Annotated in this window: 50 protein-coding genes and 4 pseudogenes (2 of these 54 only partly in view); 30 read left to right on the top strand and 24 right to left on the bottom strand. The window is 71.3% G+C overall.

All coding sequences use genetic code 11. The annotated features are described in order from the left end of the window. The 6 genes from ACIPAE_RS08925 to ACIPAE_RS08900 all read left to right on the top strand — a co-directional run. Window positions 1–6,231, top strand: partial view of a non-ribosomal peptide synthase/polyketide synthase gene (locus tag ACIPAE_RS08925; RefSeq protein WP_402443885.1) — the end only. It extends 17,724 nt beyond the left edge of the window; only the last 6,231 of its 23,955 coding nucleotides appear in the window; the start codon falls outside the window, past its left edge; its stop codon occupies window positions 6,229–6,231. A gap of 3 nt (window positions 6,232–6,234) precedes the next feature. Beyond that, entirely contained in the window at window positions 6,235–6,450 is a 216-nt protein-coding gene (locus tag ACIPAE_RS08920) for an MbtH family protein (RefSeq protein WP_329372866.1), read from the top strand. Window positions 6,451–6,460: 10 nt separating this feature from the next. After that, window positions 6,461–7,705 (top strand): cytochrome P450, encoded by a 1,245-nt coding sequence (locus ACIPAE_RS08915; protein ID WP_329372868.1) that lies wholly within the window; start codon window positions 6,461–6,463, stop codon window positions 7,703–7,705. Window positions 7,706–7,736: 31 nt separating this feature from the next. Beyond that, entirely contained in the window at window positions 7,737–8,495 is a 759-nt protein-coding gene (locus ACIPAE_RS08910) for an SRPBCC domain-containing protein (protein ID WP_402443883.1), read from the top strand. Further along, complete coding sequence (locus tag ACIPAE_RS08905; RefSeq protein WP_329372872.1) at window positions 8,495–8,695, top strand: hypothetical protein; 201 nt, start codon at window positions 8,495–8,497, stop codon at window positions 8,693–8,695. Before ACIPAE_RS08910 ends, ACIPAE_RS08905 begins: the two co-directional genes overlap by 1 nt. A gap of 319 nt (window positions 8,696–9,014) precedes the next feature. Beyond that, window positions 9,015–10,436 (top strand): DUF1254 domain-containing protein, encoded by a 1,422-nt coding sequence (locus ACIPAE_RS08900; RefSeq protein ID WP_329372874.1) that lies wholly within the window; start codon window positions 9,015–9,017, stop codon window positions 10,434–10,436. A gap of 334 nt (window positions 10,437–10,770) precedes the next feature. Here the strand turns inward: ACIPAE_RS08900 and ACIPAE_RS08895 are convergent, their stop codons facing one another. Both ACIPAE_RS08895 and ACIPAE_RS08890 read right to left on the bottom strand, forming a co-directional pair. Further along, a complete protein-coding gene (locus ACIPAE_RS08895) occupies window positions 10,771–12,210 on the bottom strand; it encodes a carboxylesterase/lipase family protein (protein ID WP_402443880.1) in 1,440 nt (479 codons plus the stop codon). Between the two features lie 27 nt (window positions 12,211–12,237). Then, entirely contained in the window at window positions 12,238–13,143 is a 906-nt protein-coding gene (locus ACIPAE_RS08890) for an MBL fold metallo-hydrolase (protein WP_329372878.1), read from the bottom strand. A 133-nt stretch (window positions 13,144–13,276) separates the two neighbouring features. Between ACIPAE_RS08890 and ACIPAE_RS08885 the strand changes: the two genes are divergently transcribed. Further along, on the top strand, window positions 13,277–14,173 hold the full coding sequence (locus ACIPAE_RS08885; protein ID WP_402443878.1) for a helix-turn-helix transcriptional regulator: 897 nt from the start codon (window positions 13,277–13,279) through the stop codon (window positions 14,171–14,173). Window positions 14,174–14,691: 518 nt separating this feature from the next. On the opposite strand, the gene ACIPAE_RS08880 is transcribed toward ACIPAE_RS08885, so the two are convergent. Both ACIPAE_RS08880 and ACIPAE_RS08875 read right to left on the bottom strand, forming a co-directional pair. Continuing rightward, window positions 14,692–15,408 (bottom strand): class I SAM-dependent methyltransferase, encoded by a 717-nt coding sequence (locus tag ACIPAE_RS08880; protein ID WP_402443876.1) that lies wholly within the window; start codon window positions 15,406–15,408, stop codon window positions 14,692–14,694. A gap of 74 nt (window positions 15,409–15,482) precedes the next feature. Next, window positions 15,483–15,950: a hypothetical protein gene (locus ACIPAE_RS08875; RefSeq protein ID WP_402443874.1), complete on the bottom strand. Its 468-nt coding sequence runs from the start codon at window positions 15,948–15,950 to the stop codon at window positions 15,483–15,485. Window positions 15,951–16,115: 165 nt separating this feature from the next. Between ACIPAE_RS08875 and ACIPAE_RS08870 the strand changes: the two genes are divergently transcribed. Together ACIPAE_RS08870 and ACIPAE_RS08865 are read left to right on the top strand one after the other, a co-directional pair. Beyond that, on the top strand, window positions 16,116–17,375 hold the full coding sequence (locus tag ACIPAE_RS08870) for a histidine kinase (protein WP_402443872.1): 1,260 nt from the start codon (window positions 16,116–16,118) through the stop codon (window positions 17,373–17,375). Then, the gene (locus ACIPAE_RS08865; protein ID WP_329372885.1) at window positions 17,363–18,013 is read left to right on the top strand and encodes a response regulator transcription factor; all 651 of its coding nucleotides are present in this window, start codon (window positions 17,363–17,365) and stop codon (window positions 18,011–18,013) included. Before ACIPAE_RS08870 ends, ACIPAE_RS08865 begins: the two co-directional genes overlap by 13 nt. A 341-nt stretch (window positions 18,014–18,354) precedes the next feature. Here the strand turns inward: ACIPAE_RS08865 and ACIPAE_RS08860 are convergent, their stop codons facing one another. Beyond that, window positions 18,355–21,147 carry a hypothetical protein gene (locus ACIPAE_RS08860; protein WP_402443870.1) on the bottom strand — a complete coding sequence of 931 codons (2,793 nt, stop codon included), beginning with the start codon at window positions 21,145–21,147 and terminating at the stop codon, window positions 18,355–18,357. A gap of 646 nt (window positions 21,148–21,793) precedes the next feature. Here ACIPAE_RS08860 and ACIPAE_RS08855 point away from each other — a divergent pair. Next, complete coding sequence (locus ACIPAE_RS08855) at window positions 21,794–23,251, top strand: histidine kinase dimerization/phospho-acceptor domain-containing protein (protein ID WP_402443868.1); 1,458 nt, start codon at window positions 21,794–21,796, stop codon at window positions 23,249–23,251. Here the strand turns inward: ACIPAE_RS08855 and ACIPAE_RS08850 are convergent. Beyond that, the gene (locus ACIPAE_RS08850; protein WP_329372891.1) at window positions 23,236–23,934 is read right to left on the bottom strand and encodes a response regulator transcription factor; all 699 of its coding nucleotides are present in this window, start codon (window positions 23,932–23,934) and stop codon (window positions 23,236–23,238) included. The genes ACIPAE_RS08855 and ACIPAE_RS08850 overlap by 16 nt on opposite strands. Before the next feature lie 117 nt (window positions 23,935–24,051). On the opposite strand from ACIPAE_RS08850, the gene ACIPAE_RS08845 reads away from it, so the two are divergent. Next, on the top strand, window positions 24,052–25,308 hold the full coding sequence (locus tag ACIPAE_RS08845; protein ID WP_402443867.1) for a CaiB/BaiF CoA transferase family protein: 1,257 nt from the start codon (window positions 24,052–24,054) through the stop codon (window positions 25,306–25,308). 65 nt (window positions 25,309–25,373) lie between these two features. Beyond that, window positions 25,374–26,435, top strand: coding sequence for a bile acid:sodium symporter family protein (locus ACIPAE_RS08840; protein WP_402443865.1), 1,062 nt, complete (start codon window positions 25,374–25,376; stop codon window positions 26,433–26,435). Here ACIPAE_RS08840 and ACIPAE_RS08835 read toward each other — a convergent pair. The 3 genes from ACIPAE_RS08835 to ACIPAE_RS08825 all read right to left on the bottom strand — a co-directional run bounded on the left by ACIPAE_RS08835 (window position 26,353) and on the right by ACIPAE_RS08825 (window position 29,285). Further along, entirely contained in the window at window positions 26,353–28,092 is a 1,740-nt protein-coding gene (locus ACIPAE_RS08835) for an MFS transporter (RefSeq protein WP_402443863.1), read from the bottom strand. The two genes, ACIPAE_RS08840 and ACIPAE_RS08835, sit on opposite strands and share 83 nt — an antisense overlap. Before the next feature lie 338 nt (window positions 28,093–28,430). Further along, entirely contained in the window at window positions 28,431–28,670 is a 240-nt protein-coding gene (locus ACIPAE_RS08830; RefSeq protein ID WP_402443861.1) for a hypothetical protein, read from the bottom strand. Window positions 28,671–29,138: 468 nt separating this feature from the next. Continuing rightward, window positions 29,139–29,285 carry a hypothetical protein gene (locus ACIPAE_RS08825; protein ID WP_328460051.1) on the bottom strand — a complete coding sequence of 49 codons (147 nt, stop codon included), beginning with the start codon at window positions 29,283–29,285 and terminating at the stop codon, window positions 29,139–29,141. A 93-nt stretch (window positions 29,286–29,378) separates the two neighbouring features. Here ACIPAE_RS08825 and ACIPAE_RS08820 point away from each other — a divergent pair, with 93 nt between their 5' ends. Further along, window positions 29,379–30,779 (top strand): cytochrome ubiquinol oxidase subunit I, encoded by a 1,401-nt coding sequence (locus ACIPAE_RS08820; protein ID WP_329372904.1) that lies wholly within the window; start codon window positions 29,379–29,381, stop codon window positions 30,777–30,779. Further along, window positions 30,776–31,960 carry a cytochrome d ubiquinol oxidase subunit II gene (locus ACIPAE_RS08815; RefSeq protein WP_402443859.1) on the top strand — a complete coding sequence of 395 codons (1,185 nt, stop codon included), beginning with the start codon at window positions 30,776–30,778 and terminating at the stop codon, window positions 31,958–31,960. Before ACIPAE_RS08820 ends, ACIPAE_RS08815 begins: the two co-directional genes overlap by 4 nt. A 507-nt stretch (window positions 31,961–32,467) precedes the next feature. Here ACIPAE_RS08815 and ACIPAE_RS08810 read toward each other — a convergent pair. Then, the gene (locus ACIPAE_RS08810; protein WP_329372908.1) at window positions 32,468–33,157 is read right to left on the bottom strand and encodes a biliverdin-producing heme oxygenase; all 690 of its coding nucleotides are present in this window, start codon (window positions 33,155–33,157) and stop codon (window positions 32,468–32,470) included. Between the two features lie 464 nt (window positions 33,158–33,621). Here ACIPAE_RS08810 and ACIPAE_RS08805 point away from each other — a divergent pair, with 464 nt between their 5' ends. Next, the gene (locus ACIPAE_RS08805; protein WP_402443857.1) at window positions 33,622–33,813 is read left to right on the top strand and encodes a hypothetical protein; all 192 of its coding nucleotides are present in this window, start codon (window positions 33,622–33,624) and stop codon (window positions 33,811–33,813) included. 874 nt (window positions 33,814–34,687) lie between these two features. Continuing rightward, entirely contained in the window at window positions 34,688–35,221 is a 534-nt protein-coding gene (locus tag ACIPAE_RS08800; RefSeq protein WP_402443971.1) for a transposase family protein, read from the top strand. On the opposite strand, the gene ACIPAE_RS08795 is transcribed toward ACIPAE_RS08800, so the two are convergent. From ACIPAE_RS08795 to ACIPAE_RS08780, 4 genes and pseudogenes are all read right to left on the bottom strand, one after another. Further along, window positions 35,160–35,732, bottom strand: coding sequence for a hypothetical protein (locus ACIPAE_RS08795; protein ID WP_402443855.1), 573 nt, complete (start codon window positions 35,730–35,732; stop codon window positions 35,160–35,162). The genes ACIPAE_RS08800 and ACIPAE_RS08795 overlap by 62 nt on opposite strands. A gap of 518 nt (window positions 35,733–36,250) precedes the next feature. Beyond that, a pseudogene (locus tag ACIPAE_RS08790) lies at window positions 36,251–36,484 on the bottom strand (ergot alkaloid biosynthesis protein); the annotation flags it as partial. Window positions 36,485–36,723: 239 nt separating this feature from the next. Continuing rightward, window positions 36,724–37,347: an NADPH-dependent F420 reductase gene (locus tag ACIPAE_RS08785; protein ID WP_402443853.1), complete on the bottom strand. Its 624-nt coding sequence runs from the start codon at window positions 37,345–37,347 to the stop codon at window positions 36,724–36,726. Between the two features lie 33 nt (window positions 37,348–37,380). Beyond that, on the bottom strand, window positions 37,381–38,115 hold the full coding sequence (locus ACIPAE_RS08780; RefSeq protein ID WP_402443851.1) for an SDR family NAD(P)-dependent oxidoreductase: 735 nt from the start codon (window positions 38,113–38,115) through the stop codon (window positions 37,381–37,383). 144 nt (window positions 38,116–38,259) lie between these two features. Between ACIPAE_RS08780 and ACIPAE_RS08775 the strand changes: the two genes are divergently transcribed. Continuing rightward, window positions 38,260–38,850, top strand: coding sequence for a TetR/AcrR family transcriptional regulator (locus ACIPAE_RS08775; protein ID WP_402443849.1), 591 nt, complete (start codon window positions 38,260–38,262; stop codon window positions 38,848–38,850). Between the two features lie 490 nt (window positions 38,851–39,340). Here ACIPAE_RS08775 and ACIPAE_RS08770 read toward each other — a convergent pair. Next, window positions 39,341–39,787: pseudogene (locus tag ACIPAE_RS08770) on the bottom strand (tyrosine-type recombinase/integrase); the annotation flags it as partial. Window positions 39,788–39,885: 98 nt separating this feature from the next. Between ACIPAE_RS08770 and ACIPAE_RS08765 the strand changes: the two are divergent. After that, entirely contained in the window at window positions 39,886–40,377 is a 492-nt protein-coding gene (locus ACIPAE_RS08765; protein ID WP_402443847.1) for a hypothetical protein, read from the top strand. 100 nt (window positions 40,378–40,477) lie between these two features. Then, complete coding sequence (locus tag ACIPAE_RS08760) at window positions 40,478–40,633, top strand: hypothetical protein (protein ID WP_402443845.1); 156 nt, start codon at window positions 40,478–40,480, stop codon at window positions 40,631–40,633. A 10-nt stretch (window positions 40,634–40,643) separates the two neighbouring features. Here the strand turns inward: ACIPAE_RS08760 and ACIPAE_RS08755 are convergent, their stop codons facing one another. Next, window positions 40,644–40,988, bottom strand: coding sequence for a hypothetical protein (locus tag ACIPAE_RS08755; RefSeq protein ID WP_329372924.1), 345 nt, complete (start codon window positions 40,986–40,988; stop codon window positions 40,644–40,646). A 58-nt stretch (window positions 40,989–41,046) separates the two neighbouring features. Beyond that, window positions 41,047–41,445: a transposase gene (locus ACIPAE_RS08750; protein WP_402443843.1), complete on the bottom strand. Its 399-nt coding sequence runs from the start codon at window positions 41,443–41,445 to the stop codon at window positions 41,047–41,049. 118 nt (window positions 41,446–41,563) lie between these two features. Here ACIPAE_RS08750 and ACIPAE_RS08745 point away from each other — a divergent pair, with 118 nt between their 5' ends. The 3 genes from ACIPAE_RS08745 to ACIPAE_RS08735 all read left to right on the top strand — a co-directional run bounded on the left by ACIPAE_RS08745 (window position 41,564) and on the right by ACIPAE_RS08735 (window position 44,392). Beyond that, entirely contained in the window at window positions 41,564–42,529 is a 966-nt protein-coding gene (locus ACIPAE_RS08745; RefSeq protein ID WP_402443841.1) for an SMI1/KNR4 family protein, read from the top strand. A gap of 213 nt (window positions 42,530–42,742) precedes the next feature. Then, entirely contained in the window at window positions 42,743–43,261 is a 519-nt protein-coding gene (locus tag ACIPAE_RS08740; RefSeq protein ID WP_402443839.1) for a hypothetical protein, read from the top strand. Between the two features lie 42 nt (window positions 43,262–43,303). Continuing rightward, window positions 43,304–44,392 carry an IS630 family transposase gene (locus tag ACIPAE_RS08735; protein WP_402443837.1) on the top strand — a complete coding sequence of 363 codons (1,089 nt, stop codon included), beginning with the start codon at window positions 43,304–43,306 and terminating at the stop codon, window positions 44,390–44,392. On the opposite strand, the gene ACIPAE_RS08730 is transcribed toward ACIPAE_RS08735, so the two are convergent. After that, window positions 44,389–45,873, bottom strand: coding sequence for an oxidoreductase (locus ACIPAE_RS08730; protein WP_402443836.1), 1,485 nt, complete (start codon window positions 45,871–45,873; stop codon window positions 44,389–44,391). The genes ACIPAE_RS08735 and ACIPAE_RS08730 overlap by 4 nt on opposite strands. A gap of 357 nt (window positions 45,874–46,230) precedes the next feature. Continuing rightward, the gene (locus ACIPAE_RS08725; RefSeq protein WP_402443834.1) at window positions 46,231–47,076 is read right to left on the bottom strand and encodes an MAB_1171c family putative transporter; all 846 of its coding nucleotides are present in this window, start codon (window positions 47,074–47,076) and stop codon (window positions 46,231–46,233) included. On the opposite strand from ACIPAE_RS08725, the gene ACIPAE_RS08720 reads away from it, so the two are divergent. Both ACIPAE_RS08720 and ACIPAE_RS08715 read left to right on the top strand, forming a co-directional pair. Next, the gene (locus ACIPAE_RS08720; RefSeq protein ID WP_402443832.1) at window positions 47,054–47,539 is read left to right on the top strand and encodes a hypothetical protein; all 486 of its coding nucleotides are present in this window, start codon (window positions 47,054–47,056) and stop codon (window positions 47,537–47,539) included. The two genes, ACIPAE_RS08725 and ACIPAE_RS08720, sit on opposite strands and share 23 nt — an antisense overlap. A gap of 383 nt (window positions 47,540–47,922) precedes the next feature. After that, the gene (locus ACIPAE_RS08715) at window positions 47,923–48,813 is read left to right on the top strand and encodes an aminoglycoside phosphotransferase family protein (RefSeq protein ID WP_402443830.1); all 891 of its coding nucleotides are present in this window, start codon (window positions 47,923–47,925) and stop codon (window positions 48,811–48,813) included. A gap of 779 nt (window positions 48,814–49,592) precedes the next feature. Here ACIPAE_RS08715 and ACIPAE_RS08710 read toward each other — a convergent pair. From ACIPAE_RS08710 to ACIPAE_RS08690, 5 genes are all read right to left on the bottom strand, one after another. Beyond that, complete coding sequence (locus tag ACIPAE_RS08710) at window positions 49,593–49,934, bottom strand: hypothetical protein (RefSeq protein ID WP_402443829.1); 342 nt, start codon at window positions 49,932–49,934, stop codon at window positions 49,593–49,595. A gap of 208 nt (window positions 49,935–50,142) precedes the next feature. After that, a complete protein-coding gene (locus tag ACIPAE_RS08705) occupies window positions 50,143–50,295 on the bottom strand; it encodes a hypothetical protein (RefSeq protein ID WP_402443977.1) in 153 nt (50 codons plus the stop codon). Window positions 50,296–50,781: 486 nt separating this feature from the next. Continuing rightward, the gene (locus tag ACIPAE_RS08700) at window positions 50,782–51,225 is read right to left on the bottom strand and encodes a DUF2267 domain-containing protein (RefSeq protein WP_402443827.1); all 444 of its coding nucleotides are present in this window, start codon (window positions 51,223–51,225) and stop codon (window positions 50,782–50,784) included. Window positions 51,226–51,278: 53 nt separating this feature from the next. Beyond that, entirely contained in the window at window positions 51,279–51,674 is a 396-nt protein-coding gene (locus tag ACIPAE_RS08695) for a DUF2267 domain-containing protein (protein ID WP_402443825.1), read from the bottom strand. A 97-nt stretch (window positions 51,675–51,771) separates the two neighbouring features. Further along, window positions 51,772–52,206: an Hsp20/alpha crystallin family protein gene (locus tag ACIPAE_RS08690; protein ID WP_402443823.1), complete on the bottom strand. Its 435-nt coding sequence runs from the start codon at window positions 52,204–52,206 to the stop codon at window positions 51,772–51,774. A 126-nt stretch (window positions 52,207–52,332) separates the two neighbouring features. Between ACIPAE_RS08690 and ACIPAE_RS08685 the strand changes: the two genes are divergently transcribed. The 6 genes and pseudogenes from ACIPAE_RS08685 to ACIPAE_RS08660 all read left to right on the top strand — a co-directional run. Beyond that, window positions 52,333–52,965, top strand: a complete 633-nt coding sequence (locus ACIPAE_RS08685) for a type III effector protein (RefSeq protein WP_402443821.1) — start codon at window positions 52,333–52,335, stop codon at window positions 52,963–52,965. A 265-nt stretch (window positions 52,966–53,230) separates the two neighbouring features. Continuing rightward, a pseudogene (locus ACIPAE_RS08680) lies at window positions 53,231–54,536 on the top strand (IS256 family transposase). 90 nt (window positions 54,537–54,626) lie between these two features. After that, window positions 54,627–54,953 (top strand): annotated as a pseudogene (locus ACIPAE_RS08675) (hypothetical protein); the annotation flags it as partial. Between the two features lie 140 nt (window positions 54,954–55,093). Next, window positions 55,094–55,429 carry a hypothetical protein gene (locus ACIPAE_RS08670; RefSeq protein WP_402443820.1) on the top strand — a complete coding sequence of 112 codons (336 nt, stop codon included), beginning with the start codon at window positions 55,094–55,096 and terminating at the stop codon, window positions 55,427–55,429. 494 nt (window positions 55,430–55,923) lie between these two features. Next, window positions 55,924–57,087, top strand: coding sequence for a tyrosine-type recombinase/integrase (locus ACIPAE_RS08665; protein WP_402443818.1), 1,164 nt, complete (start codon window positions 55,924–55,926; stop codon window positions 57,085–57,087). Window positions 57,088–57,091: 4 nt separating this feature from the next. Further along, window positions 57,092–57,267 carry the 5' portion of a helix-turn-helix domain-containing protein gene (locus ACIPAE_RS08660; RefSeq protein WP_402443816.1) on the top strand. 151 nt of this gene lie beyond the right edge of the window, so 176 of the gene's 327 nt are visible here — the first part of the coding sequence; it begins with the start codon at window positions 57,092–57,094; its stop codon lies beyond the right edge, outside the window.

Here is a 57,267-nt window from a genome sequence, read left to right as displayed (position 1 = left end):
CCGCTCGCCGCGCTGACCGACCCGCGCCTCGACATCACCCACGTGACGGTCCCCCCGTCCGTGCTCGCCGCCCTGCCGGACGGCGCAGTGACCGTGTCGACGCTGGTGGTGGCGGGTGAGGCGTGCCCGCCGGAGCTGGTGGAGCGCTGGGCGCCCGGGCGCCGGATGATCAACGCGTACGGCCCGACCGAGACCACGGTGTGCGCGACCATGAGCGACCCGCTCTCGCCGGGGACGGGCGTTGTGCCGCCGATCGGGCGACCGATCGCCAACACCCGGGTGTACGTCCTGGACGACCGGTTGCAGCCGGTGCCGCAGGGCGTGACGGGGGAGCTGTACGTCGCGGGCGCGGGCCTGGCCCGCGGTTACCTGAACCGGCCCGACCTGACCGCGAGCAGGTTCGTCGCCGACCCGTACGGCCTCGCCGGCACGCGGATGTACCGCACCGGCGACCTGGTACGACGGCTGGGCGACGGTCAACTGCAGTACGTCGGCCGAGCCGACCAGCAGGTGAAGGTCCGCGGCTTCCGCGTCGAGCCCGGCGAGGTCGAGGCCGCGCTCGCGGAGCACCCCGCCGTCGCCCAGGCCGCCGTCCTCGCCCAGGACCACCGGCTCGTCGGCTACGTCGTCCCGCGCCAGGACACCGCCCGGGACAGCGGGCTGGAAGCGGACCACGTGGAGGAGTGGCAGGACATCTACGACGCCCTGCCCATCGCCCCCGGCGAAGCGGCCTTCGGAGACAACTTCGTCGGCTGGAACAGCAGTTACGACGCCAGCCCGATTCCGGTGGAGCAGATGCGCGAGTGGCGGGACGCCACCGTGGCCCGCATCCTGGCCCTGCGTCCGCGCCGGGTACTGGAGGTCGGGGTCGGCGCCGGCCTGCTGCTCTCGCAGATCGCGCCCCACTGCGACAGCTACTGGGCGACCGACTTCTCCGCCACCGCGATCGACGCCCTGGCCGCCCAGGTGGCGGGGGAGGAGCGGCTGACCGGGCGCGTGGTGCTGCAGACCCGTCCGGCGCACGACACCGACGGACTGCCGGCCGGGGAGTTCGACACCGTCGTGATCAACTCGGTGGTGCAGTACTTCCCGTCCGCCGACTACCTGGCGGACGTGATCGCCAAGCTGATGCGCCTGCTCGCCCCCGGCGGCGCACTCTTCATCGGCGACGTCCGCAACCTGCGGCTGCTGCGCCCGCTGGCCACTGCCGTCCAACTGCACCGGGCCGGCGACGGCGCCGACCGCGCGGCCGTGCGCCGCGCGGTGGAGCAGGCCGTCAGGGTGGAGAAGGAACTCCTGGTCGACCCGGACTTCTTCACCGTCCTGCGCGAGCACGGCACGGACATCGGCGCGGTGACCGTGGAGGTCAAGCGGGGCCGCCACCACAACGAACTGACCCGTTACCGCTACGAGGTGACGCTGCACAAACCGCCGCTCGCCCCGCGGCCCCCGAGCCGGTCCGTCGAGCTGGCGTGGGGGCGGCAGGTCACCGGGCCCGCCGGGCTGCGCGAGCTGCTCGCCCAGCCGCCCGCCGAGGTGGTGCGGATCACCGGGGTCCCGAACCGGCGCGTGGTACGGGAGGCAGCCCTGGCCCGGGCGGTGCAGGACGGGAACGAGCCGCTCCCGCAACTGCTGGAGCGGTTGCACGCCCCGGAAGAGAGCGACCTCCCCGACCCGGAGGACTTCCACGCCCTCGGGCGGGAGTTCGGCCGCGTGGTGGCCGTCACCTGGTCGGCCACCGCGGACGACGCCGTGGACGTGGTCCTCGCCGACCCGCGGACGCTCCACGGCTCCCCGGTCGAGCCGTACCGGTCGGCCGGGGCCACCGGCCGGGCGTTGTCGTCGCTGACCAACCGCCCCATCGGCGGCCGCGGCACCGGCGCCCTCCTCGGCGAACTCCGCGACTGGCTGCGCGGGCGGCTGCCCGACTACCTGGTCCCGTCGGCGTTCGTGGCGCTGGACGCGCTGCCGCTGACCGCCAGCGGCAAGCTCGACCGCAGCGCACTGCCGGCCCCCGACCTCGGCCGGGCCGCGGGCGGGCGGGCGCCGCGCACCCCGCAGGAGCAGCTCCTCGCCGAGCTGTTCGCCGAGGTGCTCGGGCTGGCGCAGGTCGGGGTCGAGGACAGCTTCTTCGACCTCGGCGGGCACTCGCTGCTGGCGACGCGCCTGGCCTCCCGGGTCCGGGCGACCCTCGGCGCGGAGCTGGAGGTCCGCACCCTGTTCGAAACCCCGACGGTGGCGGGACTGGCGGCCCGCCTGGACGGTTCCGGAAGGGCGCGGCCCGCGCTGACCGCCCGGCTGCGCCCGGAGCACGTGGAGCTGTCCTTCGCCCAGCGCCGCCTGTGGTTCCTGCACCGGATGGACGGTCCGAGCGCCACCTACAACATGCCGCTCGCGCTGAGCCTGACCGGCGACCTCGACCGGTCGGCCCTGCACGCCGCACTCGCGGACGTGGTCGCCCGGCACGAGAGCCTGCGGACGGTCTTCCGCGAGACGGGCGGCGTCCCGTACCAGGTCGTGCTGGACACCGCGCAGGCGCAACCGGCGCTGCCGGTGGTCGAACTCGACGCGAGCCGGCTGGCCGGGCAGCTCGCGGACGCGGCCCGGCGCGGCTTCGACCTGGCCGAACAGCCGCCGATCCGGGCCGAGCTGATCGCGCTCGCCCCCGACCGGCACGTGCTGCTGGTCGTGGTGCACCACATCGCCGCCGACGGCTGGTCGATGGGGCCGCTGTCCGCCGACCTCGCCGCGGCCTACGCGGCGCGCTGCCGTGACGAGCAGCCGCAGTGGTCCCCGCTGCCGGTGCAGTACGCCGACTACGCCGGCTGGCAGCGCGACCTGCTCGGCGACGCCGCCGACCCGGACAGCCTCTTCGCCCGGCAACTGGCCTACTGGAAGGAGGAACTGGCGGGCATCCCCCAGCAGGTGCAGCTGCCCGCCGACCGGCCCCGCCCGGCGGTCGCCTCCCAGCGCGGTGAGCGGGTCGTGGTCCGGCTGGACCCCGAACTGCACCAGGCGCTGCGGGAGCTGGCCACCGCACGCGGCGCCAGCATGTTCATGGTGCTGCAGGCCGGACTCGCCGCGCTGCTCACCCGGCTCGGCGCCGGTACGGACATCCCGATCGGCAGCCCCATCGCCGGCCGGACCGACCAGGCGCTCGACGACCTCGTCGGCTTCTTCGTCAACACCCTGGTGCTGCGCACCGACACCGGCGGCGACCCCGGCTTCGCCGAACTGCTCGGCCGGGTCCGGCACAAGGCGCTGGCCGCCTACGACCACCAGGACGTGCCCTTCGAGTACCTGGTCGAGGTCGCCAACCCGGTGCGCTCACTGGCCCACCACCCGCTCTTCCAGGTCATGCTGGCCCTGCAGAACGCCCCGCTCGGCGAGTTCGCGCTGCCGGGGCTGGAGACCGGCCACCTGGAGGCGCCCACCGGGACCGCGCGGGTCGACCTGACGTTCAGCCTCGCCGAGCAGTTCCGCCCGGACGGCGCCGCGGACGGACTGGTCGGCGCGGTGGAGTACGCCACCGACCTGTTCGACGCGTCCACCGTGGAACTGCTCTTCGAGCGCTGGGCCCGCCTGCTGCGCGCGGCGGCCGCCGACCCGGACCTGCCGATCGGCCGGATCGACCTCATGTCGGACGCGGAACGCCACCGGCTGCTGCACGGGTTCAACGACACGGCCGCGGAGCTGCCGTCGGCCTCGATGCCTGAGCTGTTCGCCCGCCAGGTGCGGGCCACCCCGGACGCGGTCGCGGTCGTGGCGGGCGGCACCGAACTGACCTACGCCGAACTCGACCTGCGGGCCGACCGCCTGGCGGCGGCGCTGGTCCGCCAGGGCGTACGGCCGGAGACGCCGGTCGCGGTCATGATGGACCGCTCGGCGGAGCTGGTCGTGGCGATCCTGGCGGTCATCAAGGCGGGCGGCGCCTACCTGCCGCTGGACTCGCGCTTCCCCTCCTCCCGGATCGACCTGATCATGCGGGAGAGCGGAGCCGCCCTGGTGCTCACCCCGGAGGTGCTCGCCGCACTGGCGCAGTCCGCGGCCGCCGACCCGTCCGACGTCGAAGTACCCTGCGCGCCGCAGCAGTTGGCGTACATCATGTACACCTCCGGCTCGACCGGACGGCCGAAGGGCGTGGCCGTCACCCACCGGGACGTGGTGGGCCTCGCGCTGACCCCCGAGTGGCGCGGCGGCGGACACGAGCGGGTGCTGATGCACTCCCCGACGGCCTTCGACCTCTCGACCTACGAGCTGTGGGTGCCGCTGCTCAACGGCGGCCGGATCGTGGTCGCGCCGCCCGAGCAACTCGACCTCGACCTCCTTCAGCACACGATCACCACGCACGGAGTGACCGGACTGTGGCTGACCGCCGGACTGTTCCGGCTGGTCGCCGAGGAGCGACCGGGCCTGCTCGCCGGGGTCCGCGAGGTGTGGACCGGCGGCGACGTGGTCTCCCCGGCCGCCGCCGCACGGGTGCTCGCGGCGTGCCCCGGCATCGAGGTGGTCAACGGGTACGGGCCCACCGAGGCCACCACGCTGGCGGCCTGCCATCCGGTGCACGGCCTCCCCGAGAACGCCTCGAGCGTGCCGATCGGCGCGCCGATGGCGAACATGCGCGCCTACGTGCTCGACGACCGGCTGCGGCCGGTGCCGACGGGCATGGTCGGCGAGCTGTACCTCGCGGGGACGGGCGTGGCCCGCGGCTACTTCGGCCGACCCGGCCTGACGGCGGAGCGCTTCACCGCCGACCCGTACGGGCCGGCCGGGAGCCGGATGTACCGCACCGGCGACCTCGCCTGGTGGCTCCCCGACGGGACACTGGAGTTCGCCGGACGCGTCGACCACCAGGTCAAGCTGCGCGGTCTGCGGATCGAGCCCGGAGAGATCGAGGCGGTCCTGGCCGGCTGCCCGGGCGTCGCCCAGGCGGCCGTGGTCGCCCGTGAGGACCGGCCGGGCGATAAACGGCTGGTCGCCTACCTGGTGCCCGTGCCCGAGGGCGCACCCGAGACGGCCGAGCTGGCCGGCCGGCTGCGCCGCGAACTGCCCGACTACATGGTGCCGGCGGCGTTCGTCACCGTGGACGCGCTGCCGCTGACCGCCAACGGCAAGCTCGACCGGGCCGCCCTGCCGGCCCCCGACTACGGGGCACGGGACGCCGGACGCGGCCCCCGGACCCCGCAGGAGCAGCTGTTGTGCGGCCTGTTCGCCGAGGTTCTCGGCCGGGAGCAGGTGAGCATCGACGACGGCTTCTTCGACCTGGGCGGGCACTCGCTGCTGGCCGCCCGGCTGGCCTCCCGGGTCCGCGAGACCCTCGGACTGGAGCTGGGGCTGCGCATGCTGTTCGAGGCGCCCACCGTGGCCGGGCTCACCGAGCGCCTGGCCATGAACGATCCGGCCGACGCGCTGGACGTCCTGCTGCCACTGCGCTCGACCGGGACGGCCACACCGCTGTTCTGCGTCCACCCCGGCGGCGGGATCAGCTGGTCGTACAGCGGGCTGCTGAACCACCTCGGCCCGCAACACCCGGTCTACGCTCTCCAGGCGCGCGGCCTCGGCCGGCCCGAACCGCTGCCGAGTTCCTACGAGGAGATGGCCGCCGACTACGCCGACCAGGTCCAGAAGATCCAGCCGGAGGGCCCCTACCTGCTGCTCGGCTGGTCCGCCGGCGGGCTGATCGCCCACGCGCTGTCCTGCGAACTGCAGGCGCGCGGCGAGCGGACCGCGCTGCTGGCGATCCTCGACGCCTACCCGGTGAAGGACGTGCGGTTCGAGGACGAACCGGTGCCCACCGTGCGGGACGTACTCGTCGGGGTGCTCGACGTGGACCCGGACGAGCTGGGCGACCGGGAGATCACCTACGCCGAGGTCGCCGAGGTACTGAACCGGCGGGGCAGCGCGCTGGCCGGCCTGAACGAGCGGCAGGTCGAGGTGATCGTCCAGATCATGATCAACAACGCGAAGCTGTCGGTCGACTTCGTCCCCGGCCGTTACGACGGAGACCTGCTGCTGTTCAACTCCACCATCGACCGGGGCCACGACGGCGCCGGGCCCGAGGTCTGGCGCCCGTACGTCGCGGGCCGGATCGAATCGCACGAGATCACCACCCGGCACGACCAGATGACCAAAGCGGGCTCGCTGGCCCAGATCGGCCCGATCCTGGCCGCCAGGATCGCCGACACCACCGGTGACGCCCGTGACACCACCCTTTCCCACCAGGAGGACTGACCCGTGACCAACCCCTTCGACGACCAGGACGGCACCTTCCTCGTCCTCGTCAACGACGAGAACCAGCACTCGCTCTGGCCGCAGTTCGCGGACGTCCCGGCCGGCTGGACCGTCGCCCACGGACCCGACACCCACGCCGCCTGCCTGGAGTACGTCGAGCGGGCCTGGACCGACATGCGTCCCAAGAGCCTCGCCGACGCCATGGACGCCCAGCGGTAGCGCGGCCGACGTGACCTCCACCACGACACCGGGCGGGGCCCGCGTAGCGGCCCCCGCCCGGCCGGACGATTTCGCCGCGGCGCTGCTCACCCCCGAGGCGCGCCGGGACCCCTACCCGTTCTACGCCCGCATGCGGCGCGAGGACCCGGTCCACCGCAGCGCGCAGGGCATCTGGTACCTCACCCGGTACGCCGATGTCGAGGCGGCGCTGGGCGACCTGCGGCTGTCCAACGACCGGGACCGGATGACCCGCGCCTACAGCGCGCTCGGCGGCGACCTCAAGGCCCTCAGCCGGCTCACCGAGCGACTCGGCCGGGTGATGACCAACACCGACCCGCCGGACCACGCCAGGCTGCGCAAACTGACCAACAAGGCGTTCACCGCCCGGCGCGTCGAGGCCCTGCGCGACGGTGTCCAGCGGATCGTCGACCGGCTCGTCGACGAGGCGGTCGCGGCCGGGCCGACCATGGACCTGATCGAGGCGGTCGCCTCTCGGCTGCCGATGTCGGTCGTCTGCGAGCTGTTCGGCATCCCGGACGAGGACCGTCCGCAGGTCAAGACCTGGTTCCGCCGCTTCGGCCGGCTCAGCGAGGACATCGACAAGTCCGAGGCGGCGATCGAGCAGTACGAGGATTACCTGACCGGGCTCATCCGGCAGCGCCGGCGTGCACCGGGCGACGACCTGATCAGTGCCTTGGTCGCCACGCAGACGCAGGACGACCGGCTCACCGACTCGGAACTGCTGGCCACCTGCTTCATCCTGATCACCGCCGGCGACGAGACCACCACCCACCTGATCGGCAACGGCGTGCTGGCCCTGCTGCGCCACCCGGACCAGCTGGCCCGGCTGCGCGCGGACCCGGGCCTGATCCGCGGCGCCGTCGAGGAACTGGCCCGCTACGACACGGTGACCCAAGCGGTCGTCAGGGTCGTCGCGGAGGACCTGGAGATCGGCGGACGCAGGCTGCGGGAGGGCGAGTTGGTGTACCTGTTCCTCGGTGCGACCAACCGTGATCCCGAGCGCTTCGAGCACCCCGACCGGCTCGACCTGACCCGCCCGGGCAACCGGCACCTGAGCTTCGGCCACGGCCCGCACTTCTGCCTCGGCGGCCCGCTGGCCAAGCTCCAGGCGGAGGTGGCCGTCGGCACGCTGGTGCGCCGGCTGCCCGAGCTGCGGCTGAGCGACGGAGCGGCGCTGGAATGGCGGCTCAACCCGCTGCAACGGCGGCTGAGCATCCTCCCGCTCGCCTTCTGACCCTGAACGACACGAAGGAGCAGTACCGACCATGGCCCGAGAGTTCGAGGTCCGCCGGGAGCAGGACCTGCCCGCCACGCCCGAGCAGGTCTGGGACGCGGTGGCCACCGGCGCCGGCAACCTGGGTTGGCTCTACCCGATGGAGGTCGAGCCGCGCGCCGGCGGGAAGGCCACCCGGGGCGACGCCACCGTCCTGGCCTGGGAGCCACCACGGCACTTCGCCCTCCGGGCGACCCAGGACGGCGGGTTCTCCAACACGCTCAGCTACCACATCGAGCCGGCCGGTGGAAGAACGAGCCACCTGCGGATGGGAATCCACTGGGTGCACACGGGCGTCGTCGACGAGGCGTGGGCCTGGGACGCCAAGTCGGACGCGGCCGAGAAGCACGTCGACTTCTACCAGCACGCACTCGCCGAGTACCTCCGGCACTTCGCGGGCCGCCCCGCCGTCTACGTCAGGGCGGCGCACCCCGAACCCACCGCCGACCCGGCTGACTTCGCCGCCCTGCGCCGACGCATCGGCCTCGCCGACGACGCCGCCGTCGGCGACCGCTTCACCCTCCTCGCACCCGGCTCGGACGGTGACCCCGTGGAGGTGGTCGTCGACTGGCTCAGCGCCGACTTCGTCGGCCTGCGCGGCCCGGACGCCCTGTACCGGTTCTTCAACGGCAGCACCTGGAAGGTGCCGACCTGGCTCGGCCACCACCTGTTCGCCGAGGGCACCGACGAGCAGCAGTCGACCAAGGCGTGGACCGCCTGGCTCAACGACACCCAAGCGCAGGAGCGGTGATGGAGACCTCCACGCGGACACTGCTCTTCGCCGCGGAACTCGTCGAGGAGGACGGCAGCTACGCCCTCGTCGTCCAGGACTTGAGGCGGGGCACGGTCCAGACCACCCCGGTCCCCAAAGCCATGGTCGACAAGCTCCCGGCCTTCCTCTCCGCGCTCGCCGCCAAGCTCAACCCGATCCCGCCGCGCCGCCGCTGGTAGCGGCTTCGGAAGGCCGGCCCGGAGCGGATCGCCGGGCCGGCCCCAGTAATACGGCTGGCCCGGGCCCGCCCCAGTATTACGGCTGAGGGTGTCTGCCGATCGCACAGCGCGGTCCGCACCGAGTGGATGGCGAGGCGAGCCGTTCCGCCCTGTCACTCTCCTGCCGGATGCCGGCAAGGTCACCCGTTCGGCCGCGCGGCGGGGGCGTTGCCGGGCGACGAGGGATTGGATCGGAGAATCCGAGCGTCTCTTCGGCGCGGCAGTACCCGACCCGGCGTCATGGGCACCGGCTGCGCCCTCATCTGGAAGCGGGCGGGCCATGAGCGAACCGGACACGGGACTGCCGGGAGAAGGACTGCTGGAACTGGACCTCGCGGACGGCATCCCCGCGGAGGCGTCGGCGCGGCGGCTGTACGAGGAGATGCTCTTCCAGCGCGCGGTGCAGGCTTTCGCCCTGACACTGCCGGCGGTGAACGTGATCGCGATGCGCGATGCCTCCGAGAAGCAGTTCGGAGCCGGTTACCACGTCCTGCCGGTCTGGAAGGACCGGATGGACGCCCGGTGCAAGGTGACCACCCCGAACGCGGACGTCATCTACGCGATGAGCTACCTGGACCTGAAGAAGGACGGCCCCCTGGTCGTCCAGGCCCCGCCCAAGGTGCTGGGGCTGTTCACCGACTTCTGGCAGCGCTGCCTGAGCGACGTGGGCCCCTCCGGCCCCGACGCCGGACAGGGCGGCGACTACCTGCTGCTGCCCCCCGACCACCAAGGGCCGGTCCCCGGCGGTTACCACGTGGTGCGCTCCACCACCTACCACGTGTTCCTGTTCTGGCGAACCGTCCTGGTCCCCGGTGACGACGGCCCCGACACCGCCCCCGGCGTCGCCATCATCGAGCAGACCCGGATCTTCCCGTTGCGCAGCCGCGAGCAGGACCGCCCGGCCATGCAGTTCCCCAACGCCTCCGGCGTCGAACTGGACATGCTCTTCCCCCGCGACGGCACCTACTTCGACAAGCTCGCCCGTTTCGTGCAGGACGAGCCGATCGGCATGACCGACATGGTCACCCGCGGCATGCTCGCCACCCTCGGCATCATCAAGGGACACCCCTTCCAGCCCGATGAGCGGCTGCGGGCGATCCTGGACCGGGCCGGCCGCATCGCCCCGCGGATGGTGCTGTCCATCCCGCAGACCGACGCCCTGCCCAACGCCTTCTACTACGACAGCGGCTATTGGCGGGCGTGCTTCGGCGGGGTCGACGAGGACTTCCACACCGCCACCTACCTCGACGTCGACTCCCGCGCCGCCTTCTTCATCTGGGCCTATTCCACCTCACCGGCCATGGTCGGCCCCTTCGTCGGGCACGGCAGCAAGTACCCCTTCTCGCTGCGCGACGCCAACGGCGACCAACTCACCGGGGGCCGCTCCTACCGCCTGCACGTGCCCGCCGACGTGCCGGCCGCCCTGTACTGGGCCGCGACCCTCTACAACGCCGACGACGCCTCCATGATCGACAACGGACGCCCCTTTCCGTCCGTCAACTCCCTGGACACCCTCACCTACAACACCGACGGCTCCCTCGACCTGTACTTCGGCCCCACCAGGCCCGAGGGCGCGGCCGACGCCAACTGGATTCCCACTCTCGCAGGCCGCGCGTTCTTCATCCTGTTCCGCCTCTACGGACCCACCCAGCCCTTCTTCGACCAGACCTGGCGCCTGCCTGAGATCGAACCCCTCACCTGAACAGGGCGGCGCCCCTTGCCGTAGCCGGAACCGGTCGTCGTGGCCGGCAGCCGGACGGGGCTGGACGGTTCCGGACGCGTCCGTTCGGGCTGCCGTCGTCACGCCGTGTCGTGTGCCGCGCTCAGGCGCTGGAGGGTGGTGCGGGTGTCGGAGGCCAGGAACAGCACACGCAGAACGGTCCGCGGCGGCTCGCCGGCGTGACGCACGGGAGGCGGCCAGATCCGCTCCGTCCACCAGCACCCGGCACATCTCGAACGCCGGATCGGTCCGCCAATCCCTCACACCACATGCCGCCATCGAATCCCCCCAGATTCGATCACGCCTTGCCTGCCCGTCAGCCCCCGAAGACCTTCACCACCGGTCGTTCCGGGTCATAGGCGGCCCAGCCGGGGTCGCCGTCGCGGGCGAACGCGATCCAGGCTCCGTGCATCGCCTGGGCAAGATCCTCCGGTGCCGGGTCCGGGCCCAGCAGTCCGGTGTCGCCGTGCAGCCATGGCTCGTCGGCGAGGTCGAACACGTAGGGCAGCTCGATCGTGTGCGTGGCCCCGAGCCGGCCGTCAAGGGCCGTCGAGCGTTGGGCGAACGAGTAGACGTGCGTCCGGCGGCCCGACATCCGCGAGTGCGCCCTGGCCATTCGGGCGGTGCCGGCGCCGAACAGCGCTTCGCCGAGCAGTGCCGAGCGCAGTTCACCGGGCGTGGCGTCCGGGTGTGCTGCGGTGCGGGCCGCGACCGCTGCGGCGGGTTCCGCGTACGCCGCTGCGGCGAGGGTGAGGACGTCGGCTTCGGTGGAGGTCTCCAACTTGCCCTGGGGCACGAGGTACAGGTTCCCCTCCTCGGTGTTGCCGCCGATGAGCACGGAGACCTCGGCGGCAGGTCCATCGCCCAGCGCGTCGGCGGGCTGGACGGGCAGGACCAGGCTGAACGGGCTCAACCCGAGCAGCGGGTCCCTCGCGGTGGCGGTGCGCAGGTCGAGTCCTGCCAGCTCCGGCATGATGCCCAGGAAGCGCTCGTCCGGGATACCGGCGAACTGCTCAGCGGTCGCCTGGACGCCGAGGGCATTCGCCGCCGCCGCGGTGACCCGCTGGGCCTGCTCGGGGGTGAAGGCACCTGTGCCGCTGCCGCTTTGGATGATCGCGCGGCGGAACAGGCCGCCGGCCTGCGGTACCGCGAGCAGCGCGCCGGTGATCGTCGCGCCCGCCGATTGCCCGAAGACAGTGACGTTGCCGGGGTCACCGCCGAAGGAGGAGATGGCGTCACGCACCCAGCGCAGCGCAGCCAGCACGTCGAGCAGTCCGCGGTTCGCCGGGGCTCCGGGCAGATCGAGGAAGCCGGGAATGCCGACCCGGTAGTTCATCGTCACCAGGACGACACCGTCGCGGGCGAAGGCCCTGCCGTCGTACAGCGCGGCGCGGGTGGAGCCGGTGACGAACCCGCCGCCGTGCACGAAGACCATGACCGGGCGCTTCTCGCCGTCTGCGGCCGGGGTGCGGATGTCGACGGTCAGGTACTCGTCGCCCGGTACCCAGCCCGGTCCGAAGTAGGGGCTCATGTCGAGGCGGCCGAAGGCGCGGGCGGGCTGTGGTGCCGTCGGTGAGGGCCGCGTGGCGTTCCTGACTCCGGACCACCCGGAGTGCGGTAGGGGCGGGGCGAAGCGTCGAGCGCCCAGCGGTGCCGCCGCATACGGGATCGCGCGGTACAGGTCATCGAACCGGTCGCGCAGACCGCGCACGGCGCCTGAAGGTGTCTCGACGACCGGGTGTGAGTGCTGGGGCACGGAACTCCTCCTTTCGATCTCGGTGCTTCACGCGATGCGGGAGAACCCCGCCCATTCCCTGATCGCGAACTTCGAGCCGTCCCTCTCGACCTCGACCGCGCCGTGGCCGCCCAGGTGGGCGGGGAGGACAAGGGCGTTGCTCTCGGCCGCGCGGCCGAGCAGCTCGTGCCTGGTCGCTCGTGCCTGGACCGCGTCCTCGCAGAAGCAGGAATTGGTGTCCGGCTCCATGATCTGCAGCGCGGTGTGCACCAGGTCCCCGACGAAGAGCGCACGATCGCGACCCGACTCCAGCGTCAGGACCGACGAACCCGGGGTGTGGCCGGGCGCGAGATCCAGCCGCAGGTTCTTGTCGATCCGGTAGGAGCCGTCCCACAGTTCGGCCAACCCGGCCCGATGCACCGGGGCGACACTGTCCTCGAACACGTTCTGGTTGCCGCGGCCGAGGAGCGGTCGGTGGCCGTTGGCCGGGTTCCAGAAGTCGAAGTCCCGCCGAGGCATGAGGTACGTGGCATTGGGGAACGTCGGTACCCACGTGCGGCCGTCGAGATAGGTGTTCCAGCCGACGTGGTCGATGTGCAGGTGTGTGTTGACCACGATGTCGACGTCTTCGGGCCGGACGCCGGCCGCCGCGAGGTTGTCGAGGTAGTCGGTGTCGAGGCGGTTCCAGACCGGCGCGTACGGCCGGTCCTTGTGGTTGCCCACACCGGTGTCGACGAGGATGGTGCGCCCCTCGCTGTGCAGAAGCCAGGACTGGATCGCCGAGTTGCACTCGTTCGCGGCCGGGTCCCAGAAGTCGGGCACCAGGACGGGGCGGTGCTGCCCCCACGCCCCGTCGGGGCTGTCCGGGAAGAACTCGGCCGGAGCCATCCCCACCGAGCCGTAGTACTCCTTGACGCGAGTGACAGTGACGTCACCCAGGGTGATGCGCTGCATGGTCTTCCTCATGGTCGGGCGCATGGCCGGGTGCTCCCGAGCTTGGGCGCTGTCACCCCGGGCAGCCAGTCCCCCTGGGTCCTACCCCTCTCAGGGAGTGGCTGAGTCCGCTGCCGCGTCGCACACTGCACGTATGGACGGACCTGGCCCACTGGGCGACTTCCTGCAGGCGCGCCGGGCTCAGCTCCGGCCGGAGGACGTCGGACTGCCCGCCTTCGGGCCGCGCAGGGTGGCCGGGCTGCGCCGGGAGGAACTGGCGCAACTGGCCGGCGTCAGCTCCTCCTACTACACCCGGCTCGAACAAGGACTGTCCCGCGGCGCCTCGGCCGAGGTGCTGGACGCCATCGGGCGGGCTCTGCGACTCGGTGACCACGAGCGCGATCACCTCGCGCGGCTCGCCGATGCTTCGCGCCGTACGACCCCGGTGCGCCGACCGCGACCGGAGAAGGTCGCGGACGAGACATGGGACCTGATGCGCGCGCTGGACGGTGTCCCGGCTCTGGTACTCGGCCGACGCACCGATGTGCTCGCCTGGAACAGCCTGGGCCATGGACTGCTCGCCGGGCACCTGGACCCGCTCGCTCCGCAGAGCTCGGGGCGCCGCCCGAACATGAGCCGGATGCTGTTCCTCGACCCGCACTGCCGTGAGCTGTACCGGGACTGGAACCGCAAGGCGCGCGCGGTTGTGGGCAACCTGCGCACCGCAGTGGGCCGGCACCCGGAGGACCCGCTGCTCGCGGAGCTGATCGGCGAGTTGACGATGAAGAGCCCGGAGTTCGTCGCACTGTGGCGGGACCACCGCGTGTCGGCCTGCGACGCGGCGTCCTACGACTTGCACCATCCGGCGATGGGACCGCTGACGATCACGCAACAGACGCTGGCGCTCGTCCGCTCGCCGGAGCAGGTCCTCGTGGTGTGCACGACACCCGCCGGGTCCTCGTCGGAGGCCGCTCTCGCACTGCTACGGCAGACGGGCGAGACGCGCCCGAGCGAGGCGAAGTCGGCCCGTGCCTTGACCACCAGGCCGTGATCCGGCTCGTCCACATGCCCCGCGACCTACGGCACAGGGCTCTCCCTCGGACGTGGCCACTGATGGCGAGGACGAAGCCGGTCAGGCGCGGTGGCAGGGATCGCAGCCAGCGGGGGCAGGGCGAGCCGTTGCGTCGGGAGCTCGTGGCCCCCGCACCGGGCCCGTCACCGTCCTTTCCGGTCGCCCTCGGAGAGACGGCCGCGTCCCGCCACATCAAGGCCATCCCCTCCGGCGCGCAGCGGAACGACGGCTGGTCACTCCCGCGTCGAGCCGGGTGCTCGCTTGCCACGAGTGCCCGACTTCCCTTTTCAGCCGATGGACTTGGGCCGGGTCGCGCTGCTGGGGGGCGGACCGTGACGGCTCTCGCCACGTCACCATGGACGTGAGGGACGTGGCGAAACTCCGGGAAGAGCGCGACGCGGGCGCCCGCGGTGGGGGCGGAGCCCCCTCGCCTTGCGGAGCGGCCTACCGCGCGCCCGGTTGTTCAGCTCGGTGATCGCGGTCCCTGCGTGCGGTGCTCACGCTTCCCCGTCGTGGGTGCCACGGTCGCTGTGGGCGAGGAGCCCGCTCTGGTGGCCTGGCGCGTCGGCTCCGCAGGGTCGGAAGCGGGCGAGGTATGCCGGGCTCGGGCCGCGGCGCTCGGTCAGGTGCAGGCCGGCGGCGTCGGCGAGCCGGTGCAGTCGGCCGAAGGGAATCCAGTGCCGGTCGAAGAACTCGCCGATCACCAGCCGCCCGCCCGGTGCCAGCACCCGTGCCGCCTCGCGCAGTACCCGATCCGGCTCGGGGATCTCGCCGAGCGCGGTCACGGCGTATACGGCGTCGAATGTCCCATCGGCGTAGGGCAGTTCACGTGCGTCCGAGCGGGTGGGCCTGACCGTCGCCAGGCCGTCGCGCCCGGCGCGGCACATCACGTGGTCGAGCATCTCCTGCTGGATGTCGAGCACATCGAGCCGTCCCTCCGGCCCGAGCTGCGGGGCGACGTGCAGCGACTGCAAGCCGGTCCCCGGGCCGATCTCCAGGAACCGCTCTCCCGGCCGCGGTTGCAGCACGGCGTCCATCCGATCGGCTGTCAGGAACGGCAACGGCACGTCGAGGAGGCCGCGTTGGGCGTACGGATAGGGCGCCGTGTCGCCCAGCCACCAGGCGGCGGCCAACGCGGCGCCGACGCCGGCGGCGACCGCCCAGCGGGTCCGGGCCGGGAGCGGGGCGGTGGGTGCGGTGGTGATGCGGTGCATGGTGTCCTCCGGTGGATCGATGCGGTTGGTGATCGTTGTTCGTGGGGTGCGGTCGGGCGGTCGGGCGGTCGGCGTCACGCGCGCCGGCTCAACGCCCGCAGCGCCAGCCGGCCGCACAGCGCGGCGAGCGGCAGTTCGGCACCGAGCGCCATGGCGACCGCGGTGGCGAAGTCGCCGCCCGGGGCCGCGGTCGTGGTGTCGAACCAGGCGTCCACCACAAGCAGCGTCGCGGTCGCGGCGGCCGCCAGGGCGTGCCGCCGGTCACCGCGGGCGGCGAGGAGGCCGGTGGCGATCAGGCCGAGCGCCTCCAGCGCGTCGAGCCCGACCCAGGCGACCGGCCAGTGCGCCGCGGTCGCGGTGGCCGGCAGACCGGTGGCCAGCACGTACAGCCACGGCAGCAGGGAGAGCCCGCAGGCGACCAGCAGCACCCCGGCCCGCCGCATGCCCCGCGCCGGGCGCGGCTCCTCCGCCTCCTCGTAGAGCGGGATCACCTCGGCGCCGGCCACTTCCTCATCGCACAAAGCCAGTTGACGCATCGTCATCCCCTGCTCCCCGTCGGCTGTCCCCTTCACGTGCTCCAGCCTCCGGCGTGCACCGGGGCGCCGTCAGTCACGCAGGGTTCCGACCCGGGGTGGAGACAAGTGCACCCCCGAACCGGGCGGCAACGTCATGGCGTGGGGATGGCCTGCGGCTTTACCGTTTGACGCATGCGACTCACGACGTGGCTGCGGCTGGTGCTGGGCCGGCCGTTCCGCAGGGCGGGACACCGGACCGCGCTCGTCGCCGCCGGCCTGCCGCTCCACCTCGCCGTGGTGCCCATGTGGATCTGGCTGCTCGGCACGATGGCGGCGTTGGTGCCGGCCGTGACTCCGCTGCCCGTGCTGCTCACACTCGTCGTGACACCCCTGCTGACCGTCGGGCAGCGGTGGCGCTACCGGGCGCTCGTCGGCAAGGACCTCCCGCGCCCCGCCGCACCCAGGCCCGGAAGCACATGGACGTCGCCGGTACGCCGGCTGACCAGGCGGGCCTTGTGGCGGCAGGTCTGCTACCACGCCGTGGCGGGTCCGCTGCTCGCCGTCCTGGACGTCGCCGTCCTCGCCGTCTGGGCCACCGCTCTCGTGGCCGCCTCCCTCTACGTGTGGATCTGGGCGCTGCCCCCGCAGTGGCGGGTCACCGACCTCGGGTACACCACGCAGGCCGTGTACATCACCGCCGGCGGCCTCGTCCTGCTGTTCCTCGGGCCCCGGCTGACCGGCGCTCTGGTGCGGCTGGACACCCGGGCGGCCGAGGTCCTGCTCGGCCCCAGCCGCACGGAGAAACTCGCCCGCCGGGTCGCCGACCTCGCCGAGAGCCGGGCCGGCGTGCTCGACGCCGCCGACGCCGAGCGGCGGCGGATCGAGCGCGACCTGCACGACGGCGCCCAGCAGCGCCTCGTCTCACTCGCCGTCAACCTGGGCCTGGCCAGGGCCACTCTCAGCGACCTGCCGGAGGACGCCCGCAAGGTGATCGACGAGGCGCACCGCGAGGCGAAGGAGGCGATCGCCGAGCTGAACAACCTGGTGCGCGGCCTGCATCCGGCCGTCCTTGAGGACCGCGGCCTCGACGCCGCGCTGTCCGGGGTCGCCGCCCGCCTCCCGATCCCGGTGCGCGTGGCGGTGGACCTGCCGCGGCGCCCCTCACCCACGGTCGAGGCCGTCGCGTACTTCGTGGTCTCCGAGGCCCTGACGAACGTGGTCAAACACGCCCGGGCGACCCGGGCGGATGTGACCGTGGAGCGGATCAGGGAGACAATGCGGGTGGTCGTCGCGGACGACGGCGCGGGCGGCGTGGATCTCGCGGCGGCCGGCGGCGGCACCGGGCTCGCCGGGCTCGCCAGGCGCGTCGCGTCCGTCGACGGCACGTTTTCCTGCCGCAGCCCCGCCGGGGGCCCGACCGTCATCACCGTGGAGCTGCCGTGCGCGCCGTGATCGCCGAGGATTCCCTCTTGCTGCGCATCGGCGTGGTCAAGGTGCTGGAGGCGGCCGGCTTCGAGATGTGCGCGCAGGTCACCGACGCGGAAGGGCTACTGGCGGCCGTCGAGGAGCACCGTCCCGACATCGCCGTGGTCGACGTGCGCATGCCGCCCGGCTTCACCGACGAGGGAGTACGTGCCGCGCTGGTGATCCGCCGCCAGTACCCGAGTACCGCCGTGCTCGTGCTGTCGCAGTACGTGGAGGAGCGGTACGCCGCCGATCTGCTCGCCACCAACACCTCGGGCGTCGGCTATCTCCTCAAGCAACGGGTCGCCGACGTCGAGGAGTTCACCGAGGCGGTACGCCGGGTGGCGGCCGGCGGCACCGCGCTCGACCCGCAGGTCGTCGCGCAGTTGCTGGTGCGCCGGCACAGCGATCCGCTCGACCGGCTGACACCGCGCGAGCGGGAGGTGCTGGAGCTGATGGCGGGCGGCCGGTCCAACTCCGGCGTCGCCGCCGAGCTGGTGGTGAGCGAGAGCGCTGTCGCCAAGCACATCAACAGCATCTTCACCAAGCTCGACCTGCCCAAGGCCGACGCCGACCACCGCCGCGTCCTGGCGGTGCTGCGCTTCCTGGGCGTTGCGACCGCGTAGCACGCGACCCTGCCCGTATGCCCGGCCGACAACGGAGCTGGTCGCCACTCGGTGGGGAATGCGGCAACAGCTCTGCCGCGCCGGGAGTCGAAGGCGGCAGCCGTCGTGCGCGGGGCCATGGCACAGGTGGGGCCGGTCATCACTGGTGCCCCCGCGGTCTTCGGTGCTGGCCGCGGCGGCTCGGGCTGGTCGGTCGGCTGTTGTCCGGAGCCGGGGAGGACCGGCCGGAAGCAGCCGAGGCCGCCTGCGGGCTGCGCTCTCCGGGAGCCGACGGGGAGCGTGGGACCGGGCGGTCCGTCGGGTCACCGACGATCCGCCCGGTCACCGAACCTGCCTGCGTGCTAGCTTCCCGCCGCCGGGGTGCCGTCCTGCGCCAGCGCGAAGACGTGGATGTCCTTGTCGGTGGGCAGGGTGATCGACGCGACGACCTTCGCCGGGTCGACCGGGACGGTCTGCTCGTCGACGTAGAAGGCGTGGTCCTGCCTGCCGAGCGCCTGGTTGCGGTAGGTCATCGCGGAGACCTCGGTGTTGCCGGTGCCGGGTGCGGTGCCCCAGTCCGACTGCGCCAGCTTCTCGGTGCCGCTGCTGCCGTCGGTGTAGTGGATCGTCACCGTGCCCGAGTGGGCGCCGTCCGTCGCCGCGCCGAGGAAGCCGATCACGGTGGCACCGGACCGGTGGGGCAGCAGGACGGTCTGGCCGAGGGCGCGCACGTTGTCGTTCTCGCACGGCCGTGCCTGCGGCCAGGTGAAGGTGAGGCCGCCGACGGTCACGGGTGCGCCGGGGGCGAGCGGGTGCGGCGAGGCCGTGGCGAGCGCGTCGGCGGAGTACGTGTCGGTGCCGTTGTCGAGCGCGCCGCAACCGCGGTTGGTGTCGGGCGAGACGCCCACGTCGTTGAAGTAGTCCGACAGCGCGTCGGTGGGTGCGACGGTGAACTGCCCGCTGCCGGACGTCCCGCCGGGCCCGGTGACCACCGCGACGCTCGCGGTGCTGCCGGGTTCGACCCGCCAGATGTTCGCCGGCCCCGAACTCGTCGAGATCGCCGGGCCGCTGGGCCGCGGCACCGTGAAGGTGACGGACCGGTCCGACCAGTGGTCGATCGTGAGCGTGCCCAGGTCGCCCGCCCCGCCCCAGTTGACGCCGCCGTCGGACAGCAGCAGGTGCCGGCCGCCCGAGGAGGCGCCGAAGCCCGTGCCGGTGAGGGTGACCCGCTGGCCCGGGGCAGCCTGCGCCGGTGTGACGCGGCTGATCGTCGCGGGATGTGACGGGGTGTTCGAGAGCGCGATGTCGTCGACGTAGCCGCGGTAGCCCCCGCTGCCGGCCGGCTGGTCGTAGCCCAGGTCGACGCGGACGATCTTCCGGCCCGCGGCCGCCTTGCCGATATCCACGCTGACCTGGTTCCACCGGCCGAGCGTGAGTTTGCCGCACTGCGACGCGGGCGTGAGCGGGGACCCGCGGAGGGAGTGCAGGGTGCTGCCGTCGGAGAAGACGAGGTCCGGCGCCACGCAACTGCTGTTGTCGCCGCTGACGCCGGTGGCGGACGGGCCGTTGGCCTGCGGGTAGATCCAGTAGCTCAGGGTGGTGTCCCTGCCGACGCGCACCGGCCGGTCGGACAGGTCGAACAGCCGCAGGTAGGCGTGGTCGTCGGCCGCCCCGGTGGCGTGGCCGGAGTACATGAGCGCGTTGGTGCCGTCGTGGTCGTTCTCCTGGCGTGCGCTGGCCTCGGGGCCGGTCGCGCCGCCGTACGCGGTGACGTTCGCGATCCCGCCGCCCCCGGGTGAGGTGTCGACGCTGTCGACCCAGTCCGGTGCGGGCTGACCGTGCTCGAAGCCGGTCTGGAACGGCGTCCCGGCCGGGCGGGCCGGCAGCGGGCGGCGCAGCCCCGCGGTGGCGAGGCCGGTGACCGTGTCGCCGGCGCCGTAGTACATCATCCACTGGCCGTCGTGGAAGAAGATGCTGTTCATCCACGCCGTCTTGGGGGTCTGGCCGTTCCACTCGTACGGCACGTCCGGCGTCGGCGTGAGCACCGCGTCACTGAGCTGGTGCAGCATCCGCGTCGGGTCCTGGCCGGAGAACTCCTCCTCGCTGATCGCGTAGAACCAGCGGCCGTTGGCCATCAGGGTGCCTGCGGTGAACACGACGATGTCGGAGTTGGCCGGCCGGCCCACCACGGTCCGGTAGTCGGTGACCGCGACGGACACCTCGTACGGTTGCCAGCCCTTCGGGTAGTGGATGTCGAGCGGGTCGGCCGTCCGCGCGGTGGTGCTGCCCTTCGCGTGCCAGGTGCGCAGGTCCGAGGAGTACGCGATGTCCGTGCCGGTGTCGCCCTGGCCGAAGTACATGACGTACTCGCCGTTGACCTTCCTCGGGCTGCCGTTCGCGTCGGTGACCACCGCCGCGTCCTTGTTGTTGCCGGCGTTCGGCTCCACCGTCCACGGCGTGCTCCAGTGGACGCCGTCGGACGAGGTGGACTCGGCGATGTCGTACGAGCCCAAGCACGAGCCGTCCGCCTTCGGGTGGACGGACGTGAAGAACGAGTAGTAGGTGCCGTGCAGTTCGAACAGCCGCGGGTCCTCGAGCCCGCACTTGTCCTGCTGGCCGGCCAGCCCGAAGCCGATCACCGGGTTCGCGGCGGTGTCCTCGGTGAAGTGCGTGCCGTCCTTGCTGGAGGCGTAGCCGATCTGCGACGGGCCGCCGTAGGAACCCTGCGCGCGGTAGAGCATCTTGTACTGGCCACCGCGGTAGAGCACGCCCGGGTTGTACAGGGCGCCGGCCTCGTACCCGCTGCCGCTCGGCGTCATCAGAGGGTTGTCCGCGCTACGGGTGAACGGGCCGATGGCCCAGTCCGGAAGGTTCGCGGCGGTATAACTGGCGTCGTCGGCGGCGGTCTTCGTGAGCGACGACGGCGGCGACGGCGTTGACGGCGACGGCGCTCCCGCGGGAGCGGCGCTCACGTGCTCCGGCGGGCGGGGAGCGCCGACCGCCGATGTCGCGGCGGTCGGCGCCAGGCCGACCGCCGCGGCGATCGCACCCACCGCCAGCAGCCGCAGCGCCGTGCGCCGGGGCCGGGCGCGCGGCGGCCGGGGCAGATCCGGCCTCTTCCGCAGGCACGCGACGACTCGATGGAAATCGACCATGACCCCAAACCTCTCAACTCGACGCGAACGGTCCCAGGGGTTCTTCGGAGCGCACCGTGCGGCCACTGCCCGCGGGCAGGGTCTGACAACGTTGTCAGGTGCGCGCCGATACTTCCACCGCGGGCGGCAAGCGTCAAGGGGGGGCGGGGGAGTTCGCTGCGCGGGGGGGTCGGGGGGATCGGGGGGATCGGGGGGGCGGGAACCCGGGTTCGAGGTTCGGGGAGAGAGGGGATCGCGAGGAGCGTGAGCGCCGCCGGGCCGGCTGGTATGACGGACTGGTAGGACGGAGAGGTCGTCCGGCACCGGCCTCCTCTCCGGCCGGGTCGGGAACGGGCCGCGGGTGCGGCAACAGCGCTGCGCGGGGGCCGACATGACGGCCGTGGGGCGTGCGGCGGCCGGCCGCCGTCGCCGCGGGAGGCCGGCCTCGGCGCTCCGCGCGTTTTCGATCAAACCGCCGAGACGTGCGTCTACCGGGCGGTTGCGTCCAGGATTGCTCCTGCCGCGGGGGAACGACAGGTGGGCCGTCACCCGGACCCGCGGGCCGGCCCGTCTCCCGCTCGGCCGGGCGGCCCCGGCGGGCGGGTCGACCGGCCGGTGGTTCGGCCTTGGGTGGTTCGGGATGCGCGCGAGAGGAGGTCCGGCCGCGTTGAAGCTGCGCATGCGCGGGCACCGCAGGGTGCCGGCGGACCCGGTGACCGGGCGGCGCGGTACCTCCGTGCACCGCAAGGTGCTGGTGTCGATCATCGCCGTGACGGCGTGCGCGGTCATGGTCTTCACTCTGCCGCTGGCCGTGGCCGTCAGCCGGATCTACCGTGATGCGGCGGTGGCGCGGCTGCAACGGGACGCGGTCTGGGCGGCGGCCGACGTGTCCGGCGACGTGTCCGGCGACATGTCCGGCCGTGAGGCGGAGCGTCGCATCCGGCCGTCCGGGCGCCGCGGCCCGTCGCGCGGGACGGATCTGGCGGTGTACGGGCCGTCCGGCCGCCGGGTGTGGGGTTCCGGCCCCGCGTCCTCGGCGATCACCGTTCTGGCCCGGGACGGCCAGGTGCACCAGGGGGTGGAGCGGGGGCGGCTGGAGGTCGCCGCGCCGGTGCTGCACGACGGCGCGGTCATGGCGGTGGTCCGGGTGTGGATGCCCTGGGACCCGGTGGCGGACAGCACCCTGCTGGCATGGCTGGTGCTCGCCGCGCTCGGCGCGGTCGTCGTCGCCCTGGCGGCGTTGCTCGCCTGGCGGCTCGCCCGCCGGATCGCGACACCGCTCGAACGCCTCACGGCAGCCGCTCGGGCGCTGGGCGCGGGCGACTTCACCGTGCGCCCCGAGCACACCGGGCTGCGGGAAGCCGACGCGGTGGGGCGGGCGCTGGCCGTGACGGGTCGGCGGCTCGGCGAACTGCTGGAGCGCGAGCGCCGGTTCAGCACCTCGGTCTCCCATCAGCTCCGAACTCCCCTCACCGCGCTCGTCCTCGGCCTGGAGTCGGCCGATCCGTGCACCGAGGGGGAGTGCGGCCGGACCTTGGCCGACGCCGCCCGGCGTGCCGCACACCTTGGCGACACCGTCGAGGATCTCCTGCGCCTGTCGCGGGACACCCACCGGCCCAGCGCGTCCACCGCGGTCGCCTCGCTCCTCGACCGCGTGGTCCAGCGCAACCGCGACGCGGTCCGCGACGCCGGCCGTACGCTCGCCGTCCGATGCGAGCCGGGTCTGCCACCGGTCACCGCGTCGGCGGCCGCGGTCGTCCAGATCATGGACACCCTGCTGGACAACGCGCTGACCCACGGCCGCGGCGCCATCACCGTGACCGCGGCCGACCTGGGCATGGGCGTCGCGCTCGAAGTCGGCGACGAGGGCCCAGGGCCGGCCGGCGACTGGTGCGACGGTTTCGGCGTGGTGCAGCGCGACGGCCGGCGGCACGGTATCGGGCTTCCGCTGGCCCGCTCCCTCGCCGAGGCCGAGGGCGGCCGGCTGGTGCTGCGCCGGGCGGGGCCGCGTACGGTCCTCAGCCTGCTGCTGCCCGCGCTGGAGGCCCCGGAAGCACCGGAGGAACCGGAAGCGGACGAGGAGCCGAGGGCCGAGGAGCCGTGGGGCCGCTACGAGGTCTCGTAGCGGTACCCCCTGCCCCGGACGGTGGTGATACGGGCGGCCTCCGGACCGCAGTCCGCGTCGGCGAGCCTGCGGCGCAGCGCCGACACGTGGACGTCGAGGGTCTTGCTGCTGGTGCCGAACCATTCGTCGTCCCAGACCTCGGCCATCAGACGGCTCCGGCTGACCACCGTGCCGGCCGACCGGGCGAGCGTGGCCAGCAAGTCGAACTCCTTGGGCCGCAGGCGTACTTCACGGTCGCCGATGTGCACGCGGCGGGTGGCCGTGTCGATCCGGGCGCTGCCGATCCTCATCACCGCCGGGCCCGCCGCCGTCGCCCGGCGGCGCAGGTGCGCGCGAAGACGCGCCAGCAGTTCGGTGAGCCGGAACGGCTTGGTGAGGTAGTCGTCGGCCCCCGCGTCGAGCGCCACCACGACCTCGAACTCCTGGGTGCGGGCGGTGAGGACGACGATCACCGTCTCCACCGGGAGGCCGGCGCGCAGCCTGCGGCACAGGTCGACGCCGTCCATGTCCGGCAGGCCCAGGTCGAGCAGGACCAGGTCGGGCGGCAAGCGTACGGCCTGCTCCGCGGCCTGCCCGCCGTTCGCCGCCAGCGCCACGTGATAGCCGTGGCTCACCAGCGCCCGGTCAAGCTCCGACGCGATCTCGGTGTCGTCCTCCACGACCAACAGCTCAGCGATAGCCATGTGCCGCAAGGTAAACCATTTTTCGCATTCGGCGGAGGTTGCCCTCATACGGGCGTGCCTACGGTGGTTCGGCAGCCATCGTCCAGGTGTACGCACCCGAAGAAGGGACCCGCAGGCATGAGCCTCTCCGCACCTCCCCGTCGCGGACCACTCGACGACTGCCTGGTCGTCGACCTGTCCCACGCGCTGGCCGGGCCGCACGCGGCTATGCTCCTCGGTGACCTGGGAGCGCGGGTGATCAAGGTCGAGAAACCGCGCGTGGGCGACGAGACCCGAGGCTGGGGCCCGCCGTTCGCGGGGCCGGCGCCGACCCGGGAGTCGACGTACTTCCTCTCCTGCAACCGCAACAAGGAGTCGGTCACCGCCGATCTGTCCACCGCCCAGGGCCGCGATCTGCTCGACCGGCTGATCCGCCGTGCCGACGTGCTGGTGGAGAACTTCCGCCCCGGCGTGCTCGACCGGCTCGGCTTTCCCCACGAGCGGCTGCGGGAGGCGAACCCGGCACTGGTCGTCCTGTCCATCAGCGGCTTCGGTCACGACGGCCCGGCCGCCGGGCGCCCCGGCTACGACCAGATCGCGCAGGGCGAGGCAGGTCTGATGAGCCTGACCGGCGAGCCCGGCCACCCCACGAAGGCCGGTGTGCCGATCGCCGACCTGATGGCGGGCACCTACGGCGTGCTCGGAGTGCTGGGCGCCCTGGCCGACCGCCGCGCGAGCGGACGGGGGCGGGTCGTGCGCACCTCGCTGCTGTCCGCGGTCGTCGGCGTCCACAGCTTCCAGGGAACGCGCTGGACCGTCGCGGGGGAGGTGCCGCGCGGCAGCGGCAACCGGCACCCGGCGATCGCGCCGTACGGCCTCTACCGGTGCGCGGACGGCGACATCCAGATCGCGGCCGGCAGCGAAGCCCTCTGGCAGGCGGTCGCAGGCGTCACCGGACTCGACCCGGCCGACCCGCGCTACGCCGCCAACGCCGACCGGGTCCTGCACCACGCGGAACTGGCCGCCGACCTCGAAGCCGTACTCGCGCACGGCACCGTCGCCACGTGGACCGCCAGCTTCGACGCCGCCGGCGTGCCGGCCGGCCGCGTCCGCACCCTCGACGAGGTGTACGACTGGGAGCAGACCCGGCAGCAGGGCCTGGTCATCACGGTGGACCACGCCACCCTCGGGGCCATCGAACTGCCGGGAACGCCCTGGCACTTCGACGACCCCGAAGGTTCCCCCCGGCACACCGCGCCACCGGTGCTCGGCCAGCACGACTCGTCCGTTCGCGCCTGGCTCGACGGACTCGACGAGGTCGACACCGCGAACGGCAACGACGTCCGCGTGACGATCGGGCCGGGCGCCGCGCGCCCCGCCGGCGCACCCCGCTGAGCCACCCGCACAACCCCGCTCAGCGGCCCGCACGCCGGCCGCCGGAAAGCCACGAGGTCACCGCCATGCACGGCACCGCGTCACCACCGGGAACGCCCGGCGCGCCCACCACGCCAGGACGGCGGCGGGTCCGCCCGCCCCGTATCGACCCCTACGTCGCCGCACTGTTCGGCACGGTCGGGGTCGCCGCGCTCCTCCCGGCGACGGGCGCCGCCGAGGCGCCGGTCGGCACCGCCTCGAACCTTGCCATCGCCGGGCTGTTCTTCCTCTACGGCGCCCGGCTGTCCTCGCGTGCGGCCGTCGACGGGCTGCGGCACTGGCGGCTGCACCTCACCGTCGCCGGCAGCACGTTCGTCCTCTTCCCGCTGCTCGGCCTCGCCGCCCGCGTGCTCGTGCCGGACGTCATCGCCCCCGACCTCTACCCCGGCCTGCTCTTCCTGTGCCTGCTGCCCACCACCGTGCAGTCCGCCATCGGCTTCACCGCGATCGCCCGCGGCAATGTGGCGGCGGCGATCTGCGCCGGGACGTATTCAAGCCTGCTCGGCATGCTCGTCACGCCGTTCCTGGCGGCGGCGCTGCTCGGCTCGGCGGTCGCGATCCCCGCGGGACGTTTCGCGGTGATCGGCGCGGAGTTGCTGCTGCCGTTCCTCGCCGGGCATGCCCTGCACGGCCGGATCGGGCCGCTCCTCGCCCGGCACGGGCGGCTGCTCGGCCTCGTCGACCGGGGGTCGGTGCTGCTGGTCGTCTACACCGCCTTCAGCCAGGGCATGGCACAGGGCATCTGGTTCCGCGCAACCGTGCCGCGGCTGGCCGCGCTGCTCGCGGTCGAAGCCGCGCTGCTCGCCGTGGTCCTCGCGGCGACCGCGGCGGCGTCGGCGCTGCTCGGGTTCGGCCGGGCGGACCGCGTGGCGATCGTCTTCTCCGGCTCGAAGAAGAGCCTGGTGAACGGCCTTCCGATGGCCGCGGTGCTGTTCGGGTCGCGGGCGGGGCTCACGGTGCTGCCCCTGATGATGTTCCACCAGCTGCAACTGGTCGTCTGTGCCGTCATCGCACGCCGGTGGCCCCTCCGGCGCCCGGTCCGTGTGCCGGGCCCGAGCCTTGCCCGTCCCAGTCGCCCAGGTCCCTGAGTTCCTCCTTGCCGCACGGCGTGCCGCGGATCTGCCGGTAACTGCCGCCGATCCGGTAGGTGCCGGGGGCCGGCGCGTAGAGCCGGCTCCAGGAGCCGTCCGACGTCACGCAGCCGTGCTGGTCGTCCCGCGCGCCCTCGACGCCCAGCACCGGGGACCACGGGATGCGCAGCAGTACCGAACCGGCCCGGGACATCCGCACCGTCAACTCGGCCTGACCTGCCTTCACCACCACGGCCGGCGGATCGGCCAGCGGCTCGGCACCGCTCACCTGGTACACCTGCCAGTCCGCGTTCTGCCACAGCGGGTGCAGCCAGGGCTGGTCGGTGGCGACGAGCTTCGCCTCGGTCACCGCGGCGAAATCCGGTTGGCCGGACGGCAGTATGACGTAGTCGACACTCCAGCGGCGCAGCCAGTCGCGGTAGGCGTCGGCGGTGAGCGTGCCGTGGTAGAAGAGCGGGTTGCGTTCCTCGTCGGCCTGCCGGTTCCAGCCACGGGCCAGGTTGACGTAGGGCGACAGACCGGAAGCCTCCCAGTGCGAACTCATCGGTACCACCTCGACTCGCCCGCGGTCGGCCCGGATCTTCCGCAGTTCGGAGATGAGCGGGCCCGCGTGCTCGACGGTGGCGGGGAGCGCACGGGTCGTCACCTGATCGTAGACCGGCTCGACGATCTGCCAGGTCGCCACGGCGCCGAACGCCAGCCACAGCGCCATGGACCGCCGGGTCCCCCTGGTGCTGCCCATCGCCACGATCAGCAGGACGGTGCCGCCGAAGAGCAGCGCCAGCCGCTCCACGTTGCTGCCGATGGGTGACGGTATGGCCCAGGTGACCAGGACGCCCAACGCGTACACCGACGCCCCGAGTTGGACCGAGCGCCAGGACTTCGGGACCACCAGCGAGATCGCGCCCGAGACGGCCAGCGGGATGATCGCCAGGTACCAGGCGAAGGGCTGCACGCCGTAGAAGGGGAACAGCAGCGAGGTGGTCCCCACCACCAGGGGCGGGGCCGCGGCCAGGACGAAGGCGTCCGTGCGTCGCTTGTCCAGGAACAGCGCCGCCGCGACCACCAGTACGAACAGCCCGGCCACCGGGCTGCACATGGTGGCCAGCGCCCCCATCGTGGTGGCGGCCGTCAGCCGCCAGAAGCGGCCCCGGGCGGCCAGTTCGGAGGGGAACAGCAGCGCGGTCGCCACCAGGCCGAACAGCACGCCCAGCGCGAAGGTCACCCGCCCGGAAACGGCGTCGCACCACAGGGCGAACACCGTCCACAGCACCGGCACCAGCGGCCGTTTCACACCGGCGCGCACCAGTACCGTCGCGGCCACCGCCGTCGACAGCGTGCCCGCGACGACCGCGCTCGTGCGCACGCCCAGTACCGCCATGATGTACGGGGACAGGATGCTGTACGAGGCGGGGTGTATGCCGCCGTACCAGGACAGGTCGTACGACGCCCAGGGATGGGCCCGTATGAAGTCCGTCCAGGCGTACTGCGCCGCCATGTCGCCCGAGTCCTTGGCCAGCAGCAGCGCCCACAGCAGGTGCAGCGCGGCGGCAGCGGCCGTGGCGAGCAGGACCGGGTGCCGGGGGCCCGCCAGGTCCAGGAGCGCGCTCGGGCCACGTCGAGCGCGGGATCGCGCGGGCTGCCAGGTGATCACGTGACTTCTTCCGGTCGGGGGGACACGTCTCATGGTGAGCGGGTCCAGTCATGGTGAGCGGGTCCAGCGGTGGGGTGCCGGGACCCGCTTCCACACGGGCCTGCCGCCGCGGTGGAACCGGAGCGGTGAACCCTGCTGCGCCGCCCGTGTAATGACTGCGGGTCAGCTTCTGTGCCGACTGCTGAGGGGGGAGGGGCCGGCCGCGAACAGGCCGTCGAGATGCCGAGCGGCCGGGAACAGGACGGCAGTTCGCGCAAGCCCGCTGCCGTGTGGGCCGCGCCGTCGCGTACCGGGGACAAGGAGCAGCAGCGGGCCGGCCGGTGGCCGGTGACCAGACCTCAGCCGCACAGGCGGGTGAGGATCGTGGGGTGGGCGGGCCCGCCGGCCGCCTGTCTGCGTACGGCGCCCGCGGCCACCGGACCGTCGGACGACCACAGGGCCGCGGGCACCTCGCCCGCCAACACGCCAGGCGCCCGCCGGTCTTCGGCCGGTCCCGCCTCTTCGCCCATACCGCTCGCTCCGTTCACCCGCGCCGCCGCGTCGACCGTGCCGTGGTCGTTCTTCCCGCGCTCGCACACCGGCAGCGGCTCCCGCGCCCGGCGGTGTGCGGCGGAGGATGGCGATCAGGGTACTTCGACTCCCGCAAGTTGTGGGACCGGCCCGGTGGTCGGAGCTTCGCCCCCGTCCGCCGAGGCCGGCCACGCGGCCGATCCCTCACCGGCCACGCCGGCGGAATCCGGGTCATGGTCCGGCCGAGCCGGACGGCCGCCCCCTCGCTGTCGCCGCCGATGACGTGTCCGTACGGCTGCGGAACCTGCGCGCGGGGGCCCGCCTGGAGGAACTTCCCATGCCCCCGCGGGTCCAGCACCGCGGGCTCGCGAGGAGTGGAGCACCCGTCGTCGGGTTCGGAGCGACATCGCGGCGGTCGAAAGCCGGCGGCCCGCGGTCAGCAAGGACGCCGGGAAATCCACGGACCGTACTCGCCCCTTCGGGTGAGGCGGCGGATCGGGTCGGGCGTGTCGGGCCCGTGAGCCATCGCGGGGGGCCTATTCACGTGTGGGGCGGACCCAGTCGGCCAGACGGACCAGGATGCCGATCGCGCCGATGAACGCGATCAGGAGACCGACCACCCAGAGATCATCGTCGACGAGACCAAGGGTTGAGATGCCGCAACCGACCAGGAAGAACGCCACGGGCGTCAACACCTGGACCCCACCTCCTCACGTGCGCGCCGTCCGTCGAGCGGGCCCCCGGCCCGCAGGCCGCGAGCCACGTCCCGCCTGCGCGTGGGAACGGTGACCGTCGGCGGGCTGGCCCAGCTGGCCGGCGCGGTACCGGCCCGCAGCCAGATGGGGGCGTCGCTCGGTTTCCACATCATCTTCGCCTGTTTCGGCATCGCGTTCCCGTCGGTGGTGCTCGTCGCGCACTGGATCGGGCTGCGGCACGACGACCCGGTGGCGCTGCTGCTGGCCCGCCGCTGGTCCAAGGTCATGGGCGTGCTCGGGGCGGTGGGCGCGGTGTCCGGCACCGTGCTCTCCTACGAGCTCGGTCTGCTGTGGCCGGGGCTGATGGGGCGGTTCGGCGCGGCCTTCGGCATCCCGTTCAGCATCGAGGGGATCTTCTTCTTCGTCGAGTCCATCTTCATCGGCATCTACCTCTACGGCTGGACCCGCCTGCCGCCCTGGGTGCACTGGTGGACCGGGGTGCCGATCGCGGTCGCCGGCATCTTCGGAGCGTGGGCGGTGGTGGCCGCGAACTCCTGGATGAACCAGCCCGCCGGATTCACCCTCCACAACGGGCAGATCACCTCCGTGCGCCCCTGGTCGGTGCTGTTCAACCGGGCCAGCGGCTACGAAGTGCCGCACATGCTGCTGGCCGCCTACATGGTGACCGCCCTGACCGTGGCCGGCGTCTATGCGACGGGCCTGCTGCGCGGCCGCCGTGACCGCTACCACCGGCTGGGCTTCGCGGTCCCGTTCGCCGTCGGCGCCGTCGCCGCACCGTTCCAGATCGCGGTCGGCGACATCGCGGCGCGAGCGGTCGCCGACGACCAGCCGGCGAAGTTCGCCGCGATGGAGCTGGTCCCGCACACCGGCCGCTACGTCACCGAGTGGCTCGGCGGCATCTACACCAACGGCCACGTCTACTTCGGCGTCGGCGTGCCCTGGGCGGACTCCCTCCTGGTGGGCTTCTCGCCGAGCACCCGGGTGGTGGGCTGGGACAGCATTCCACCGGAGTACCGCCCGCCGCTGGCCAACCTGCTGCACCTGGCGTTCGACGCCATGGTCGGCATCGGAATGGTGCTGCTGGTGCTCGGCGCCTGGCAGGGGTGGGTGTGGTGGTTCCACCGCCGGGTGCTGCTCACCCGCTGGTTCCTCGTGCCGGCGGCGCTCTCCGGCGCCGGCGCGATCGCGGCGATGGAGTGCGGCTGGATCGTCACCGAGGTCGGCCGTCAGCCGTGGACCGTCTACAACGTCCTGCTGACCCAGGACGCGGTGACCCCCTCGCGCGGTGTGCCGGTCACCTTGGGGGTGATCCTCGCGGTCTACGCGGTGCTCACCGGCATCTCCGTCTTCGTGCCGTGGCTGATGGGCCACCGCTGGCGCACGGAGCCGCCCGCGGCGGAGGATGCCGAGGCCACGCCCTACGGACCGCCGACCGATCAACCCGAGAGGGCACGGCTGTGACCGCCTCGTCCGAAGCGATCGGGGTCGGGGTCCTGCTGGTCGCGGTCATCGCGGCGTACGCGCTGTTCGCCGGCGCCGACTTCGGCGCCGGCATCTGGGATCTCCTGGCCGGCGGCACCCGGCGCGGGGCCGGCCCCCGCGCGGCCATCGACGCGTCCCTGACGCCGGTGTGGGAGGGCAACCACGTCTGGCTCATCTTCGGCCTGGTCATCACCTGGACGGGGTTCCCGCAGGCGTTCGCCGCCGTGATGACCGCGCTGTTCGTGCCGCTGTTCGTCTCGCTGATGGGCATCGTGCTGCGCGGCGTCGGGTTCGCCTTCCGGCACGAGGCTCGGCGGCTGCGGTTCCGGCAGCTCGCCGGGGCGGTGTTCGCGGTGTCCTCCCTGATCACGCCGTTCTTCCTCGGCACGGTGATCGGGGCAGTCGTCACCGGCCGGGTGCCGGCCCGGCCGTCCGGGAACCTGCCGTCCGCCTGGACCACGCCGACCGCCCTGGTCACCGGCTTCCTCTTCACCGCCGCGTGTGCCTACATCAGCGCCATCTATCTCGTCGGCGACTCCCACCGCCGCGGGGACCCGCGGATGGTGACGTACTTCGTCCGCCGGGCGGCGGCCGCCGGTGTCGTGACCGGCGTGCTGGCCGGGGTGAACATGCTCCTGATGCGGGACAGCGCGACATACGTGTCCGACCGGCTGACCGGCGACGCGCTCCCCCTGGTCGCCCTGTCGGTCGCCGCGGGCGCCGCCGCCCTGGTCCTGGTCCTGTTCCGGCCCACCCGGATCGCGCTGCTGCGGGTGACCGCCGCGATCGCGGTGGCGGCCGTCGTCGGCGGCTGGGGGTGGGCGCAGTACCCCTATCTGCTGCCCACCTCGCTGACCCTCGCGGCCGGCAGCGCGCCCACCGCCGCGGCCCAGGCCGAGTTCGCCGTCGCCGCACTGGCCGCCCTGCTGGTGGTGCCGTCCTTCGGGTACCTGTACTGGCTTCAGCAGCACGGCCGGCTCCAGGAGGGTTCCTCCGCGAGCCTGCGGGCGGCGGCGAGCCCCGGGGATCTCGCGGTACCGGCCGCCGAGCCGCCGGCACCCCGCAAGGGTGGGTTCCTCACCGGTCTGATGCTCACCGCCGCCATCGTCGACCTGGTCCGTGACGCCCTCGCCAGACGACGCGGACGCCGGCCCTCCTGAGCACGTACGCCAGCGGACCGCTTCGGCGGCGACCATGACGAGGCCGGCGACGACCTTCGGGTCGCTGAGCGTCGCGACGGGGACGAGGCGGGTCCTCGACGACCCTGCGCGGGTTCGCGCGGCGGTACATCCGGCGCTCGCGGGCCGGCGGGACCGCCGGGTCCTGTGGCCGGCGACCGGATCGTCCCCCGGGCGGCGGCATCCTCGGGTGGGGTGTTCCCGTCGGGGGTGCCATGTGGGGCGTCATGCGCTGATGTTCCTTGTCGGGGGAGCGACCCGACGTGCTCCGCGGTGAACGTTCGGCGGCCGTCCGGAAACGACGCCGACGGCTCGGTCTCACGGCACGGTGTCCCGGCTGCACCGTACGTGCGGCTCTTCCTTCTCCCGGGGGTGGCGGGAAGCGGTGGACGGGAGCATGCGTGTGCCGGGGGAATCGGACCACCGTGGGCGCGGACCGGGGTCGGTCCACGGGGCACCGGTCAGCGGTGAGCGGTCAGTAGTGAGCGGTCAGCGGTCGGCGGGCTCCGCGCGGACGTGGTCCGCGGCCAGGTCGACGAACATCGCGTTGTTGAGATGGAAGGCGTGGGTGACCTCACGGGCGATCCGAGGGGGCTCGTCGCCGGCCACGGGCAGCTCGTCCAGGACGGCTCGGTATCGGCGCCGGTAGGCGCGGGGATCGGGGATGTGGTCGAAGTGGTAGAAGAGCGCGCCCTCATGGGTGTGGCCCCAGGCCGTGGCGGCGAGGTTGCGGACGATCTGGCCGCCGGCGAGGTCGCCCATGTAGCGGGTGTAGTGGTGGGCCACGTACCCGGCCGGCCAACTGCGGGTGACCTCGGCGATCCGTGCGCAGTAGACGCGGGTCGCGGGAACCGGCACCAGGGTCCGCCTCCAGTGGGGCCCGTCAAGGTGTGCCAGGTCGCGCTCCAACGCGGCGACCCGCGACAACCCGGGGTCCACCAGCGGTCCCACCAGCGGATGATCGCTCAGCACCTGTGCGGCGGCCTCCAGTTCGCGGTAGACGAACCAGAGCTGGCGGGACAGGGCGGTGAAGGCCTCCGCGTCCAGCCGACCCCCGAGAAGGTCGTCCATGAACGGCGACTGGCGGGTCTTGTCGTGCTCGGCCCGCATCGCGACCCGCATCAGCCCCGACAGGAGCGCCGAGCGCTCAGTACCCTTCGGTACGGAGTTCGGCTCCACAGCGTCCTCCACGGTCGTCCGGCGCCGGGTGCCTTCGCCGCGACGCGTACTTCACCTATACCGCTCGCCAGAGCCGACCATTCGGATCGTCACTCGTTCGGTGTCGTGCCCGCGCCCTGGCGGGATGAGGGCTACGGGCGGAGGACGCGCACCCGCCCGGCGGGCAGCGAGCGCCGGGCCCCGACCCGGTCGGTCGGGTGCGCGGCGACACGGGCCAACGCGGCGCCGCTGCGCCTGAGTTCGACGGGGTGGTGCCGGGCGTTGGCGTAGCGGCGGCTGTCGGCGTTGCGCGGGCGTCGGGTGCGTTTGGGGTAGGTCGCACGCGGGCCCAGCCACCCGCGGCAATCAGGTGGTTGGCCTCACTGGACCGGACGTGTGGGGGGTGTCTCGGTTCCGCGGTCGCTGCCGGGATTGGGTGAATGGGTTCTCCAGCCCCCGAGACATCCGCGACAGGGAGTCCTTCCATGCGTATCCACCGGACCACCGCGGCGACAGTCCTTGCCGCTGCCTGCCTCCTGCTCGGCGCCACCGCTGCCCACGCCGCCACCGCGGACGACGGCGGACAGCACGGCGTCGTCACCTCCACCCAGGAGCAGTTCACCGCGGACAACGGCGGCGGCTCCTTCCACACGGAGTCCTTCGCCGCCGTCAACTGACCGACCCGGACCGGGGCGTGTGGGCGACACCCGTCCGCACGCCCCGGTCCCAGGAGACCGAGGGTTCGGCTCGTCCGGTGATCGTCTGCCGTGCGACGGGCCTTCCGCCCGCTCGGGGCCGGCTCACGGCTGACCTGTCGTGTACGTGCGACGCCTGCCCGGTGCGCAAGGTCCGCCTCGCCAGTGGCCGGGTGGACGCGGGGCTCGACGCGGCCCTCGATGCGGCCCTCGATGCGGGACTGGACAGACCAGGCCCGCGATGCGAACCATCTGCTCGGACCCGACCGCGGCGACGACAAGCACGTCGCTCTGCCGGAGCGCCCCGAGGGACACCGTCTCGCCGGCCGCCGCTGACAGGTCGGCCACCAGTGGCCGCGCCGTCTCCACGAAGTCCCACTGGTGCACCACCCGCACGCCCAGGTCCGCCAAGACCTCTCCGGGCCCAGAACCTCCGCGTCGCGTACAAGTGCGGGCCTGGCCTTCGGGTCGGTACCCGACCGGGCCGCTCAAGCGGTGCGCGAGGGCTGCGACTTCGTGATGCTGAGCAACGACACGTCGATGCTCGCCGAAGCCGCACGCGGCCTCGCGACCGGGTTCCGGAACCAGGTCACACCGTGCCGTCCGGACAGCGGCAGCGCTGCCGCGTCACCCCAACAGAAGGAAACCGCACGACCTACACCTGGGCCACCGGCCCGAACGAGGCCGGCATTCGAGCGCCATCATCACGGTCGCCCCGACCCGGCCCATCGCCACCCAAGTCCGACAACCCGACGCTTCCGCCGCAGCCGGACGAGAGCGCCGCCGCGGTGGAGGGGGCGTGGGACTGTCCGTGCCCTTCGAAGGGCGCGAGAGGCTCGTCGAACTCCGGCCGCGCATGGCTACGCTCACCCGCGGCGCGTGCCCCCACGACGGGGTGCGGTCCGGGTGGCCGCACCGCTGGGTACGCACTCGTCCGCGGGACCTGCCCGTGGCCGGGCGGCGAACCTGTGTGACGTGGACCGAGCGCCGATGGCGGTGCGTCGACGAGCGGTGCCGGCGCAAGACGTTCACCGAGGCGCTGCCGTCGATCCCACCGCGGTCGCGGTCGACCTCGCGGCCGCGTACCTCGGTCGGGGAAGCGGTCGCCGACCGAGGACGGACTGCGGTGCGGGCCACGCGCGGCTTGGAGGTGCCGTGGCCGGTGGCGAACACCGCGTTCACGGCCGCGGCCGAGGCCGCGCTGCCCAAGGACGCGCCGCCGGTGACGCACGGCCGTGCCGGCGATGGCGCCTCGTTGAAGCGCCAACATCCGTCCTCGATGGGAACGGCCTGTCGAGGACGCCGACGAAGACCTGCTGCAGCGTGGCTCAGTAGCCTCCGCCACCGCCGGAGGTGGAGGAGGAGGGCTGCGAGGACGGCTTGGTGGTGATCTGCTTGCCGTTGGTGCCGACGACGTACCACTTGGCGCCGAAGTTGTTGAGGCCCTGGCCATTGGTCTGGCCGGACTTCTTGTCCCCGGCGAAGCGGTAGAGCGGGTGGCCCTTGTACGTCACCTGCATGCTGCCGTCACTGCGCTTGGAGGTCGACAGCAGCTTGCTCTGCGCCCCGCCGGTGGCGGTCGGCTTGCCCGTCACCGTGAGCGGCGGCCACGCGGTGGCGCACGCCCCGTTGCAGGTGGACTTGCTGGTCTTGTCCGCCTGGAAGAGGTAGAGGGTCATGCCCTTGTTGTCGACGAGGATCTTGCCGAGTTTCACCGACTTGGTGCTCACCGTCGCCGAGCTGGAACTCGCGGCGTTGTCCGCCGCGTGCGTCCCAGCGGCGGCCGGTGCGGCGGCAGCGGAGCTGTGGGCCGTATCGCCGGAGCTGGAACAGGCCGTCGCGGCGGCGAGGGCCAGCAGGGTTCCGGTGACTGCGGCGGCGGCTCTGGTGTGGTGCTTCACGATGACTCCTCGGAAGTCCGTCCACCGTGGACGGGGCGATGGCGGCCCGCCTGGGTGGGGCCGCACCACCTCCACTACACGTCCGCGCTCGTCCGCCAGCTACAGGGGAGAGTCATTCGGGCGACCCGGACCCGGTGCTGCCACCGCTGTCCCCACGACCACACCCGCACCGCGCGGCCCCACTCCCTGCCGGTGAACACGCGGAACGGGCTGCAGGCGGTCGAGACCGAACCTGCTCGTCGACCGTGATCCGCCCTGTCGGCCTGGGCCGTCAACGCGGTGAAGCCCCGCCCCCACGGGCCGTCCGCGGCCCACCTCCGCAACCGGTTGTGGAGGCCCCGCCAGTTCCGTACTTCTCGGGCAGATACGCCTGCTGCAATCCGGGCTGGAGCTTCCACGCGATCACGTCCATCACCTCACCGCGGTTGCGACGACTTCACCGACGTCCGAGCCTCCGTATGCGGCCAGACCGAGGTTGCGCAGGGTCTCGAACCAGAACTGCTGATCGTCCTGGAACATCAGCTGCCGCATCGCATCTCCCTCTCAAGGAAGGCCCGGAAGGCGCGCGGGGGCCGGCCGGTGAGGCGCTGGACGGTGTCGGTGACGCGGTCCTCCGACCCCGTGGAGATGGCACGGTCCATGCCGGCCAGCATCGCGGCGAACTCCACCGGCATCTGCGCCGTGAGGCGGTCGCGCATCTGCTCGTAGGACAGGCGGCGGTGGGCGACGGGCCGACCGGTGACCTCGGCGATGGCCGTGACGACGTCGTCGTGGTTTGGTTCGCACCCCCGACCTACCAAGAGGCCCTGCTGTCATGCGCCGGCCCTCGCGCGATCACCCGAACAGGAACCCTGTTCGACCAGACCAGCCCCGCCATCGATAAAGCGGATGGCGTCTCGGGCCGGCTGCGCTGCTGATAGCGGGCCCGATGACGGGAAGTGTGAAACCAAGCTTCATGACGAGCCCCTTCGGCGTTCCGTCAACTGTCTGATCAGACGGGAAACTCGGTGATGCCGAGGGCGAAGTCCGTGTTCCCCACCCCGTGGTTGGCGAGGCCCACCGTGACCACGCCCGCTCCTTCCAGCCAGTGCGCCATCTTCAGGCCGCCGACGTCCAGCGGGCGCATCCCGAGGCTCTCGATGAACGCCTCCACACTCGCCTTGGCCTGCGTGTCATCGCCCGCGAGGAAGACGTCGGGCCGGCCCTTCTCCAGGACTTGCCGGAAGACCGTGTTGAACGCCTTCACCACGCCGGCGCCAGCCGGGGCCGCTTTGGCGACTTCCTGCGCGATCGAGGTCTCCTCGCGGTGGGCCAGCCCGTCGAAGGTGGAGTTGAAGGGGTTGCTGATGTCGACGATGACCTTGCCCGCGAGTGCGTCTCCGTACCTGGCGATGGCCGGCAGGACACCGTCGTACAACAGGGCCACGATGACGATGTCTCCGGCCGGGGCGGTGCCCCATTCTCCGGTCGTGGCGCCGTCGCCGAGAGTCTTGGCCAGGTCGACGGCCTTGGACTGATCGCGACCCATGACCTCGACGGTGTTGCCGCCCGCTATCGCACGCGCGCCGATGGTGCGGGCCATGTTCCCGGTGCCGATGATGCTGATGCTGCTCATGAGATGTCCTGCCCTGGGTGTGGGTTGTTCGGTTCAGAGGGCGGTGGTGCCGCCGTCGGCGACGAGTTCCATGCCGTTGACGTAGCTGGAGTCGTCGGAGGCGAGGAAGAGGGCGGCGGTGGCGATTTCGTCGGGCCTGCCCATCCGGCCACGGGGGATGAGGGACTCGAACTGGCGCTTGGTGGCCTCGTCGAAGAGTTCTTCCTGCTTGGCGGTGGCGACCTGGCCTGGGGTCAGGACGTTGACGCGGAGCCGGCGGTCCTTGAGCTCGTTGAGCCAGATACGGGCCCATGCCTGCTGGACGGCCTTGCTGCCGGCGTAGACGCTCCAGCCGGGAAAGGCGCCAAGGGAGGCGTTGGAGCCGGTCATGAGGATGGAGCCGCCGTCGTTGAAGAGCGGGAGGGCCTTCTGGACGGTGAACAGGGTGCCGCGGGCGTTGAGCCCGAACCAGGTGTCGAACTGGGCCTCGGTGATCTCGCCAAGCGGGGCGGGCTCGCCCCCGCCGGCGCTGGCCCACAGCACATCGAGGCGGCCCTTCTCCCGCTTGACGGTGTCGTACAGGCGGTCCAGGTCGTCCAGGTCGGCGGCATCACCCTGGACGCCGGTGACGTTGCGGCCGATCTGCTTCACGGCCTCTTCCAGGGCCTCCTGACGGCGGCCGGTGATGAAGACGTGCGCTCCCTCTTCAACGAACAGCTTCGCGCCGGCCAGCGCCATGCCGGTGGTGCCGCCGGTGATGACCGCGACCTTGCCATCGAGCTTTCCCATGGTCGTTCCCTTGAGTCGATGGTGCCGTGCGCACCTGGGGCGACGGTGTTATGTACACCGCCCTGTTTATTTACCGTACGGGAGCGGCGGCCGGGGCGCAAACTATGTACACCGTTCGTTACCTAACTGCGGTAGGCTGATGCCATGACGGAGTTGGAGAAGGGCCCCACGGGCCGCCGCCGCGGCCGGGGCGCCCGCGAGCGCATCCTCAGCGCGTCCCAGCAGCTCTTCCGCGAGCAGGGCATCAACCGCACCGGCATGAACGAGCTCTGCGCGGCGGCCGAGGTGTCCAAGCGCACGGCCTACCAGCACTTCAACGGCAAGGACGAACTCGTCGCCGAGTACCTACGCCGGTTCGACCCCTCCGTCCTGTCCGGCGTGTTCGACCGCACCGACCTCACACCCCGCGAACGGCTCCTCGCCGCCTTCGACATCCCCCCCACCACCCCCCTGTGCCCCTACATCGCCGCCGCCGTCGAACTCCACGACGCCCAGCACCCCGCATCCCAGTACGCGCGTGACTACAAGAAAGCCGTCGCCACCCGGTTCGCCGACACCGCCCGCGAAGCCGGCGTCGCCGACCCCGAACAGCTCGGCGAGCAACTCGCGCTACTCCTCGACGGCGCCGGGGCCCGCACCCGGGTCCTCAACGCCGACGCCTTCCCCACCGCCGCCGCCATCGCCGCCGTCCTCATCGACAACGCCATCCCCACCCCTGCGGGCCACGACCGCTGACGGGAAGAAGCGCCGAGTTGACCTGGCGCTCCGGCCGGGCTGAACTCGTTGCCGGTCACGCTGCTGCATCCGCTGGTACACGACACCAGCCGCCCGGCGCCTGGCCTGGATCTACTGGCTTTTACGGAACTGGCCGGGCGGCTCCACGAGACCTTGCTTTTCCTCGCTCACGGGGCCGCCTTCGGATTCCTCTCGGCACGCCGTCTGGTAGTCGCCGGTGGCCGACCGGTGGCCATTCGTGCAGGGAGCGCGCAACGGCGGTGGCCGGGCTGCGGACGAACTGCAGGGAGATGGTGTGGGGTTGTTCAGGTGCCCGGTGGACCCGTTTCAGAGGCCGGTCTGCAACGGCCAGAGAGGGCAGGCCTGCAGGTGCTGACAGCGGCCCTCCTCTGCCTGGCAGGGATGGCCAGCAGGTAATCGGGTTCCTGAAGGCTCGACAGTGGCCGCCCACGGGAAGGGGCTGTAGTGGTGGGGCGGCAGCGAAGTTCGTTCAACCCGTCGAGGTGGTGCGGCGTCGTCGTCCCGCAGGCCGACGGGTGTGCGGATCGCGTCTTCGGGGTCTGTGGGTGCCGGCGACTGGCTCCTGCTTGACGGCGGTGAGGGTTTTACGGGTGTGAGGTACGAGCTGGGTGACCTTCTCTGCGGCGTCGCGGGCGAGGTCGTCCAAGACGGACTGGTAGGTGTCGCGGGTGATGCGGGTGTCGGAGTGGCCGAGGGTCTCGGAGACGGCCTTGACGTCGATCCCGGCCGCGAGCATGAGGGTGGCGGCGACGCGGCGCAGGTCGTGGAGGCGGATCGGCGGCAGGCCGGCGGTTTCCACGAGGCGTCCGAAGAGGTCGCTGACCTTGCCGGGGTGGAGGAGATAGCCGTCCTCCTGGGTGAAGATCCACCCCGAGCCCTGCCAGCCCTCGCCCCACGCTTCGCGTTCCTGCTGCTCTCCAGAACATCCCCGACGACCTCGACCGCTTCTGCCGCGAGCACGCCGGCGGTCCAATCCGTCACGTCCCGGCCTCCGGCACCGGCACGATCGAGTGGGTGGCCGCGTACGAAGCCGGGTACGGACCGCTCCCGTTGATCTGGTGGTTCACCGACGCCGACGGCGACCTGGACGTGACGACCCACGAGGCGTACGTGGCCACCGGAACCGTGGTCACCGACTGGGACTGCGTCCCCGCCTCCGGGGACTCCGACCCGGTGGAGCGGGTGTTGGCCCTGCTCGACTGGTACGGCTCCGGCAGCGGGCGCTGCTCCGGCTACCCCGTCCACGAGGGCGTGCCCGGCGAGCTGCTCGGCAGGGTGCCGATCGCCGACCTGATCGCCGCTCTGGCCGATCCGCGGGCCGAGGAGCGGCACGACGCCGGGGCCGTGCGGCATCTGGTGGGCTGGAAGACCCGCCCGCGCCAGAAGCGCGACGTTGCCGGCCTGCCCGAACCGCTGCGTGACCGGTTGCTGGCGCACGCCCGCCGCTCTGGAGACTCCGACAAGCAGGGCCGCGCAGAACAGTGGTTGGCGCCCCCGCGGGCCTGAGAAGTTGTTCCGGTCGGCGCTGTCGGTGGATTACCAACGCCTCCTGCGAGTCCTTGTCGACCGCGACCGAGATGGCCAAGGTCCGCTCTCGTGTCAGGAGATGGCCGTCTGCTTCGGCCTGGAGGTGGTGCCGACGAAGGTGGAGGCGCTGCGGTCGAAGGCGAAGCGGATGGTGGCCCGGGGGTGGCTGGTCGAGCCGGTGCCTGGTCGGTTCTCGCTCTCGCAGGGTGTGGCCGGACAAGGCGATGGATGGTGAACGGCGATCGTCAGACCCGCAGGGTTTCAGCCTGGGGGTCGTAGCAGACGAGCCCGTGCTCGCGTGCCAGGGCGGCTGCGTACTCGGAGACTTCCTCCGCTCTGCTGTAAGACATGAGCAGATAGACGATCGGGCCCGATGCCTCGTCGATGACGGGCGGTGACGCCCAGGGGCTGCCGGCGACATCGTCCGGATACCGTTCGACGAGTGCCTCGACGTAGGCCTCGATACGCGGCGACGGTTCGGTGATCGCGTCTTCCGATTCGAAGTAGCGGTCGTAGAGCTCGTCGAAGACAGCGCCGGCTTCGTCGTCGCTCGGTTGCTCTCGGTGCCAGACGGCCAGGTCGTAGCTCATGTGCGAATGATCGCAGGCGCCGGATGGCTTTGGTCACAAGCCCCAGTACCGGACCGGTTCACGCTTGCGAAGGGCGTGGCCCGGCAAGGCGGCGGGTCATGAGGAGGGACATTGACCAGTAGATCATCGCCTCGGCGCTGCTGGTGGTCCGCTCGAAGTCGCGCACCAGGCGCCGGGTGCGCATCAGGTGGGCAAAGAACCGTTCGACGATCCACCGCTTGGGCAGCACCGCGAAGCCGCGCATGTCGTCGCTGCGTTTGACGATCGCCAGGACCAGGGCAAGGGCGGTGAGGCAGTGGGTGATGATGCCGCCGGTGTAGCCGCCGTCGGCCCAGACCATTTCCAGCCGGTGGTGTGCCTCGGTGACCCGCGCGAGCAGGGTCTGCGCGGCGGCGCGGTCGCCGGTGTCCGCGGGGGTGACCATCACGGCAAGCAGCAGGCCGAGGGTGTCGACCACAGCGCCCCTGCTTTCATGTCTGGCGCCCGCCGCGATCAGCCGAACGAGACCCCTGTTCGAGCAGCACCACTCAAGATCGGAACGACAACAGCCACTGAGACCCGCCAGAGTGCGCAGGGTGATGACGCTGGTGGCGCTGGTAGGTGCATCAACTTGCTGGTGTTGGTTCCCCACTCTTCTGGTGTTGACTGGCCCGATGCCGCCGACGACAGAGCAGCCAGACGCCGACCTCGTCGCAACAGTCCAGGGTCTGCTAAACAGCCGCCGCCTGGACCGTCAGGAGCGACCAACGGTCCTCCGGCTTCCCCAGGGCACGGACCCGGACGAGCTGGCCCGCCTCCGGGCTGAGCTGGGCCAGTGGGCGGGCCGGCCCCACAACCTGGCCCTGGACCGCTTCGTCGACCCGACCGTTTCCGAGACCTGGGGCCTTGCGCTGCTGGAGCCGTTCGGTGACGAGCTGGTGGAGTTGGCAGCCTGGGGATATCGGGCCAACTGGGTCGGACTGGGCCGGATCGCCGTCGGCAACGGGACACAGCCGATGCTGGTGATCGCGGACCGCCGTGACCCCGCATGGGCCGGACTCCCAGCAACAAGCTCTTGGACCGAGAGACTGTGCGCGCTCACCGGCTGGGAGTCGACGGGCCGTCCCCCCGTCGACTGGCAGGCAGCGGAGACTGCGCTGGGCACCGCCCTGCCCAGGGACTACAAGGAGATCATCGACGTGTTCGGCCCGGGAAGCTTCGACGGATACGTCGACCTTCTCGTCCCGAACGGCCAGGTCCTGGACCTCATCGCCTGGTCCAGGGGCAACACTGGCCGGTTCGCTCCACACCCGGCATATCCCGCTCCCCACGGGCTGCTCCAGTGGGGCAGTTCCGAGCAGGAACTCGACTTCGCCTGGCAGACGGGCGCGGCCGACCCATCCGACTGGCCCCTGCTCGTCCGTGAGGACAGCGGCGCAGAGTGGCGGCGGTTCGACTGCAGCCTGGACGAGTTCCTCGTCCGCCTGCTCACCGATGTCGGGCTCGGCTTTGCGCCGAGCTATCTGCTGGACAGCCACCACTTCGAAAGCTGGGACCGCTAAGTAACCACTCCGATCGCTTCCCGCCGACCCCCACCCGTTCAACACCGGACGAACTGAGGCGGGCAGCAACCCTGGTCGCTTTCTACCGTCCTCATCAGCGGTCCGACGAAGGCGGTGCGGTCAGCAACGGGGAGGAGGACGTGGGCGGCATGGGTCGTAGTGGCCGAGTTACCGAGCCCCTGCCGCACCAAACCCGAGATCAATGAGGGGATAGTGCACGGTCGGAATAACCCCCTCCCGCCAGTAGTCCGCGAACTCACCGAGCCCGGCCCCGACGGCCGGCTGCGGTACAAGCTGCGCGGCAGGGGCCTCAAGGGCCGCAAGCTCACCGGTGAGCAAGCCGAATGGGTCGTGCTCGACATCGTCCACCCGGCTGTGGCGCTGCTGCACGCGGTCAACGACGATCCCACGCACCTGTTCGGCCACAAGGGCGTCAACAGACACGACCTCGTCCTGTACGGGTCGGTCAACCTGCGCCTGAACACCTTCCGCGACCAACTCAACCAGCTCTTCGGCACCCCCGAGACCCCTTTCATCCCGCCCGTGCCCGCCACCGAGCCACCTGCCCCCACCGCCGTGACAGCCTCCGCGTACAACCGCCGGCTCCTCGACCAGCTCACCACCTGCCCCGCCCTGGTACTGACCGACACCATGGACGTCCTTGCCTGGAACCCGCTGGCCGCCACTTTGCTTACCGACTTCGGTCAACACCCCCAGCACCGACGCAACTAGTGTCCTGAGTCGTTAGTTCTCTTGCGGTTGTAAGGCGAGTCGGTGCCTGGTCCGAAGCCTTTGCCGTTGGAGCTGTCCGATCACGAACGCCGCGTGCTGCGGGGCTGGTTGCGCAAGCAGACCGCCTCTCAGGCACTGGTGCTGCGGTCGAGGATCGTGCTGGCGTGCGCGGAGGGCCGGCCGAACGCGCAGATCGCGGATGGCCTGGGTGTTTCCCGGGAGACGGTGCGCAAGTGGCGGGCCCGGTTCGTCGCGGACCGGCTGGAGGGCCTGGTGGACCGGCCACGTTCGGGAGCCCCGCGAACGATCACGGACGAGCAGGTCGAAGCCCTGGTCTCCAGGACACTGGACCAGTCGCCACCAGCGGGTGACTCGCACTGGTCGACACGTTCGATGGCCCAGGCGGCGGGCATGTCGCAGTCGGCCGTCTCGCGGATCTGGCGGGCGTTCGGCCTCACGCCGCACATCGTGGAGACCTGGAAGCTGTCGACCGACCCGCAGTTCGTGACCAAGGTCCGCGACGTGGTGGGCATCTACCTGTCACCGCCGGAGAACGCCCTGGTCCTGGCGGTGGACGAGAAGTCACAGATACAGGCCCTGGACCGCACCCAGCCGGTCCTGCCGATGGCGCCGACCGTGCCGGCGAAGATGACACACGACTACGTCCGGCACGGCACGACCAGCCTGTTCGCCGCCCTGGACATCACCTCCGGCTCGGTCATCGCCCAGCACTACCGCCGCCACCGCCACCAGGAGTTCCTCCGCTTCTTGAAGGTCATCGACGCAGCCGTCCTCCAGCACCTCGAACTCCACCTGGTACTGGACAACTACGCCACCCACAAGACCGAGCCGGTCAAGAAGTGGCTGCTCCGGCACCCCCGCTTCCACCTGCACTTCACCCCCACCTCCGCGTCCTGGCTCAACCTCGTCGAGCGCTGGTTCGCCGAGCTGACCTGCCGCAAACTCCGCCGCTCGGCGCACCGCAGCATCGTCGAACTCGAACGGGACATCCGCGGCTGGATCAACGAGTGGAACAAGAACCCCAAGCCGTTCGTCTGGACGAAACCCGCCGACGACATCCTCGATACCCTCGCCGCATACTGCACACGGATTAACGACTCAGAACACTAGTTCTTGCTCAGTGCGCGGGTCACGCCGGCCACCACAGCGGTCGTCAGCGTCCAGCCGATCGCGATCAGCGCGTAGGTGGCCGCCTGCAGGGCCCCGTCGGTCCAGTGCCACGCGTCGCGCTGGCCGAAGCCGCCGATCGGGATCAGCAGGTCGAGCGTGTAGATCACGGCGTTGAACGGGGGGCCCTCACCCGGCTTGTCCGGACTGGGGGTGTGCGTGCCGAAGACCAGCGCGCCCAGCACGGTCAGCACGGCGAGCCAGGCACCGGCCAGCCAGGGGCGGTAGCCGTAGCCGACGGTGGCGTCCAGCAGGTAGCCCCAGAAGCGGCTCCAGGGAGGCAGCAGGCGGCGGCGGTGGCGCTGTTTGGCCAGCAGGGTCCGGCGCGCCTCGTCGTCGTGGCCGATCCGGCGGTAGTGGCCGGCCAGTTGCTCGTACGGCTGCGGTGAGTACCCGGGATTGCGGCGGATCCACTCCAGCCTCCCCCCCACCGTGTCCGGCTCGGACCGGATCGAGTCGTAGGCGAAGCCCTCCAGCTGTATCTCGGGCGCCCAGCTGCGGGGGTCGTCCTGCACCCAGGTGGCGCGTACGCCCCGCAGGTCGAGGGAGCCGGCGGGTGGGGTCGCGCAGCGCAGGTCGAGATCCTGGACGCGCAGTCCGGTCGCCACCAGGGACCGGGGCGAGCCGCCGAGGACGGCCTCCTCGAAGGAGAGCAGGTCGGATATCTGCGCCCCGCGCATGTGCACGCCGCCGTCCGCCGTGAACCCCTGGTTGCAGCGGATCGCCGAGACCTGCGCGTTGTCCGCGCCGAGGGCGACGCCTCCCGGGGCCTCCAGGCGGGCACCGCCCATGAACAGCCCGCCGGACAGCCGCGCCCCCGGGAACATCACCGCTCCGCGGCTGCGGAAGCCGTCCTCGCAGATGACCGCGCCGTCCATCACGATGCCGCCCGCGGACACGGCGACACCGTCCGGCGCCGACACCACGGCACCGTCCAGCCGCAGCCCGCCCGCCACATGGGCGTGGATGAGCTCGACCGCGTTGCGCCCTTGTCCCTCGATCACCGAGCCGCGCAGGTCGAGACGCCCCCCGATCCGGGCCGAGGGCGCCGAGAACCCGGGCAGCCAGCTGCGGACCACGGCGACCGCGAGCGTCGAGGCGCTGTCCAGCCGCACCCTCTGCTCCAGCCGGCAGCCGTCGAGGTGGAGTAGATGGCGTATCTCGGCTCCTTCCCAGGCGAGCGCGCCGGTGATCCGGGCGCCGGCCAGCCGCAGGGCCGCGACACCCCCGGACAGCCCGCTGCCCCGTCCCAGCAGAAGCGTGGTCAACGCCTCGGCCCGCACCGTGCGTTCGGGGCCCCACTCGTCTCCGCGGCCCACGTCCTCACCGCCGCCGCCACCCGGCCGCAGGTCCACATGGCGCCCCTCGGCGAAGGCGTCCCACAACTCCCTTTCCGGGCCGGTCAGTTCGTCGTATGTCAGCACCGGAGCAGCCTACGTTCGGGCAGCACCCCGCAGGCCTGCCGCGGCCACCCCTGGGAGGCCGCAGCCGGAGAAAGGCGTCGGAGCGGTCCGGACGAGGTGGTCGGCCTCCTCCCTGACCTGCAAGAATGCCTTTCTGAGCGGGAAGCGAACTCGCGTTAGACCCCGAGTTACGCCCTCACGCGGACACGGTCAGCTACTGGTGGTCGGTATGGGCGCGGCAGTCATCCGTTCAACCGCTCCGGCAGCATGGTGCTCAAGCACCCGGTCGTCGCGGCCCTCGGCGGCCGCTTGCGAGTCTGCTCTGACCTGCGGCAGCGATGTCCGTCTAAAGGATCGTGAGTTGGTTCGGGCATGTGCTCAGGCTCCAACGGGGGTCTGGTCGTCGGTGACACACGCAGTGCGGTAGGGGCGCAGAGCGAGGATGCCGTCGCTGATCTCGACAACTCGCCGCTGGAGCAGGAAGTCCGCGTCGTCGGCTGCCGGATTCTGGTCGTGGCGTGCGGCGGGCAACACGATCTTCGGCATGGCGGCTGACAGGTCTTGCCAGAGCGGGCCGAGCGCGTCGAAGGAGCGGACTTCCCAATGCCGGCGGTGGGCTTGGCTGATGGGGTAGGCCACGGCGGGCAGCGTGAGGCCGATGCAGAGCAGCAGCATCGAGAGCACGGGGAACGTCACGCCGAAGACGCAGGGTGTGGTGACCAGCGAGGAGCAGTCGGTGTTGTCGGGGACGGGGTGGAGGTTCAGGCCCAGGGTGACCAGGACGGTCAGCTTGTACGCGGTGTACATCAGGGCGAAGGCGCAGCCGGCCGCGGTCAGGCGGAGGCCTAGCCGGACGCTCCTTCGGCGGGTTGTCCTCGACTGTCGCAGGGTCTGCTGGGCGAAGTCGATGATGGCGAAGCCGAGGTAGACGATGAACAGGAGCAAGTGGAGCGCGTGCACCTGCGGAGAGGGGCCGATCATCCGCTCGTACGTGAACAGCACCGCCATCCCGAGGGCCGTCGCGGCGAGGAGTTCCAGGCTCAGCCGAACTCGATGTCCTGCCTCTGCCGGTTCGAGGTCGAGCTGGAAGCACACGGCCAGGACAGCGGTGGCAGCGGCCAGCGAGGCGCAGTTGCTCAGCAACCGGTCCAGGTGCGGCACGATCGCTCCGACGGAGTTTGCGACCCGCGGTGAGTTGAAGGTGAAGGCCACCGCGGGGTTCATCGACAACCAGGCACCTGACCCCGCCGTGGTGACGGACGTGGCGTGGAACATGGTCGGCCACAACGAGCCCGCGCGACTGTGGCTTCCCGGTGCGGTTCGTGCGGGCAATCAGATGCGGTGGACGTTTCTCAGCCCTGAGGCTCGCGAGCAGCTCGTGGACTGGGAACGCGACTGGGCTCGCCCGTACTTGGGGCAGATCCGGTATGAGGGGGGCAACCACCCGAAGAACGAAGCCCTGCGGCGTCTGGAGCGAGAGATCCTCGCAGGGTCGGCGGCGGCGCGAAGGATCTGGGACCGGCGGGAGATGGTCGACCACGGCGATGGCGCTCTGCGCAGGCTCAAGCTCCCGTATCACCAGGGCCGCGAGGTCGCGGTCCGCACGGTCGCCCTCCGGCCCGCACGCAGCGACAGACTCCGCGTGATCGTGCTGATGGAGGACTGCGAAGAGCCGGCCGACCCCTGAGCTGCTGAGCCCGGGCCGCCTCGCCCTGCGGTGGGCCACATGGCCGGCCTTCCACCACGGTGGCCGCGCCACGGGCCGCCGACGCCGGCGAGGTGGGGCGGCATCTGGAAGCGAGCCAGGCGGCCCAGGCGCTGCAGCAGCACCGCCATCGATGCCAGGCCGCTGATCATCAGGTCCCAGTGCGCTTCTGGCTGCGCCGCATCGTGACCTGGACCCATCCGCGCAGTCCAGGCCGTACCGGGTGTCGCCGCCCGACGGCGATCATTTGAGGTGCGGACGGCGGTGAACCCTAGACTTCGGTGACGCTCCATTCAGGAGAGGCCACTGGTCGTGACCGGCCGTCGTCGGATAGCACACGAAACCCTGCGGACAGGAGCCGACCGATGCCCAGTGATCTCGTGGACTCGGCCGTCGAGGAGTTCGCGCTGGTGGTGGACCGACAGGCCACGGGCTCCGCGTCGGGCGCCGGTGTGTATGGCGCGCGTACCGCCGAGGGGCGGCCGGTGTATCTCAAGGCCACACCCGCCGAGTTGGGCGCCCGGGCCCTGGCTGCCGCCCGCCGGGAGCTGAACTTCTACCGGCAACTGGCCACCGCCCTCCCGGTCGTCTCTCCGCGGCTGCTCGGCGCCCTCGACGACGGCCAGGGTGTGGTGCTGCTGCTGGAGAAGGCCGGCACACCGCGGGACGCGGCGTCCTGGACCCCGGACATGTGGGCACGGCTGGGCAGGGAACTGGCGGCCCTGCACGGCACGCCGCCACCGACCGATGACTACTGGCGGTGTCCCGATGTCCTGTTGCAGGCGCTGACTGCTCCTGACACGGCCGCCGTCACCGCTTTCTGGCAGCCGGCGCTACCGCAGCTGGCCGAGGTGGTCGCCCGCCGCTACGAGTTGCTGACCCGCAGCGCATCGCTGCCCGCGGTCCTGGTGCACGGCGACTGCCACACCGACAACATCGTCTTCAGCGACGGCCGGCCGGTCCTGTGTGACTGGCAGGAGGCCGTGATCGGACGGCCGGTGTCCGATCTGGCCTTTCTGAGCGTACGGGCCACGCCCACCGGCATCACGGTGCCTCCCGCTCTCCTCGACGCCTATACGGAGGCTGGCTCGCACGACCGCGGCGCCCTGGAACAGGCGCTGCTGGCCGAGGAGCTGGCGATGTTCGTCTTCCTGTGGCCGGGCTACGCCACCTATATCGACCGAGTGGGCACGGAGCGGATCCACCGGCGGGGGCGAGAGTTGGCCGACCGGTACTTCCGCGATACCGACCGATAGACGTCATCAGCCAGCCAGCCAGCCACGCCACCGAAGCGACGCACGCACCGGGGCACCAGGCGGCGATCACCGTGAGCAGGGAGGCGACGGCTGCCGCGCTCCAGACCGCACCGACGGAGGCGGTGGAGTAGTGGAAACGGTGGATGACGGTGATGGGGGCGGCGGCCTGCAGCACGCCGCTGGCCAGGTTGGAGGCAGCGAGCCCGCCGATCAGCCAGGCCAGAGCCGGAGTTCGGCGCGGGGTCCGCCACCCGGTCAGCAGACTGCTCGGCGCACGGTGTCGGTCGTCGTGCAAGGCTTCGGCGTCCTGCGTGGCGGCGGCAGCGGTCATCGCTAGCAGCGCCACCACGGCGAGCAGGACGCTGGCTCCGGCCAGCAGCAGCACGCCGCCCAGCAGCGGGCCGACGAGGACGGCGCCCTGGTCGATCCCGGTCTGCGCGGCCTGCGTACGGTGAACTTGGTCTGCCCGGCGACGGCCGGCTTCGGCGCCGAGGGTCTCCACCGCGACGAAGGAGACCTCCGCCAGCAGACCCGACACCGCCCCGAAGGCCAGGACCACGACCGTTGTCCCGGTTCCCGTCTCGCCGCGCTCGCCCGGTGACCAGAGGTAGGCGAGCAGACCGGTGGTGTGGTGGGCGCGCTGAAGGTGGGCGATCACGGCATGGACCTCGAAGGAGAGCGAAGGCGCGGAGCCCGTGGGTCGGGCTTCCGGGTGATGAGGGTCCGCACCATCCGCGATTTGGCCCGTCCGGAAACCGGTGGTAGAAGCCCGCGCTTCGTCATGCCGACGGGTGGAGTCCGTGGTCGTGGGCGAAGATCGCGCAGGCCGAGCGGGCGAAGTCGGTGCCGCCGTGCAGCCGGGCCCAGCGGCCGTCCTGGCGGATGACGGTGGCGACGATGTCGAGGCCGCCGGCCTGGTTGCGCAGAGCCGCCCAGCGGCAGGCGGCCGGGTCGTCGTCCGGTTCGATGCCGGTGCCGTCCAGGACCTCGCGCGTCAGCTCGACCCAGTCGTCGTCCAGCTCGACCGTGGTGGTGTTGCGGATCGCGCAGTGCCACGTCAGCCGCCGGGCCGGGACGTGTCCGGTGCGCGGTTGGCGCAGGGCCAGCGGCTCGTCGAGCACGGCGGCCAGCAGCGGCAGGGAGATGTCGTCCTGGGCGGTCAGTTCGGGCGACCAGGCCGTGAGCAGATACGGCTGGAAGCCGGGTTCGCTGCCGTGCAGTTGGGTGCGCAGCTGCTGGTCACCGCGTGCCGACGCGTGTCAGAGGGTGGTTGCCGCCTCGGCCCTGTTCTCCCGAAGCTACGGCGAAGTGACAAGTCGCCTTCTGTAATCAGAGTGATGCTCGGTCAGGGCGAGCAAGGCGGGGCCCGGGGAGTTCGCCGGCCGTCCCGAGGGTGGCGAAGTTGGCGTGGGCCGCCTCGACGGCTTCGGGGTATGCCTCCCGCTTGGCGTGTTCGGTGAGCGCCCGGTAGATGCTGGCCACCGAGGGGTTCTGGCCCTTGCGCTAGCCGGTGGGGATGAACAGGTCGGGGCTGGATCTGCTCGGCGGACTCGCCGCCCGCGCGGCGCCGCAGCACGGTGTGCAGCATGTTGTCGGTGATGACCGGCGGCCGGCCGCCGTGCTTGCCCTTGCGGGCTGCGGTGTCGAGCCTCTCCAGGGTGGACTCCCGGATGTTCTCCCGCTCTGTCTCTGCCATCGCGGCGAAGAGCGCGAACAGCAGCTTCCCGGGGCCGGTGGGGTTGGTAGATGCCGGGCAGGGGCCCGGTGAGCATCTCCAGCACCAGGCCGTGCGCGGTGAGATGGTCGGCCAGCGCGGTGAGTTCGGCCGCATCGCGCCCGAGCCGCTTCATCTCGTACACCGTGAAGACGACCCGACAGCGAAGGCGGAAGTCCCCGATCGCGCGGATCGGGGACTTCACCGAAGGCCGCCGGAGGGAACCTGTTGCGGCCCCGGGGTGCTGGTGCCGTTTATGCGGCGGAGGTGAGTTCGGCGCGGCCGAACAACAGCGCGTGGCCGGTGGGGAGCTGGTGGAGGATGCGGGTGATGAGGTCAGGGCCGGCGTGGGCGGTGACGGCCGCGAAGACGGAGCCGGTGTCCCAGCGGGTGGCGGCCAGGGATGCGCCGGAGCGGGCGGCGAGGTCCTTGACGAAGGCCCAGCCGGTCAGCGGCTGGGTGTCGGGGACCTGTGCGGTCAGGACACGTGCGGCTTCCAGGGGCAGGCAGGCGGCAAGGTCGACGCGTTCGTCGCCGGTCAGTTGGCGCCCCAGCCCGGCGAGAACCAGGCGGACGGCTTCCTCGGCTCGCTTGCGGGTGGGGTAGGCGCCTTCGTAGCGGACCTTCGCCAGCATCTGCTCATACGCCGTCGAGTACGGCTGCTGGTGCTCAGCCGGTACGCGCACGTCGGTGATCACTGCGGTGTGTGCCTTTCGTGGAGCGGTGCAGGTGTGGGGCACCGAGGTAGGGGTCAGGTGGGCTGGGGACGGCCGAAGAGGAGGTCGTAGCCGGCGGGGAGCTGGAGCAGGATCTGCCCCAGCAGGTCCTCGCCGGTCGTGTCGGCGACCGTGGACAGCACGGCGCTGACATCCCAGGTCGCGGTCTGCTCGGTGGCGCCCTCGATCCAGGCCGCGGTCGCCCGCACGAACCGCTCCGGGGGGAGCGGTTCGGCGCTCTGCAGGGGGTTGAGCAGGATCAGGGCGAATTCCTCCGGGAGACGTGCCGCGAGCTGGGCGCGGACCTCGCCGACCAGATGCGCGCCGAGCAGGGCGAGCACCACACGGGCCGCGCGCTGGGCTTCCTGCGCAGTGCCGTACTCGCCGCGTTCCTTCACATCGTCGAGGAATGCTTTGTGTCGCAGAGTCATCTCGGCCGTCACCCCTTCTTGTCCTTCGGACTGCGCACGGGGTGCGGAGGGCGGGTGAGGGGAAGATCAGTTGCCCGTCCTCCGCACCTGTCCGGTGTCAGCCGGAGATCTCCTTGTGGCCGGATGATCCGACGCCGATGGAGATCTTGCGGGGCTTGGCGCGCTCCGCGATCGGGATGCGCAGGGTCAGCACGCCCGCGTCGTAGTCGGCCTTGATGCGCTCGGTGTCGAGGGTGTCGGCGAGCACGATCTGGCGGGAGAACACGCCCAGCGGCCGCTCGGACAGCTCCATCTGCACGTCGTCGCCCTTCGCCACCGGCCTGCGCTCGGCCTTGACGGTGAGCATGTTCCGCTCGACGTCGATGTCGATCGCGTCCGCGCTCACGCCGGGCAGGTCGAAGGCCACCACGAACTCGTCGCCCTCGCGGTAGGCGTCCATCGGCATCGCCGACGGCTTCGACCAGGTACCCGGCCCCATCAGCTGCTGAGCGATCCGGTCCATCTCACGGAAGGGGTCAGTGCGCATCAACATCGTGAAACACCTCCAGCGGGTTCGGGCAGTTGCTGCCAATGCGCTGCACTGACACTGTTGTAGCATGTCATCCAATGGATGACAAACATGAAGTCGTCCATTGGATGACAAGGAGGAGGAGGTGTCGTGACCACAGCCGACCAGCCGTCCACGCCCAGCACCGGCGCCCACCGCCCGGCGACATTCCTCGCCGCCGCGGCCGCCCTGAAAGCCATAGAAGACGCCCTGCACACCGCCCGGGACGAGGCTCCCGACACCACCGGCTCTCCCGTTCCCGGACCGGAGGCGGCCCTGGCCTCCCTGATGCTGCTCCGGCAGGTCCGCGAGCAGCTCGCCGGATGGGAGACCGGGCTGATCGAAACGGCCCGCGACGCGGGCGCCAGCTGGGCCGACCTCGCCCAACCCCTGGGCGTCGCCAGCCGCCAGGCCGCCGAACGCCGCTACCTGCGCGGCCGTCCCGGCCCCGTCGGCACCACCGGCGAACAACGCGTCCAGGCCACCCGCGAACGCCGCGCCGCCGACCGCACCGTCGCCGCCTGGGCCCGCCACAACGTGGCCGACCTGCGCCGCCTCGCCGGCCAGATCACCGCCCTCACCGACCTTCCGCCCGCCGCCCGCCGCCCGCTCGGCGCGCTTCACGCCGCCCTCGCCCACGACGACCCCTCCGACCTCATCGCTCCCCTTGCCGCCACCCGCCCGTACCTGGCCGCCGCCCACCCCGACCTCACTGCCCGGCTCGACAACCTCACACCTCCCTGACCCCACCCCGCGCACCGCGACAGCAGCCCGGTCACGTCCGCCCCTGGGAAAACGAGGGGAGACCTGAAGACCGACGCGGCCGGCCTGCGGGCCAACCTGTGTGGTCAGCCCCTCCCGGCCCGACACCTCACCAACGATTCCGCCGCCCCATGGCGAGGCTGGGGGATGGGTCCTCAGACTCCTGAACCGGCCGCGCTCACCGCGGGACTGTAAAACGTTCGGTGTAACTCCCGATCATGGAAGATGCATCGATGACAGCGACAACGTGACCGAGGGCAAGTCTGATGAGCCGTCTGAGGCGGTGCCGTCGAAGCTTGTGGACGACCGGCTGATTGACGAGCTGGTGGGCCGGGCTCAGGCCGAGGGCTTGCAGCTGACCGGTGAGGGCGGGCTGCTCCAGCAGCTGACCAAGCGGCTGCTGGAGTCCGCTCTCGAGGGCGAGATCACCGACCACCTCGGCTATGACAAACATGATCCCGCCGGGAAGAACGGCGGCAACTCACGCAACGGCACCCGAGCCAAGACCGTGCTCACCGACGTCGGCCCGGTGGAGATAACCGTGCCTCGCGACCGCGAAGGCTCCTTCGAGCCGAAGATCGTCAAGAAGCGGCAGAAGCGCCTGACCGGCGTGGACGAGATGGTCATCTCCCTGTCTGCGAAGGGCCTGACCACCGGCGAGGTCCAGGCTCACCTCGCCGAGGTCTACGGCGCCGACGTGTCCCGCCAGGCCATCTCCACGATCGCCGACAAGGTCCTTGAGGGCATGGCCGAATGGCAGAACCGGCCCCTGGACGCCGTCTACCCGGTGGTCTTCATCGACGCCATCCACGTGAAGATCCGCGACGGCGCGGTCGCCAACCGGCCCACCTACGTGGCCTTGGCGGTCACGACCGAGGGCCGGCGCGACATCCTCGGGCTGTGGGCCGGCGACGGCGGCGAGGGCGCGAAGCACTGGATGCACATCCTCACCGAGATCAAGAACCGCGGCGTGAACGACGTCCTCATGCTGGTCTGCGACGGACTCAGGGGCCTGCCCGACGCGGTCGAGGCCGTCTGGCCGAAGACGATCGTCCAGACCTGCGTGGTGCACCTGCTGCGGAACTCCTTCCGCTATGCCGCCCGCCAGGACTGGGACAAGATCGCGAAGGTGCTCAAGCCCGTCTACACCGCTGCGACCGAGGAGGCCGCACTCGAGCGGTTCGCCGAGTTCGCCGGGGCATGGGGCCGGAAGTATCCGGCGATCGTGAAGCTGTGGGAGAACGCCTGGGTGGGGGTACCCCCGGACGGAGTCTGGGGGAGAGTTCACCCCGTTCCTGCGGTTCGACACCGAGATCCGCCGCATCGTCTGCACGACAAACGCGATCGAGTCGGTGAACGCGCGGATCCGTCGGGCGGTCAAGGCCCGCGGACACTTCCCCAACGAGCAGGCCGCCCTGAAGTGCGTCTACATGGCGGTCATGTCCCTCGACCCCACGGGCAATGGACAGGCCCGCTGGACCATGCGCTGGAAAACAGCGCTGAACGCGTTCGACATCACCTTCGACGGCCGCCTGTCAGCCGCCCACCAGTAACCTCAACAACCCTAGTTACACCACTCGTTTGACAGTCCCGGATCGGATCGATCCGAACAACGCTCCAGCGAGACTCCGTCGGCTCTCGTACTCATGGGAAGTCGTCTATACGATCCGACCAGCGGAAGGTTCTTGCAGCCCGGCCCGGTGATTGACGGTTCGCCGAATCATTACGGATACCCTGTGGACCCGCTGGCCGCGTACGATCTGGACGGCCACAGCTGGCTCAGCAAGCTCCGAAAAGCATGGAAGATTGCGAAGTGCGCGGCTGCGATCGTCCAGGTGGTTGCATCCCTCTGGCTTCCAGCATCCAAGCTTCTGCGCATCAGACGTGAAATTCGTGAACTCGGAGGCTTCAAAGATGCGGCGCGCTTGGTCGTTGGCGCGACCAACAGAAGCGAGAAACTCACGCGCTAGCTAAGATGGGACTCACGCTGTCACTCAGTGTGTCGGGCGTTGACCAGATTCTTGGCAACTGCAAGTAGTCCCTGAGCGGGTGGGTGGGGCGATAAGCTCGCCCCACCCACCCGTCCATCCACCATGAAAAGGGGAAATATATGGCCAAAACTAAGCCCGGATTCGTTGTCATCGACAACCTCGCCATGGCGCTCGCGGCGATAGAGCGACTCGCCGCTACGGCGGACGGAGCCGACCTTCCCGGCCTGCAGAAGGCATGCCGCAAGATTTCCGAAATGGTGGCTGCGTCTCCCGATCCGCGAGTCCAATGGGCATTGGAGACTCTAAAAGAAGAAAAAGTCAACGCTCAATCGGACAAGATTGCTGCTGTCCGAGCGCTACGGTCGCGTGCTTCTGGACTGGGAGTCCTGGAAGCTGGAATCATAGTCAACAAGGTAGTCGAATCGTATGCAGTGGGCGATAATTCAGAGATGTGATCTGCCCTGGTTCGATGCGTAGAACGATTCTACTTTCCCTGGGGGTCGAGAGCCCTGAGCGGGCGAGGCGCCGGGCGCTCTACGCTAGTCGAGGTCATATTCGCGTGTGGCGGCTTGGAATGATTATCCGGCTCATGTCGCGGAAATTCCCAGCGATTCGAACCGGATCGGCTCCCGGGTGCCGCTTTTCCGCCGGCCCGGGGGACCCGCCAGAACATGCTCTTCGAGCCGGTTCGGGACTGTAAGCCGTTTGGCAGACCCGCTCGAAGTTGGGAGGTCCGCCGTCGGGTCCTGTGGACCAAGGCGGCAAACACGGTCCGGAACTCAGGGCACCGAGTAGGACCTCCATTGATTTTCCCTCCGTGAGTTCAGCGGGATGAGCGCCTTGGCATCCATGAACTCACGGACCTTTGTCTCCATTGCCGCGAGTTCGTAGCGCGCAAGCACGTCCCGCTGACCTGTACGTCCAGCTCGGACGGGGTTCACTCGGCTTGATGAAGATTCTGGTGTTTCGTCGGGATTCTCGAAGCCGTGGCGGTATCCCTGACGCATGCGCCAGTTGTGTGAACCGAGCGGCTGATGACGCTGGTGTGGTCCGCAATCTGTCGTCTGCGCGGGCGTTGCGGACGGCGGAGGAGGTCGAGGACTTCGAGCAGGAGATCGTCGACCAGTACGCCTTGTCGATGGCTGCTGCCGGGCTGACGGACGGGCACATCGGGAACGCCCGTACCTCGGTCGTGGAGTTTCTGCGGTCGTTTCCGGGCCCGTTGTGGACGGCGTCGTGTGATGATGCGGACCGGTTCCTGGCCGAACTGCGCCGCTTGGGCCGGTCTACCAGGACCCGTGCGGGCAAGGCCGGCATGGTGGCTCAGTTCTACGACTTCGTGATCAGCCGCTATCAGGGCGACGTCCATGCGCTGGTCGGCTGTGTCGTCGACCAGCCGATCGACGAGTACAACCGGCCGTCGGGGACGGCGCCTGGAGATGTGCGGGTGCCCCCGTCCGACGCGGAGGTGTGCCGGCTCTTCGACCATTGGCGCGGGACGATCCCCGGGGCGCGCAAGTACCTGCCTGCAGCGCGGAACTACTTCGCCGCATCGTTGTGGCGTCGGCTGGGCCTGCGGATCAACGAGACGGTCATGCTTGATATTCGCGACTGGCGGCCTGACCTGGGCACGTTCGGGAAACTGCACGTCCGCCACGGCAAGGGCAGCAGGGGACGCGGGGCGAAACCGCGACTGGTGCCGGCGATCAACGGCGCCGACCGGCTGATCGACTGGTGGCTCGCCGAGGTCCGTCACCAGTTCGGACCTGACTGGGCTGACCCGGATGCTCCGATGCTGCCCAGCGAGCGGCACGATCTGGTGATGAACCGCTGCGGCCGGGTCGGTGACGATTCCCTGCGGCAGGCCCTGAAAGACCAGGCCGGCCTTTGGTTGCCGGCCTGGTCGGGGCGGCTGACTCCGCACGTGCTGCGGCACTACTGCGCCTCCTCGCTGTACGGCGACGGGATGGACCTCAAGGCCCTGCAGGAACTGCTCGGGCACGAGTGGCTGTCGACCACGACCCGCTACATCCACGTCCGCAGCGACCACGTCGAACGGGCCTGGACCCAGGCCAACCAGCGCCTTACCTCGCGCTTCGGACTGGAGGGATGACCCGGTGCGCTGGAACCTGCGAATGACGGCCGCCGAGCACGGCATCTGGAAGTCCACCGAGATGCGCCGCCAACTCGCGGCCGCGGGAATGGAGATCAGCGCCGGGAAGATGTCGGCACTGTGGACCGGTACCCCGACCACGATCCGCCTGGACGACCTGGACGTGATCTGCGCGGTCCT

Origin of the sequence: Streptomyces sp. NPDC087270 (assembly GCF_044744625.1) — a bacterium.
Taxonomy (GTDB): Bacteria; Actinomycetota; Actinomycetes; order Streptomycetales; family Streptomycetaceae; genus Actinacidiphila.
This window is presented reverse-complemented; position numbering and strand designations above follow the sequence as displayed.

Bases quoted from the DNA above. Each gene is read 5' to 3' on its own strand.
- ACIPAE_RS08910 (WP_402443883.1), top strand. From the start codon at position 7,737: ATGGCCCGAGAGTTCGAGGTCCGCCGGGAGCAGGACCTGCCCGCCACG.
- ACIPAE_RS08905 (WP_329372872.1), top strand. From the start codon at position 8,495: ATGGAGACCTCCACGCGGACACTGCTCTTCGCCGCGGAACTCGTCGAG.
- ACIPAE_RS08900 (WP_329372874.1), top strand. From the start codon at position 9,015: ATGAGCGAACCGGACACGGGACTGCCGGGAGAAGGACTGCTGGAACTG.
- ACIPAE_RS08890 (WP_329372878.1), bottom strand. From the start codon at position 13,143: ATGCAGCGCATCACCCTGGGTGACGTCACTGTCACTCGCGTCAAGGAG.
- ACIPAE_RS08885 (WP_402443878.1), top strand. From the start codon at position 13,277: ATGGACGGACCTGGCCCACTGGGCGACTTCCTGCAGGCGCGCCGGGCT.
- ACIPAE_RS08880 (WP_402443876.1), bottom strand. From the start codon at position 15,408: ATGCACCGCATCACCACCGCACCCACCGCCCCGCTCCCGGCCCGGACC.
- ACIPAE_RS08875 (WP_402443874.1), bottom strand. From the start codon at position 15,950: ATGACGATGCGTCAACTGGCTTTGTGCGATGAGGAAGTGGCCGGCGCC.
- ACIPAE_RS08870 (WP_402443872.1), top strand. From the start codon at position 16,116: ATGCGACTCACGACGTGGCTGCGGCTGGTGCTGGGCCGGCCGTTCCGC.
- ACIPAE_RS08860 (WP_402443870.1), bottom strand. From the start codon at position 21,147: ATGGTCGATTTCCATCGAGTCGTCGCGTGCCTGCGGAAGAGGCCGGAT.
- ACIPAE_RS08850 (WP_329372891.1), bottom strand. From the start codon at position 23,934: ATGGCTATCGCTGAGCTGTTGGTCGTGGAGGACGACACCGAGATCGCG.
- ACIPAE_RS08845 (WP_402443867.1), top strand. From the start codon at position 24,052: ATGAGCCTCTCCGCACCTCCCCGTCGCGGACCACTCGACGACTGCCTG.
- ACIPAE_RS08840 (WP_402443865.1), top strand. From the start codon at position 25,374: ATGCACGGCACCGCGTCACCACCGGGAACGCCCGGCGCGCCCACCACG.
- ACIPAE_RS08805 (WP_402443857.1), top strand. From the start codon at position 33,622: ATGCGTATCCACCGGACCACCGCGGCGACAGTCCTTGCCGCTGCCTGC.
- ACIPAE_RS08800 (WP_402443971.1), top strand. From the start codon at position 34,688: ATGGCTACGCTCACCCGCGGCGCGTGCCCCCACGACGGGGTGCGGTCC.
- ACIPAE_RS08785 (WP_402443853.1), bottom strand. From the start codon at position 37,347: ATGAGCAGCATCAGCATCATCGGCACCGGGAACATGGCCCGCACCATC.
- ACIPAE_RS08780 (WP_402443851.1), bottom strand. From the start codon at position 38,115: ATGGGAAAGCTCGATGGCAAGGTCGCGGTCATCACCGGCGGCACCACC.
- ACIPAE_RS08775 (WP_402443849.1), top strand. From the start codon at position 38,260: ATGACGGAGTTGGAGAAGGGCCCCACGGGCCGCCGCCGCGGCCGGGGC.
- ACIPAE_RS08760 (WP_402443845.1), top strand. From the start codon at position 40,478: ATGGCCGTCTGCTTCGGCCTGGAGGTGGTGCCGACGAAGGTGGAGGCG.
- ACIPAE_RS08755 (WP_329372924.1), bottom strand. From the start codon at position 40,988: ATGAGCTACGACCTGGCCGTCTGGCACCGAGAGCAACCGAGCGACGAC.
- ACIPAE_RS08725 (WP_402443834.1), bottom strand. From the start codon at position 47,076: ATGAACCCCGCGGTGGCCTTCACCTTCAACTCACCGCGGGTCGCAAAC.
- ACIPAE_RS08715 (WP_402443830.1), top strand. From the start codon at position 47,923: ATGCCCAGTGATCTCGTGGACTCGGCCGTCGAGGAGTTCGCGCTGGTG.
- ACIPAE_RS08695 (WP_402443825.1), bottom strand. From the start codon at position 51,674: ATGACTCTGCGACACAAAGCATTCCTCGACGATGTGAAGGAACGCGGC.
- ACIPAE_RS08690 (WP_402443823.1), bottom strand. From the start codon at position 52,206: ATGTTGATGCGCACTGACCCCTTCCGTGAGATGGACCGGATCGCTCAG.
- ACIPAE_RS08670 (WP_402443820.1), top strand. From the start codon at position 55,094: ATGGCCAAAACTAAGCCCGGATTCGTTGTCATCGACAACCTCGCCATG.
- ACIPAE_RS08665 (WP_402443818.1), top strand. From the start codon at position 55,924: ATGAAGATTCTGGTGTTTCGTCGGGATTCTCGAAGCCGTGGCGGTATC.